The organism is Enterobacter cloacae complex sp. IR5458 (assembly GCF_049238025.1).
GTDB classification, from domain to species: Bacteria; Pseudomonadota; Gammaproteobacteria; order Enterobacterales; family Enterobacteriaceae; genus Enterobacter; species Enterobacter kobei.
In genome coordinates this window covers 1-57671 of sequence record NZ_JBMKIF010000006.1, presented here as the reverse complement: position 1 = coordinate 57671, position 57671 = coordinate 1, and the positions used below count along the sequence as shown (strand labels likewise).

The following is a 57671-nucleotide window of genomic DNA, read 5'->3' as shown; positions in this document are numbered from 1 at the left end:
CGGCACGCGCGCAGGCGGCAGCCAGGGGCAGCAGTGCGAAAGCCAGCGCGTCTTCGTCCAGTCCCGCTGCTTGTTTCAGCATGGTGACCTGCTCTGCCGTCAGCAGGGCGGGGAAATGTGCATCTGCCAGGACGGGAGCAAGGGCTGATTGCAAATTCTCTGCAAGCTGAGCGAAGGCAGCTTGAAAACGTGGGTGCATGGCGTTTGCCTCATAAAGGTTAATGGATCGGTAGTTTACGGAGCCGCTGGGGCTTTATATGTGATCCACTTCTCATTATGTATGCAACTTATGAAATCAAAATGAAATTTGCGCGACGCATCGCAAATTTTAGCCCATCACCGCCAGAATCAACGGGAAAATGAACGGGGCGAGCAGGGAGGTGATAATCCCGCAGATCACCAGCGCCAGGGAGCTAAAAGCCCCTTCCTGATAGTCCAGCTCCGCGCAGCGGGCGGTACCCAGGGCGTGCGAGGCGGTACCCATCGACAATCCCCGCGCCGCTTTAGTATGGATCCGCATCGCGTTCAGGAGGGTGTGACCAAACACCGCGCCGAGAATACCGACGAAAATGACGCACATCGCGCTGATGGCCGGGATCCCGCCGAGGCTGCCGCCTACCGCCATTGCGATAGGTGTGGTCACCGATTTAGGCAGAATAGAGGCCGCAATTTGTGGCGAAGCGCCCATCAATAGCGCCACCGACGTGCCGGTGATCATCGCCACCAGGCTGCCCACAAAACAGATAGTAATGATGGATTTCCAGCGGGCGCGGATCTGGTGCAACTGCTCATATAAAGGAAAGGCGAGGGCCACAACGGCGGGCTGCAACAGGTCGTTTAAAATTTTGCTGCCGGCAAAGTAACGTTCGTAAGGGATGCCGGTGAGCAGCAGGAAAGGAATAATTACCACCATCGCCACCAGCAGGGGGTTGAGCAGCGGCATTTTGAAGCGTGCGGCAAGTTTACGCGCGGCGAAGAAGACCAGCAGGGTTAACGGCAGAGACCACCAGATATTAGCCATCATTTTTTTGTTTTCTCCCCGATGACGTTACGTTCGCCATGTACCAGATGTGAACTCCAGCTCACGACAAGGAAAACCACCAGCGTGCTAACCGCGCAGGAGACCACAATCGGGCCGAACTGGGCTTTGAGCAAATCAAAATACTGCATGACCCCGACGCCGATGGGCACGAAAAGCAGAGCCATATAGCGGATGAGGACGAAACAGCCGGGGTTAACCCACTTTGCGGGCAGAATTTGCAGCGCCAGTAAAACAAAGAGGATCAGCATGCCGATAATGCTGCCAGGAATGGTGATAGGCAGCAGCGACGCGATAAAAATCCCGGCATACAGGCAGGCGTAAATCAGGACGAATGCGCGCAGATATTGCCAGATAATGTTCAATGATTTGCTCATGGTGATAGTCCTTGATGAAACGCATTCATCATACAATTAAACCTGAAAATGTGCCACGGATCACATCATGAATTTTGAGCATACCAGACATTCCGGAATGGAACGCCGGGCTTTCCACATACATACAGAGCAGCTACTATAGCGCGTCTTTTTTCACAGGTACTCAGAATGCGTGTTTTACTGGCCCCGATGGAAGGCGTGCTCGACTCTCTTGTGCGCGAGCTGCTTACCGAGGTGAACGATTACGATCTCTGCGTGACGGAGTTTTTGCGCGTGGTCGATATGTTGCTGCCAGAAAAGTCATTCTACCGTCTCTGTCCTGAACTGCACCGCCAGAGCCGGACCCCTTCCGGTACGCTGGTGCGGATCCAGCTGTTAGGCCAGTATCCTGAATGGCTGGCGGAAAACGCCGCCAGGGCCGTGGCGCTGGGTTCGTATGGCGTCGATCTCAACTGCGGTTGTCCGTCAAAGCTGGTCAACGGCAGCGGCGGCGGGGCAACGCTACTCAAGGATCCTGAGCTGATTTATCGCGGCGCAAAAGCCATGCGCGAGGCGGTACCCTCGCATCTGCCGGTCACCGTGAAAGTTCGTCTGGGCTGGGACAGCGGAGATAAGCAGTTTGAAATTGCCGATGCGGTGCAGCAGGCTGGTGCCACCGAGCTGGTGGTGCATGGCCGCACCAAGGAAGATGGTTATAAAGCTGAGCGGATTAACTGGCAGGCGATTGGCGAGATCCGCAAACGGCTCACTATTCCGGTGATCGCTAACGGCGAAATCTGGGATTACGAAAGCGCGCAGGCATGCCTGAAAGAGACGGGCTGCAATGCGGTGATGATTGGCCGCGGAGCGCTGAACGTGCCCAACCTCAGTCGCGTCGTGAAATATAACGAACCGCGTATGCCATGGGCTGACGTGGTGACGCTGCTGCAAAAATACAGCCGTCTGGAAAAGCAGGGTGATACCGGTTTGTATCACGTCGCGCGGATCAAGCAGTGGCTGAGCTATTTACGTAAAGAATACAGCGAAGCGCTGGGGTTATTTCAGGCGATCCGCACGCTCCAGACGTCGGCTGAAATTGCGCGGGTCATTCAGTCAAAATAACTAGCGGTAATATTTAAATTTAAATAATTCACTCAGTGAATATTTTGCTGATTATGTAAATGTATAACAATTTGCGGATTGCCACGCGTTACTAAAAAACGGAAAGTCATCAAGCGTAAGTTGCGCCTTTATTTTTTGAGTGCATGGCGTAATGAAACGTTTTCTTATTTTATCTCTGAGTGCTCCCCTTGTTTTTATGCTGGCTGCGTGCGCACCGGAACATTCCACGGTAGCGCCAATAAAAACGCAGGCGACAGCTGCATCTGTAAATACCCGACTTAACCATGCAGACTGGCCGAAAAACGAATGGTGGAAAGAGTATAACGACCCGCAGCTGAATGCGCTTATTGCGAAAGCGATAGCGGATGCCCCGGATATGCAAATTGCCCGGCAACGTATTACGCTCGCGGAAGCACAGGCGAAGGCCGCTATTGCTGCCGATGGCCCACAACTGGATTTTTCTGCGGATGTTGAACGGCAGAAAATGTCGGCAGAAGGCCTGATGGGCCCGTTCGCGCTGACCGATCCGGCGGCGGGAACGACCGGCCCATGGTACACCAATGGCACTTTTGGCCTGACGGCGGGGTGGGATCTGGATCTCTGGGGGAAAAATCGCGCCCGGATTGCCGCGCGTATCGGTAAAGTGAATGCGCAAAAAGCGGAGCTGGAGCAGACTCGCCAGCTGCTTGCCAGCAGCGTTGCGCGCCTTTACTGGGTGTGGCAGACCCAGGCCGCTGCCGGGGATGTCCTTTCCCAAATTAAGCAGGAGCAGAAAAATATTATCGATGCCGATCGCGAACTGTATCAGCACGGTATTACCTCCTCGGTGGAGGGCGTCGAAACCGATATTTATGCCAGCAAAACGGATGAACAGTTAGCGGACGTGAAGGGCAAAATGAAGGCCATTGAGGCGCGACTGACTGCGTTGACCGGTACATCGGCCATAGCGCTTACGCGCCATGCGTTGCCTGCGACAGAAGCCTCGCTCCCTTCAACGCTGGGATATGAACTGCTGGCACGCCGCCCGGATCTTCAGGAGGCGCACTGGTATATCGAAGCCTCCCTGAGCGAGGTGGAGGCCGCCAGAGCCGCGTTCTATCCTGACGTGAATCTGATGGCCTTCTTACAGCAGGATGCCCTGCACCTCAGCGATCTGTTCCGCTCTTCCGCTCAGCAGATGGGCGTGACCGCCGGTTTGACCCTGCCGATTTTCGACAGCGGCAGGCTGAACGCCAATCTGGATAGTGCCCAGGCGCAGAATAACCTCTCTGTCGCGAACTACAACAAAGCGGTGGTGGAGGCGGTGAATCAGGTGGCGCGTACGGCCAGCGAAGTCGAAACCCTGACGGCAAAAAACCGTCACCAGCAGCAGGTCGAAAAAGACGCGGCACGTGTCGTGGCGCTGGCGCAGGCTCGTTTTAGGGCAGGTATCCTTGCGGGGTCGCGGGTCAGCGAAGCCAGAATCCCGGCGCTTAAAGAACACCTTGAGACGGTCATGCTGAAAGGACAGTATATCGACGCCACGCTGCAACTAACGTCGGCGCTGGGGGGCGGCTATCATCACGGCTAAAAAGATGCGTTATCTATACTTATCTCTTTGCTGTTTTTCAGGAGGTGAGTATGACCAGAGTAGCGATTGTTACCGCATCGGATTCCGGGATTGGTAAAACCACGGCCCTGATGCTGGCAGAGCGCGGGTTTGATATTGGCATTACCTGGCATTCTGATGAAAAAGGTGCGCTGGAAACCTGCCGTGAAGTGGAAGCGAAGGGGCAGCGAGCAGAGGCTGTCCATCTCGATTTAAGCACGCTCCCGGAAGGTGCTGAAGCCATTGACGTGCTGATTGCGCGTTTCGGTCGGCTGGACGTGCTGGTTAACAATGCCGGGGCGATGACCAAAGTGCCCTTCCTGGAGATGCCGTTTGACGACTGGCGGAACATCTTCACCGTCGACGTGGACGGTGCGTTTCTCTGTTCGCAGATTGCGGCACGGCAGATGGTGAAGCAGGGGGAAGGAGGGCGAATTGTCAACATTACCTCGGTGCATGAGCACACGCCGCTGCCGGAGGCCAGCGCCTACACCGCTGCGAAACATGCGCTCGGCGGCCTGACCAAATCCATGGCGATAGAACTGGTTAAGCACAACATTCTGGTGAACGCCGTCGCGCCGGGTGCCATTGCCACACCCATGAACGATATGGACGACAGCGAAGTGAAAGAAGGCTCAATGCCGGAAATCCCACTGGCGCGCCCCGGGCATACGAGAGAAATCGCCAGCCTGGTGGCGTGGCTGTGCGACAGCGACGCCAGCTATACCACCGGGCAATCGTTTATCGTTGACGGGGGTTTTATGCTGGCGAATCCGCAGTTTAAGCCGGAGGGATAGCTACTTTTTGCCCTCTCCCTGTGGGAGAGGGTGAGGGGCAGGGTATCAGGCCGCATCCGGCTACGCCTCATCCCGCGCCTTTTCCCGATGTTTCAGCCACAGCCTGACGCCAATCACCGCCACAACCACGACAAGCAACCATGCCCAGTGCTTCAGATGCTGGTCGAGATTATGCAGCCACGGACCTATCACCTCGCCTCCCACGTAACCGAGCGTCGTAAAGATCAGCGCCCAGGCAATGGCGCCAAGAATATTCAGCGGCAGAAAAATTTTCGGCGGCAGACGGCTGGCGCCAATCAGTATCGGCCCGATTATCCTGAAGCCGTACATAAAACGGGTGCCAATGACGAACAGGTAAGGGTGGCGCTGGATCAGGCGCTGCGCGCGGTTAATTTTCTTTTTGTGTTTAGCGAAACGCTTGAGAAGCGTCGGACCAAAGCGCAGACCCAGAAAGTAGAGTAGCTGATCGCCAATCATGCCGCCCAGCGCGACCGCAGCGACGACCAGCGGAAATTTCAGTAAGCCCTGATGCGCGGCGACGCCGCCTAACAGCGTGATGGTTTCACCTTCTGCCACGCTACCAATGACCAGCGCAGCATAGCCATATTGTTCAATGAGTGCGTTAATATCCATTACGTAAATGTTATCTCCCTCAGCGTACCTCGTTTAATCATATACCCCATGAATCAACAGCGGGGAAATCAACGGAAATTTCCCACTGTACATAAAATAATCTAAAGCCTGCATTATACTTAAGGTATCGCTGACGGGCCGACAACAAGGGGGCGCTATGAACCATGTCTGGGGACTTTTCTCCCATCCCGATCGTGAAATGCATGTCATCAAAAGTGAGAACGAAACGGTCTCGCATCATTACACCCACCATGTGCTGCTGATGGCCGCGGTGCCGGTAATATGCGCGTTTATTGGCACAACACAAATCGGCTGGAATTTCGGTGACGGCACCGTGGTTCAGCTTTCCTGGTTTACCGGGCTTTATCTTGCCATTCTCTTTTATGGCCTGATGCTGGCGGGCGTGGCGGTCATGGGGCGTGTCATTCACTGGATGGCACGTAACTATCCGCAACGTCCATCGCTGGCGCGCTGTATGGTCTTCGCTGGATACGTCGCGACCCCGCTGTTCTTAAGCGGTATTGTTGCACTGTATCCACTGGTCTGGTTGTGCGCACTGATCGGTACGATTGCTCTCTGTTACACAGGTTATCTGCTGTATCTGGGGGTTCCAACCTTCCTGAATATCAACAAAGAAGAGGGGCTGAGCTTCTCCAGCTCAACACTGGCTATCGGTGTGCTGGTGCTGGAGGCGTTACTGGCACTGACGGTTATTCTTTGGGGTTATGGATACCGTCTCTTCTAAGCTCACTGCATTGCTGGCGTAAATGCCAGCAATGCAGCATCTGTTCACGATTATCCGCTGGCGACAAAGCACTGTGACGGCTATGATGCCGAAGCCAGCCTGCGTTTATCCGTCGACGCAGGCGGTGTACGTCATTACGTGCGTGAATAATTATCAGAAGTCTCACCATGCTGAAATTCCGAGTCTCTTTACTTAGCCTGGCGCTGTTGCTGGGGGCGTCCGCTGCTGTGCCAGCCGTCGCTAAAACGCCCGCGGTGACCACTGCTGCTGCCCAGCCGCAAATTGCATCCGGCAGCGCGATGATTGTCGACCTCAACACCAATAAGGTGATTTACGCCAGCCATCCGGACCTGGTGCGCCCGATCGCTTCAATAACCAAATTAATGACCGCGATGGTGGTGCTTGATGCCCATCTGCCGCTGGACGAAAAACTGAAAGTGGATATCAGCCACACGCCAGAGATGAAAGGGATCTACTCTCGCGTGCGCCTGAACAGCGAAATCAGCCGTAAAAACATGCTGCTGCTGGCGCTGATGTCATCCGAAAACCGTGCGGCCGCGAGCCTGGCACACCACTATCCTGGCGGTTACGACGCGTTTATTCGCGCGATGAACGCCAAAGCCAAAGCGCTGGGGATGAACAATACGCACTATGTTGAACCGACGGGTCTGTCGATTAACAACGTCTCGACGGCCCGCGATCTGACGAAACTGCTGATTGCCAGCAAGCAGTATCCGCTGATTGGCCAGCTCAGCACGACCCGTGAAGAGATGGCGACCTTTGCCAACCCGGCCTATACGCTGCCGTTCCGCAACACTAACCATCTGGTTTACCGGGATAACTGGAACATTCAGCTAACGAAAACCGGATTCACCAACGCGGCAGGACACTGTCTGGTGATGCGTACCGTGTTTAACGGTAAGCCGGTGGCGCTGGTGGTGATGGATGCCTTCGGGAAATATACTCACTTTGCGGATGCGAGCCGCCTGCGGACCTGGATTGAGACCGGGAAAGTGCAGCCTGTACCGGCCGCGGCTTTGACGTATAAAAAGCAGAAAGCGGAGCAGATGGCGACGGCGCAGAACGATTAGGTAAATGCAAAACGGTAACCCAGGTTACCGTTTTTTATGTTTTCTCCCTCTCCCTGTGGGAGAGGGCTGGGGTGAGGGCACCAGACCGCACGGTTTTTATTCCGGCAGCGTCCAGTCCCCGTCGTTGAGCGGGCGCTGCATAATCACCGTATCCCGCCAGTCGCCTTTCTTGTATCCCACGCTGCGCAGCTGACCGACAATCTCGAAGCCATGCTTTTTATGCAGCCGCAACGAACCGGCATTGTTATTGCCATCTCCCACTACGGCAATCATCTGCCGCCACGGGCCTTGTTCGCAGCGTGCGATAAGCGCATCCATTAATGCCGTGCCAAAACCGCGGCCGGTGGTGCTGGCGTCCACGTAAATCGACTCTTCCAGGGTATAGCGGTAGGCGTGTCGCGGTCGGTAAGGACTGGCATAGCAGTAACCCACCACGATGCCGCGATACAGCGCGATGAGCCACGGTAAACCGTTCTCAGCCACGCTTTTCATACGCTGGCGCATTTCGTCGATAGTCGGGGGGACTTCTTCAAATGACGCGCGTCCGTGAAGCACATGCCAGGCATAAATTGCGGTGATGGCATGCACATCATCGGGAAGGGCGTCGCGCACTTCCAGTTCGGTTTCGGATAAAACGTCAACAGCCGACATGATGTGCCTGCTCCTCGTGATCGCATGCCGGAGAAACGTTTCTCCGGCGACAGACCGCTACTCTATTACGATTAACAAGCGCTAAACAATCTCTCAAATTTGGCTGTAGGAATTAATCAGACGCTTGCGTTGAGTGCTGCTCCGCGTCTGGGCTCTCTTTCCAGTATTTCTTCCGCGTTGTTTTACCAATGCCGGGGTTCATGCTGTTTGTAGGGTCATTCTCGCGATAAAACTGCTTAAGTGTGTCAGGAGCTTTATAAAGATGCCCGACGTTGTGTTCCGCAGGATATTGTGCGCCACGCTCGTGAAGAAGGGCGAGCATCTGCTCTTTCAGTTCGTGGGCATCAACTCCTTTTTTGACAATGTAATCCTGATGGAAGACATAGCACATAAAATGGCCGTAATAGAGCTTATTCACCAGCTTGCTGTCGATTTCCGGCGGCAAATGCTCAAACCACTCGGTGTCGTTACGGCGCAGGGCAATATCCAGCGCCAGGATATCTTCCACCTCGTCAGAGTGTACTGCCTGGTAACGGATAGCGGCTCCCGCCGCGGCAAAACGGTGCAGGAAGGCTTTGCTGCCCTCTTCAGGGGTACAGGCGAAGAAATCCCCTTCGGCGGTTTTGAAGAAGTCGGCCAGCCAGGCCTGCGCTTCGGCAATCCCGTCCCCGGCCATTTTCAGCAGCAGATGATGTTCGTACTTATCACGCCAGGTTTTCATTCGCTCCGGCAAATGCGCCGGGAAAACGTTGCCCAGCTTCTGCATAAAGCGGTCGGTGAAGTGAGGTTTGAACAGCGACACTTTCTCCAGCATCGCATCGGTGCGGCCCTTCATGGTGAAGAAGAACGGCATTTTGTCGGTGCCGAGCTTGTCGATCATCAGGAACGTATCTTTGCCGTAACGCTCGGCAATGTCGTAAATGTCCCGATGCATATATTCGCCTGCCACCGGCAGGTGGGTGAATTCGCCCAAAATATGACGACGGATTTCGGTTAACACTTCAGGCTGGTTGGTGCCGATATAAAACACCTGCTGCTTTTTCTCTGCCGGGAAGGTGTCAAGACGCACCGCGAAAACGGCAAGTTTGCCCGCACAGCCGGAGGACTCAAACAGACGGTCAGAGTCGGCGTTATAGCGCGCCGGCGTATCGGCTTCAATATCGCGCACGCGGGTAATGTAGTCATGGTCGTGCGCGTGGCGGCCGTCGTGCTGCACGTCTTCGTCCTTCACGCGATCGTCGTCGAGCTTGCTGAGGATCTGCTCTGGCGTTACGCCGAGATCGATTCCCAGGTGGTTCACCAGCGTCAGCTTGCCGTTTTCGTCAATACGGGCAAACAGCGACATCTCGGTGTAGGCCGGGCCGCGCTGCACCAGCGAGCCGCCGGAGTTATTGCAGATCCCACCGACGACCGAGGCGCCAATGCACGAGGAGCCGATCACCGAATGCGGTTCGCGTCCCAGCGGCTTAAGCGCTTTTTCCAGCGAGTAAAGAGTGGTACCAGGGAAGGCGAGTACCTGCTCGCCTTTATCCAGCAGATGCAGCTTGTCGAGGCGCAGAGTGCTGATAATCACGATGTCACGATCGTAATCGTTGCCGTTCGGCGTAGAACCTTCGGTCAGGCCGGTGTTGGCCGCCTGCATTAATATAATCTTGTCGGCGGCAACGCAGGCGCTCAGCACGCGCCACAGTTCCAGCAGCGTGCCCGGAAAGACCACCGCCAGCGCCTCGCCCTGACCGGAGCGGAAACCCTTACGGTAGCGGGCGGTTTTAGCCGGGTCGGTGAGCAGGTGAGAGGAGCCAACCAGGCGCGACAGTTCGTTAATGAATGTTTTGTTATCGTCAGTTCGAACAGAAGACATCTTCCACTCCTTGTGGTGGGGCAAATTTCTCGCTGTAAAGCATAGCGCGATTAACAGTTTCGCGGTCTACTATTCATGAGAAAAATCAGAGAATAACCCTGCAAGCAAAAGAGGGTTTATGGCACACTGCGCTTTTCGCCCGGACCGGTGGCCTTCTTCCGGCGGTTAATGATGAGAGAGTAACGACATGAGATGGATATGTTCTTTAGGTGTCGCCGTCAGCCTGGCGCTGCAGCCTGCGCTGGCAGATGAGTTGTTTGGCAATCACCCGCTTACGCCTGAAGCCCGGGACGCATTTGTCACGGAACTGCTTAAAAAGATGACGGTTGATGAGAAGATCGGCCAGCTGCGTCTGATAAGCGTCGGCCCGGATAACCCGAAAGAGGCCATCCGGGAGATGATCAAAGAAAGCCAGGTGGGCGCCATCTTTAACACCGTCACCCGCCAGGATATCCGCAAAATGCAGGATCAGGTGATGGCGCTTAGCCGCCTGAAGATCCCTCTCTTCTTCGCCTATGACGTGGTACACGGCCAGCGCACCGTCTTCCCTATCAGTCTCGGCCTGGCCTCCTCCTTTAACCTCGATGCGGTGAAAACCGTCGGTCGCGTGTCGGCTTATGAAGCGGCGGATGACGGCCTGAACATGACCTGGGCTCCGATGGTCGATGTCTCGCGCGATCCGCGCTGGGGCCGCGCATCGGAAGGCTTCGGTGAAGATACGTATTTAACCGCCACGATGGGCAAAACCATGGTGGAAGCGATGCAGGGCAAAAGCCCGGCAGACCGCTATTCGGTGATGACCAGCGTCAAACACTTCGCGGCCTATGGCGCAGTGGAGGGCGGTAAAGAGTACAACACTGTCGACATGAGCCCGCAGCGCCTGTTCAACGACTATATGCCGCCGTACAAGGCAGGGCTGGATGCAGGCAGCGGCGCGGTGATGGTGGCGCTTAACTCGCTGAACGGCACGCCGGCGACCTCCGATTCGTGGCTGCTGAAAGACGTGCTGCGTGACCAGTGGGGCTTTAAAGGCATCACCGTGTCTGACCACGGCGCGATTAAAGAGCTGATCAAACACGGCACTGCATCCGACCCGGAAGACGCCGTGCGCGTGGCGCTGAAGTCTGGCATTAACATGAGCATGAGCGATGAATACTACAGCAAATACCTGCCGGGGCTGGTGAAGAGCGGCAAGGTGACGATGGCGGAGCTGGACGATGCCACGCGCCACGTGCTGAACGTGAAATATGACATGGGGTTGTTTAACGATCCGTACAGCCACCTGGGGCCAAAAGATTCCGACCCGGCGGACACCAATGCTGAAAGCCGCCTGCACCGCAAAGAAGCGCGTGATGTGGCGCGCGAAAGCCTGGTGCTGCTGAAGAACCGCCTCGACACGCTGCCGCTGAAAAAATCCGGCACCATTGCCGTGGTGGGCCCACTGGCTGACAGCAAACGCGACGTGATGGGAAGTTGGTCTGCGGCAGGCGTCGCCGATCAGTCCGTGACCGTGCTGACCGGTATCAAGAGCGCCGTCGGTGAAAACGCCAAAGTGGTGTACGCCAAAGGGGCAAACGTCACTAATGATAAAGACATCGTCACCTTCCTCAACCAGTACGAGGAAGCGGTGAAGGTCGATCCGCGCACGCCGAAAGAGATGATCGACGAAGCGGTAAACGCGGCTAAGCAGTCGGACGTCGTTGTCGCGGTCGTGGGCGAAGCGCAGGGGATGGCGCATGAAGCTTCCAGCCGTACCGATATCACTATTCCGCAGAGTCAGCGCGATCTGATTGCCGCCCTGAAAGCCACCGGCAAGCCGCTGGTGCTGGTGCTGATGAACGGTCGTCCGCTGGCGCTGGTGAAAGAAGACCAGCAGGCAGATGCCATTCTGGAAACCTGGTTCGCCGGTACCGAAGGCGGTAACGCTATCGCCGACGTGCTGTTTGGCGATTACAACCCGTCCGGCAAGCTGCCGATGTCCTTCCCGCGCTCCGTCGGGCAGATCCCGGTTTATTACAGCCACCTGAACACCGGTCGCCCGTACAACGCCGACAAGCCGAACAAGTACACGTCACGTTACTTCGATGAAGCCAACGGCCCGCTGTATCCGTTTGGTTATGGTCTGAGCTACACCACCTTCAAGGTCTCCGGGGTGAAAATGTCGGCCCCGACCCTGAAGCGTGATGGCAAAGTGACCGCCAGCGTCGAGGTGACCAACACCGGCAAGCGCGAAGGGGCAACGGTGATTCAGATGTACGTGCAGGATGTCACTGCGTCGATGAGTCGTCCCGTGAAGCAGCTGCGTGGTTTCGAAAAGGTTGACCTGAAACCGGGTGAAACCAAAACCATCAGCTTCCCGATTGACGTGGATGCGCTGAAGTTCTGGAACCAGCAGATGAAATACGATGCGGAACCCGGCAAATTTAACGTCTTTATCGGGGTGGACTCCGCTCGCGTGAATAAAGGCGAGTTCGAACTGCTGTAACCTTTCCTGCCTTTGCATCCCCCCGTCCTGCGGGGGATGCATCTTACCTTATGCTAAAAAGGCATTTTGACGGTTAATTCTGCCGTTTTAAGCTACGCTTTTCTCTCAAGCCTCTGAAAAAGGCAGCAAAAAAATGAGGATAGCGGAATGACGATTATTAAGGGGATGTTGGGATCGGCGGCATTACTGGCGGCGCTGAGTGTGCCGTTACAGGCGGCGGAGCCGGTAAAAGTGGGTTCCAAGATCGATACCGAAGGCGCGCTGCTCGGGAATATTATTTTGCAGGTGCTGGAAAGCCACGGTCTGAAAACCGTCAATAAAGTCCAGCTCGGCACCACGCCCGTGGTGCGCGGGGCGATTACCTCCGGCGAACTGGATATCTACCCGGAATACACCGGCAACGGGGCATTCTTCTTTAAAGATGAAAACGATCCGGCATGGAAAAACGCCAAAGCCGGGTATGAGAAAGTCAAAAAACTCGACGCGGAACAGAACAAACTGGTCTGGCTGACCCCGGCTCCGGCCAACAATACCTGGACCATCGCTGTGCGCAAAGATGTGGCGGAGAAAGGTAAGCTGAACTCACTGACGGATCTTAGCCGCTACCTGAAAGAGAAGGGTGATTTTAAGCTTGCGGCGTCCGCAGAGTTTATCGAGCGTCCTGACGCGCTGCCCGCGTTCGAAAAAGCCTACGGTTTCAAACTCGACCAGGCGCAGCTGCTCTCTCTGGCGGGCGGGGATACTGCGGTGACCATCAAAGCCGCAGCGCAGCAAACCTCGGGTGTTAATGCGGCCATGGCCTACGGTACCGATGGCCCGGTGGCGGCGCTCGGCCTGCAGACCCTGACCGATCCTAAAGGCGTTCAGCCGATTTACGCCCCGACCCCGGTCGTGCGTGAGGCGGTGCTGAAAGCCCATCCGGAGATTGCCGACTGGCTCAAGCCGGTCTTCGAAAAGCTGGATGAAAAAACGCTGCAGCAGCTGAATGCCAGCATTGCCGTCGAGGGACTGGATGCCAAAAAAGTGGCCGCCGACTTCCTGAAACAACAAGGGCTTGTGAAGTAACGGGAAAGGGCTGTGCCAATAAAATGTCATAACCGCGTACTGCTGCTGTTGGCCTGCACGGCCATCGCGGCGGTCGCGTTACCGTTTGTGAATGTCGCCCCTAACCGCCTGATGTCGGGGGAGGGCAAAGCGCTCTGGCAGGTCTGGTCGTTTACGCCGGGGTGGCTGGCGGCGTCGCTGGGCGCGTGGGTGATCCTGTCGCTCTGGCAGGGACGCCCGGCGCAGTGGCTGACGCTGCTCCTCTCCGAAGGGCTGTTTATTCTCCTGTTCTGGAGCGCCGGACTGGCGGCGACGCATATGGCGTCGGCGGAAAGTCCACTGGCGAGGACCTCTATAGGCAGCGGCCTCTGGCTGTGGCTGGCGCTCTGTTTGCTGGCCTGCAGCGATGCGATTCGTCGACTCATCTCCAGTGCCGTCTGGCGCTGGGTACTGAATGCGCAGATATGGTGTATACCATTGTTCCTGCTGTTCAGTGGGGAGCTGAACAATCTCTCGCTGTTAAAAGAGTACGCCAACCGCCAGGAGGTATTTGATGATGCCCTGGCGCAACACCTGACGATCCTCTTCGGCACGCTCCTTCCGGCGCTTCTGCTCGGGATTTCGCTGGGCATGTGGTGTTACCGCCATCCTTCCCGCCAGGGCAGCATTTTTGCCGTGCTCAACGTCATCCAGACGATTCCTTCCGTTGCGCTGTTTGGCCTGCTGATTGCCCCGCTGGCCGGGCTGGTGAAGTCGTTTCCGGTGCTGGGCGCGGCAGGCATCGCCGGAACGGGATTAACCCCGGCGCTTATCGCGCTGGTGCTCTATGCACTGTTGCCGCTGGTGCGCGGCGTGGTCGCGGGGTTAAGCCAGGTCGCGCCGGATGTGCTGGAAAGCGCCCATGCCATGGGGATGAGCGCGCGGCAGTGTTTCTGGAAGATACAGCTCCCGCTGGCGCTACCCCTGCTGCTGCGCAGCCTGCGGGTAGTTGCCGTTCAGACCGTGGGCATGGCGGTGATCGCCGCGCTGATTGGCGCGGGTGGCTTTGGTGCGCTGGTGTTCCAGGGGCTGCTGAGCAGTGCTCTCGATTTGGTGTTGCTGGGCGTGGTGCCCACGATTGCGCTGGCGGTGGTTGTCGACGCGCTGTTTGCCTTATGGCTCGCGCTGCTCAGGAGAAGCGCCAATGATTGAATTTCATGATGTCAGTAAAACCTTTGCGGGTCGCCCGGCGGCGAGCCATCTCAACCTGAACTTTGCCGAAGGCGCGTTTTCCGTGCTGATTGGTACGTCAGGGTCGGGAAAATCCACCACGCTGAAGATGATCAACCGTCTGGTCGAGCATGACAGTGGGCTGATCCGCTTTGCCGGGGAAGAGATCCGCAGTCTGCCGGTGCTGGAGTTGCGCCGTCGGATGGGCTATGCCATTCAGTCCATCGGACTGTTTCCCCACTGGACGGTGGCGCAAAACATTGCCACTGTGCTGCAGCTGGAGAAATGGTCGCGGGCTAAAACGGCTGACCGGGTGGAGGAACTGATGTCTCTGCTGGGGTTAGAGCCTGCCTTGCGCGCCCGCTATCCGCACCAGCTTTCCGGTGGGCAGCAGCAGCGCGTGGGCGTGGCGCGCGCGCTGGCGGCCAATCCGCAGGTGTTGCTGATGGACGAACCCTTTGGTGCGCTGGATCCAGTGACGCGCGGGGCGCTGCAGACGGAAATGACCCGTATTCACCGCATTCTCGGAAGGACGATTGTCCTCGTGACGCACGATATTGATGAAGCTCTGCGCCTGGCCGACCATCTGGTCCTGATGGATCACGGCGAAGTGGTGCAGCAGGGCGCGCCGCTCGCGCTGCTGACCAGCCCGAAGAACGACTTTGTGCGTGAGTTTTTTGGCCGTAGCGAGCTGGGCGTCAGGTTGCTCTCCCTGCGAACGGTCAGTGACTATATGCGTCGACAGGATACGTCGCTCGCCGGTGAACCGCTACAGGCGCAAATGACCCTGCGGGATGCTCTCTCCGCGTTTGTGGCGCGCCAGTGTGAAGTGCTACCCGTTTCGGATGCCCGGGGGGCACCGTGCGGAAGCTTACATTTTCGCGATCTGCTGGCCGGGGAGGTGACGCGTGAAGGCTCTGCGTGATCCGCTCCTCTGGCTGGTAGCGCTGTTTGTCGCCTTACTGTTTTTGATGCCTCACAGCGCGGTACTGTTCAGCGCACTTTTCCCTGGGCTGCCGCGCCCGGTGTACCAGCAGGAGAGCTTTATTAATCTCGCCGTGGCGCATCTCTGGCTGGTGGCGCTCTCCAGCACTGTCGCGATTGTGCTGGGCACAGGTGCGGGTATCGCGGTGACCCGGCCTGCCGGGCGGGAGTTTCGTCCACTGGTGGAAACCATCGCGGCTATTGGACAGACGTTTCCGCCGGTGGCGGTGCTGGCCATTGCGGTGCCGGTCATGGGATTTGGTCAGCAGCCTGCGCTTATCGCGCTGATTTTATACGGGGTGTTGCCCATTCTGCAGGGCACGCTGGCGGGTATTGCGGCTGTCCCGGCATCGGTGTTAAGCGTGGCAGAAGGGATGGGGATGAGTCGCTGGCAGCGGCTGCGCAAGGTGGAACTGCCGCTTGCAGCACCGGTTATTATTGCCGGGATCCGCACGTCGGTGATTATTAACATCGGGACGGCGACCATTGCGTCTACGGTGGGGGCCAATACGCTGGGAACGCCGATCATTATCGGCTTAAGCGGGTTTAACACGGCTTATATTGTGCAGGGAGCGGTGCTGGTCGCGCTGGCGGCTATCGTCGTCGACCGCCTTTTTGAGCGGCTGGCGATGTACCTCAGCCGACACCGCCACGAACAATAAACGAGTACCCTGCCAGCATTACGCCGCCGATACCGCTTACGGCCATCAGGACAAAAAGGGTAATCACGGCCAGTTTGGTTGCCTTCATCATGTGCTCCTGTTGTTAACGGAACAATTATACGGTGAAGCGCAGCTGTTAATGAACCATAAAATGCCGTTATGGCTCATCCGGGCCAAGGGAATAAACCGGATACCCATTCTCACGCCATTCCGTCAGCAGCTGTTGCTGCGTGGCGGACGGCACTTCGCCACACCAGACCAGCAGAGTCTGGCCGTCGAAAAACTCAGGCTTAAGCTGCGCCAGCGAGTGCGCAAGGACATCCACGCGCCAGCCCTGTTGGGTGGCAATCCACGCTTCCAGCCACAGGCGGGTGGTGTCGTGCACGTTCCATCCGACCACCAGCGCATCTTTTCCGGCCTTGTTCTTCGCCGAGGCGAGGCAGACGGCAATGTAGTTAATCAGCACGCCGTCGAGCATGCTGAGCAGCGCCTGCAGGGTGGACTGCTGGCATTGCAGGCGTCGACGGAGCGGAATGAAAAGATGGGCGATGAGTGTCTGTGCCGGATAATCGCGGCCCTGCTCTTTGATCCATGCGCGCAGGCGCTGCACATTACCCGCCTGCAGGAGCCGCAGCAGGGTTTCCTGCTGTTCGCGCCAGAGGTGCTGCGTGTCCGGGTCGTCGTGGCTCAGCAAGGACTTCACTTTACCGACCTGCACGCCGTTGTCTATCCAGCTTTTAATTTCGCGGATCCGGTCGATATCGGCATCGTTGAACAGGCGATGTCCGCCGTCCGTTCTCTGCGGTTTAAGCAATCCATACCGTCGCTGCCACGCCCGTAGGGTAACGGGATTGATATCACAAAGGAGTGCCACTTCACCTATCGTGTAAAGCGCCATATTTGCCCCCTGGCTTACGCGTTCCCAGCTTAACTGTAGACCCACTTTGCCGAACCAGGAAGGATTGATTGATTTTTGAACAAATAATGCGAAGGATGCGCGATGATCGGAAAAAGGTGTGATAACGGACACGATTTTGCGCTTTTTTGGGATGCTTCAAAGAAAGCAAACCTGCAACAGTGTATGTTACGCGTTTTTAGCGTGTGCGGTTTTGAGTATGTACGAGTTTAATCTGGTGCTGCTGTTGCTTCAGCAGATGTGCGTGTTTCTGGTCATCGCCTGGCTGATGAGCAAAACGCGTCTTTTTATCCCGCTGATGCAGGTCACCGTACGTCTGCCGCATAAGCTGCTCTGCTACGTCACCTTCTCTATTTTTTGCATAATGGGGACTTATTTTGGTCTTCATATCGAAGATTCTATCGCCAATACGCGCGCGATCGGCGCGGTGATGGGCGGGCTGCTTGGCGGCCCCGTCGTCGGTGGCCTTGTGGGGTTAACCGGCGGGCTGCATCGTTATTCCATGGGCGGGATGACGGCGCTCAGCTGTATGATCTCTACGATCGTGGAAGGGCTGCTTGGCGGCCTGGTACACAGCTACATGATCAAGCGTGGTCGCCCGGATAAAGTCTTTAGCCCGCTCACTGCCGGGGCGATCACCTTTGTGGCCGAAATGGCGCAGATGGCGATCATCCTGCTGATTGCCCGTCCCTTTGACGATGCGCTGCACCTGGTCAGCAGTATTGCGGCCCCGATGATGGTGACTAACACCGTCGGCGCGGCGCTGTTTATGCGCATTCTGCTTGATAAACGCGCCATGTTTGAGAAGTACACCTCGGCCTTTTCTGCCACGGCGTTGAAGGTTGCCGCCTCGACCGAAGGGATCCTGCGCCAGGGCTTTAACGAGGAGAACAGCATGAAGGTGGCGCAGGTGCTCTACAAAGAGCTCGATATCGGCGCGGTCGCCATCACCGATCGCGAAAAGCTGCTGGCGTTTACCGGCACCGGAGACGATCACCATCTGCCGGGCAAACCTATCTCCTCAACCTATACGCTGCGGGCCATTGAAACCGGCGAAGTAGTGTATGCCGATGGTAACGAAGTGCCTTATCGCTGCTCGCTGCATCCGCAGTGTAAGCTGGGCTCCACGCTCGTCATTCCGCTGCGCGGTGAAAATCAGCGGGTGATGGGCACCATCAAGCTGTATGAGGCGAAAAACCGCCTGTTCAGCTCCATCAACCGCACGCTGGGGGAGGGGATCGCTCAGCTGCTGTCAGCGCAAATCCTCGCCGGGCAGTATGAACGGCAGAAAGCCCTGTTAACGCAGTCTGAGATTAAGCTCCTGCATGCGCAGGTTAATCCGCATTTCCTGTTTAATGCCCTGAATACGCTTAAAGCGGTGATCCGCCGCGACAGCGATCAGGCCGCGCAGCTGGTGCAGTTTCTGTCGACCTTTTTCCGCAAGAACCTGAAACGTCCGTCAGAGATAGTGACCCTGTCCGATGAGATTGAGCACGTGAACGCCTATCTGCAGATTGAGCAGGCGCGTTTCCAGTCTCGCCTGCAGGTGTCGCTTTCCGTCCCGGATGACCTGGCGTATCAGCATCTTCCGGCCTTTACCCTGCAGCCTATCGTGGAAAATGCCATCAAACATGGAACTTCGCAGCTGCTCGGGATCGGAGAGATCACGATTGCTGCCAGCCGTTTTAACCATCATCTGGTGCTGGATATTGAAGATAATGCCGGGCTTTATCAGCCTTCCACGTCGGGCGGGCTAGGGATGAGCCTGGTGGATAAACGTCTGCGTGCCCACTTTGGCGACGACTGCGGTATTACCGTGGCCTGTGAGCCGGACCGATTTACCCGTATTACCGTTCGACTGCCGCTGGAGGAAAACGCATGTTAAGAGTGCTGATTGTGGATGATGAGCCGCTGGCACGGGAAAACCTGCGCGTTCTGCTGCAGGAGCAGCCAGATATTGAGGTTGTGGGAGAGTGTGCGAACGCCATTGAGGCCATTGGTGCCGTGCATAAGTTGCGCCCTGACGTGCTGTTCCTCGACATTCAAATGCCGCGTATCAGCGGGCTGGAGATGGTGGGTATGCTCGACCCGGCGCATCGTCCCTACATCGTGTTTCTGACGGCCTTCGACGAGTATGCCGTTAAGGCTTTTGAGGAGCACGCGTTTGATTATTTACTCAAGCCGATTGAAGAGAAGCGGCTGGAAAAGACCCTGAACCGGTTACGCCAGGAGCGAACCGTCCAGGATGTCACGCTGCTGCCAGAGAACCAGCAGCCGCTGAAATTTATCCCGTGCACCGGGCACAGCCGAATCTATCTTTTGCAGATGGATGATGTGGCCTTCGTGAGTAGCCGACTGAGCGGCGTGTTTGTCACCAGTGCAGAGGGAAATGAAGGATTTACCGAACTGACTCTGCGCACGCTGGAGAGCCGCACGCCGCTGATCCGCTGTCATCGCCAGTATCTGGTGAACATGGCGCATCTGAAAGAGATCCGCCTGGAAGACAACGGCCAGGCCGAGCTGGTACTGCGCGCCGGGCAGACTGTTCCCGTCAGCCGCCGCTATCTGAAAAGTTTGAAAGAGGCGATTGGCCTGTAAAGCTGGTACACTGCGCGCCATTGCATCATCGACATTCGAAGGCTCTATGCTCAGTAACGATATTCTCCGTAGCCTGCGCTACACCCTGAAAGCAAACAACAACGACATGGTGCGCATTCTTGCACTGTCCGACATGGAATCCACGTCTGCAGGCTTTGACACCTGGATGACCAAAGAGGATGAAGAGGGCTTCGTGCGCTGCCCCGACATCATTCTGTCGGGTTTCCTGAACGGTCTGATTTATGACAAGCGTGGCAAAGATGAGTCCGCCCCGGAGCTGGCGCTGGAGCGTCGCGTGAACAACAATACGGTACTGAAAAAGCTGCGCATCGCGTTCTCGCTGAAAACGGACGATATTGTGGCGATCATGACGGAGCAAAAATACCGCGTATCCGTGCCGGAAGTGACTGCCATGATGCGCGCGCCGGACCACAAAAACTACCGCGAGTGCGGTGATCAGTTTCTGCGTAATTTTCTGCGCGGGCTGACCCACCGGGTGCATCACCCTAAAGTGTGATTTGCCCAGCGGCGCTGCGCTTGCAGGGCCTACGGGTTTTGTAGGCCGGGTAAGGCGAAGCCGCCACCCGGCAAAAAAAAGCCGGATAAGAATCCGGCTTTTTTGTTATTTCACCTGCTGACCCGGCTTCGCGCCTTCGTCAGGGCTTAACAGGAAAATGTCTTTCCCGCCGGGGCCTGCGGCCATCACCATTCCCTCAGAGATGCCGAAGCGCATTTTACGCGGTGCCAGGTTCGCCACCATCACGGTCTGACGGCCAATCAGCACCTGTGGATCCGGGTAGGCTGAACGGATGCCGGAGAAGACGTTGCGCTTCTCGCCGCCCAGATCCAGCGTCAGGCGCAGCAGCTTGTCAGAGCCTTCCACGAATTCCGCGTTTTCAATCAGCGCTACGCGCAGGTCAACTTTGGCGAAATCGTCAAAGGTGATGGTTTCCTGAATCGGATCGTCCGCCAGCGGGCCGGTCACCGGTGCTGTAGCGGCCTTCACCTCTTCTTTAGAGGCTTCGACCAGGGCTTCAACCTGCTTCATCTCAATGCGGTTATACAGCGCTTTAAAGGTGTTCACCTTGTGGCTGAGCAGCGGCTGCTGGATAGCATCCCAGGTCAGTTCGGTGTTCAGGAAGGCTTCAGCACGCGCGGCCAGCTGCGGCAGAACCGGTTTCAGCCAGGTCATCAGCACGCGGAACATGTTCAGACCCATGGTGCAGATCGCCTGCAGGTCGGCGTCGCGGCCTTCCTGTTTGGCAACCACCCATGGCGCCTGCTCGTCTACATAGCGGTTGGCAACATCTGCCAGCGCCATGATTTCACGAATGGCTTTACCGAATTCACGGCTTTCCCACGCTTCGCCAACCGCAGCGGCGGCGTCAGTGAAGGTTTTATACAGCTCAGGATCGGCCAGCTCTGCGGAGAGCACGCCGTCAAAGCGTTTGGCGATAAAGCCTGCGTTACGGGACGCCAGGTTCACCACCTTGTTGACGATGTCCGCGTTCACGCGCTGGACGAAATCTTCCAGGTTCAGGTCAATGTCGTCGATGCGAGAGGAGAGCTTCGCCGTGTAGTAGTAGCGCAGGCTGTCCGCGTCGAAGTGGTTCAGCCAGGTGCTGGCTTTAATGAACGTCCCGCGAGATTTAGACATCTTCGCGCCGTTAACCGTCACGTAGCCGTGCACGAACAGGTTGGTCGGCTTGCGGAAGTTGCTGCCTTCCAGCATTGCCGGCCAGAACAGACTGTGGAAGTAAACGATGTCTTTACCGATGAAGTGATACAGCTCGGCAGTGGAATCTTTCTTCCAGTATTCGTCGAAGCTGACGGTGTCGCCACGCTTGTCGCACAGGTTCTTGAAGGAGCCCATGTAGCCGATGGGTGCGTCCAGCCAGACGTAGAAGTATTTGCCCGGTGCGTTCGGGATTTCGAAGCCGAAGTACGGCGCATCGCGGGAGATATCCCACTGTTGCAGACCGGATTCGAACCACTCCTGCATCTTGTTCGCCACCTGCTCCTGCAGCGCGCCGCTGCGGGTCCACGCCTGCAGCATTTCGCTGAAGGATGGCAGGTCAAAGAAGAAGTGCTCGGAATCACGCATCACAGGCGTAGCGCCGGACACCACGGATTTCGGCTCGATAAGCTCAGTCGGGCTGTAAGTTGCGCCACACACTTCGCAGTTATCGCCGTACTGATCCGGTGATTTGCATTTCGGGCAGGTGCCTTTGACGAAACGGTCCGGCAGGAACATGCCTTTTTCCGGATCGTATAGCTGAGAGATGGTGCGGTTTTTGATAAAACCGTTCTCTTTCAGACGCGTGTAGATTAGCTCCGACAGCTCACGGTTCTCGTCGCTGTGGGTGGAGTGATAGTTGTCATAGCTGATGTCAAAGCCAGCAAAATCGGTCTGATGCTCCTGACTCATTTCGGCAATCATCTGCTCCGGGGAGATACCCAACTGCTGCGCTTTCAGCATGATCGGCGTGCCGTGAGCATCGTCTGCACAGATGAAGTTTACCTCGTGGCCGCGCATTCGCTGGTAACGGACCCAGACATCAGCCTGGATATGCTCCAGCATGTGGCCGAGGTGGATTGAGCCGTTGGCGTACGGCAGGGCGCACGTTACCAGAATTTTTTTCGCGACTTGAGTCATAGTAGGCATTACTTCTTTTAACTGTGAAAAGGGTTTTCGATATTACCAAAAGGGGCATTATTAAGTAAGCACAAACCGCGGCCTTTCAGGTAAACTTGCTGTCTAAGGTCTTATTCACAAGAACAAAGGAGTCGGGATGAGTTCTCAATCCCAGGCCAAATCACCGGAAGCCTTACGAGCAATGGTCGCCGGGACGCTGGCTAACTTTCAGCATCCAACCCTGAAACATAATCTCACGACGCTGAAAGCGTTACACCACGTTGCGTGGCTGGACGATACGCTGCACATTGAGCTGCAGATGCCCTTCGTCTGGAGCACCGCCTTTGATGCGCTGAAAGAGCAGACCAGCTCTGAGCTGCTGCGCATTACCGGAGCGAAAGCGATCGACTGGAAGCTGAGCCACAGCATCGCCACGCTGAAGCGTGTGAAGAATCAGCCTGGCGTGAACGGTGTGAAAAACATCATCGCCGTGAGCTCAGGTAAAGGCGGGGTGGGCAAATCGTCTACCGCAGTAAACCTGGCGCTTGCGCTGGCGGCGGAAGGGGCGAAGGTGGGTATTCTCGATGCCGATATCTATGGTCCGTCCATTCCAAACATGCTGGGTGCGGAAAACCAGCGTCCAACCTCGCCGGACGGTACGCATATGGCGCCGATCGTGGCGCATGGGCTGGCGACCAACTCAATCGGTTACCTGGTGACTGACGATAACGCCATGGTCTGGCGCGGCCCGATGGCCAGCAAAGCGCTGATGCAGATGCTGCAGGAAACCATGTGGCCGGATCTCGATTATCTGGTGCTGGATATGCCGCCGGGTACCGGTGATATCCAGCTGACGCTGGCGCAGAACATTCCGGTAACGGGCGCTGTGGTGGTGACCACACCGCAGGACATCGCGCTGATCGACGCCAAAAAAGGCATCGTCATGTTCGAAAAAGTGGAGGTGCCGGTACTCGGTATCGTTGAGAACATGAGCATGCACATCTGCAGCAACTGTGGGCACCACGAACCAATCTTTGGTACTGGTGGCGCAGAAAAGCTGGCCGAACAGTATCATACCCAACTGCTGGGTCAGATGCCGCTGCATATCACCCTGCGCGAAGATCTGGACAGTGGAAAACCGACGGTTGTTAGCCGTCCGGACAGCGAATTTGCGGATATGTATCGTCAGCTGGCGGGGCGCGTTGCGGCGCAGCTTTACTGGCAGGGCGAAGTCATTCCGAGCGAAATCGCGTTCCGCGCGGTGTAATTCCTCTGCACTTTAATGCCGGGTGGCGCTTCGCTTACCCGGCCTACAAATGGCACCATCACGTAGGTCGGGTAAGGCGAAGCCGCCACCCGACGTTAACTCAGCCGATAATGCATCAGATAGTACTCTCCGTCCGGAGAATCACCCGTTGCCTCAATGTGCCAGCCATGTCGCTGGTAAAACGCAATAGCCCGCCTGTTCTTCACCAGACACTTCAGTGCACCCGTGCTGGTAAACGTTTTCTGTACGTGCTCAAGTAACAGATGTCCGACACCCAGGCTCTGAGACTGCGGATCAACAAACAGGTTGTGCAGAAAATTATCGTTGGTCCAGACGGAAGCAAACCCCAGGCGATGGCCGTCCTGCTCAGCAACCCAGATGGCTTCGTCCCGGGTAGCGGCGTCGAAATCTTCCAGATGCCAGCCAGAGTCATCAAGCCAGGGCCAGGCATCGCGTCGGGCGTGGAGATAGAGCGTGCGCAGGAAAGGCCGATCGCTCTCCTGCCACGGACGGATGACGATCGTATCAGCGATGATAGAAGATATCCCCATTATAGGCTTTGTAGATTTTGCCATCTGCATCGCCAATCAGGACGTAGTTTTCGCCCATGTAGGTCCAGTGGGTCCCTGCATCCGGTGCCGGCAGGTTACGCAACTGATACTGTTTGATGGTGTATTCGGGCGTTTGATACTGCGCCGGTGCGGTATCGCCGATTTTGAACTTAGTGAAATCAGCGATGAACTCTTGTTCCTCATAGGCTTTGATGCCTGATGGCGCAGCGGCGGTTTGCGGGGCAGAAAATGCGGATCCCGCCAAAGACAGTAATACACCCAGAAGCAGCAATTTACGCTTAGCCATTTTTTCTCCAGTGATATCGTTACAGATGTTTTGTCTGCGGGCGCGCGTATGAAGCAAGGCAGACAGTCCATTTTAAGGATCAACGCAAGCCGTGTATGAAAAAAATGTAACAAAAATGGACAGTTTTGTGTAGTCGAACCGTGTGGGTCTTATTTGTGTGGTCGATATTTACCATTACTAGTATTTGTTATTTTTATTAATCTATTCTGAAAATAACTTTTAGCATCAAAATTGCGCGGTTAAGCGAATGCTTTACTGAGGAATACCCTTTAGTATCGCCTTCGGATGAAGTGATATTACTTTTGATTTTATTAGACGATTGTACATCGGCTCAGTTTTTTAAAGCGGATGTATTCGTTTTTTAGAATTTCATGGTAATGCCATTAAAATAATAACTAATTATATTTCATGGTGTTAGTTGCATTCTTTTTGCAGATGTAACGCCTGGCGCAACGATAAACCAACATTTTATATAAATGAAAAACACAACTGCATTCCCACTACTCTTTCTTTTTCTTAGCCAGTTAACAGGGTGTGTATTTTCACCGGGTCAGCACTTAAGTCTGTCTGGAAAAAAAGTTACGCCGAGTGAAGGAATTAATCATCAACTGGATAAACGTGTAGAAATTTTTCCAGTGACCCCTGGGTTGATTGAAAAACTGCGTCCGCCCGTGTCGAAATCTCAGGCGAATCCTAATCTGGATGAGCAGCTCAAAAACTGGGAATACCGTATTGGCACAGGCGACATCCTGACGGTCACCGTCTGGGATCACCCTGAATTAACGACGCCTGCCGGGCAGTATCGTAGCGCGAGCGATGCGGGCAACTGGGTCAACGCCGACGGTACGCTTTTTTACCCCTATGTCGGTAAGCTGCACGTAGCGGGCAAAACAGTTTCACAGATACGTGAAGAGATTACCGCGCGACTGGATAAGGTCATTGAGAGCCCTCAAGTGGATGTCAGCATAGCCTCCTTCCGTTCGCAAAAAGCCTATATCACTGGTGAGGTAGAGAAATCGGGCCAGCAGCCCATTACCAATATTCCACTGACGGTGATGGATGCAGTCAACGCTGCTGGTGGGCTATCTGCGGATGCCGACTGGCGGAATGTGGTACTCACGCATAATGGTCAGGACTCACGTCTTTCCCTCTATGCCCTGATGCAGCACGGCGATTTAACGCAAAACAAGCTGCTTTATCCAGGCGATATCTTGTTTGTTCCCCGAAACGACGCGCTGAAAGTGTTCGTGATGGGGGAGGTGGTTAAACAGAGCACCCTTAAAATGGATCGTAGCGGCATGACGCTGGCCGAAGCGCTGGGAAATGCTGGCGGCTTAAACCAGAACATGGCCGATGCCACCGGCATTTTTGTTATTCGACAGGTAGTGAAAAAAGGCGACGCGGACAAAATTGCCAACATCTATCAACTGAATGCAGAAGATGCGTCAGCCATGGTACTAAGCACGGAGTTTCAGCTGGAGCCGTATGACATTGTCTATGTGACCACCGCACCGCTTTCACGCTGGAATCGCGTCATTACCCAACTGGTGCCGACTATCACAGGTGTTCACGATCTGACCGAAACCGTCCGCTATATCAGATCGTGGCCGCAATAATGTTCAATTCAATCTTAGTGGTTTGCACAGGCAATATTTGCCGTTCGCCAATGGGTGAACGGCTGTTGCGCCAGCAGTTACCCGGCAGGCAGGTGACCTCGGCAGGTATTTTCGGTCTCGAAGGATGCCCGGCGGATGCCGCTGCGCAGGCCGTGGCCTGGCGTCATGGTATTTCGCTGGAGGGGCATGTTGCCCGCAAGGTGACGCGTAGCCTGTTACAAAAATCCGATTTGATTCTGGTGATGGAGCCGAAACACCTTCGTTTTATCGCCACTATGGCCCCGGAGAACCGGGGAAAATCGCTGCTATTTGGACAATGGCTGGAAACCAAGGACATTCCCGACCCGTATCACAAAAGTCGTGAAGCCTTCGAATATGTTTTCAACCAATTGGGAAAAGCCAGTCAGGAATGGGCTCGTCGTTTGAGTCAACAAGGAATGAAGCAGTAATGTCGTCTTCTAAATCAGACAAATTTGGTGCCGCGACACCGCAGAATAATGAAATCGATCTCATTCAGTTGCTTGCTGAGATGTTTGATCACCGGATCATGATTGCGTGTATCACACTCCTGTTCACGGTATGTGCGGGGATTTATGCATTCAGCGCCACGCCAGTTTATCAGGCTGATGCCCTGGTGCAGGTCGAGGCGAAGCAGGATAACTCGCTACTTAAAAGCTTGAGCCAGTTCGGGTCCGATCTCTCCCCTGATGTCGCCCCAGAACTTCTACTCCTTAAATCACGGATGATTCTGGGAGAGACCGTTGATCAACTCGGGCTAACATACCACGTTAAGCGGCGCGTACTCCCTGTTATCGGTCCTGTGTGGGAACAGATTCGGGGACGAAAATCTGATGAAATAACGATTGGCGCACTGACTATTCCGCTTCTGGAAGGTGAGCCACAAACGCTTTTACTCACCGTACAGGACCAGGGGCGATTTCATCTTGAGGGAAAGACGCTGGTTGTAGACGGCGTTGTGGGGAAAGCGCTGGTTAAAGATGGGGTATCTCTGCTGGTGACATCCCTCGATGCGGTTCCGGGTACCCAATTTATCCTCAAAACCGTCACGAAACTTGAAGCGATCAACGCCATTCAAAAGAGGCTTACGGTTGCTGAATCGGCGAAACAGAGCGGTATGATCGCGTTAACCATAGCGGGTGAAGACCCCGGTAAGATCGCCAGAGTGCTTAATACAATCGCTGAAAATTATCTCAGCCAGAATATCGCGCGTCAGGAAGCTCAAGATACCCGGAGCCTGACGTTTTTACAGACTCAATTACCGAAGATCAGTCGGGAGCTGGATGAAGCCGAAGCACGACTGAATGCCTACAGAGAGAAGCGTGATTCTGTCGACTTGTCTCTGGAGGCAAAGTCGGTTCTTGATCAGGTTGTTAATGTGGAAAACCAGCTTAACGAGCTGACATTCCGCGAAGCAGAGGTTTCTCAGCTTTTCAAGAAGGATCACCCCACTTACCGCGCGTTACGGGAAAAGAAACAAACGCTCGAGCAGGAGCGTACGCGCCTCAACAAACGCGTTTCAGCCATGCCCTCCACGCAGCAGGAAATATTACGCCTGAGTCGTGACGTGGAATCCGGGCGTACCATCTACCTGCAGCTTCTGACGCGGCAGCAGGAGCTGAATATCTCCCGCTCCAGCGCGATTGGAAACGTGCGGATCATTGACCCGGCCGTGACGCAGCCCATTCCGATTAAACCGCGTAAAGCGCTTATTATTGTGCTGGGCATGCTGATGGGGTTAATGCTCTCGACCGGAACGGTTTTCGTGCGTTCGGCCTTTAAGCGGGGCATTACGTCATCTGAGCAACTTGAAATGCAGGGAATACCGCTTCTGGCGACGCTCCCGCGTTCAGTCTGGCTCTGGAAAAAGACGCATCTGCGCAGGCGAAACCTGTTTGCTTCCCACTGGAAACACAGAACATCAAACGTACCTTTCCTGCCAGTTGACCGGCCTACCGATATGTTTATCGAAGCGGTGCGCGGGCTCCGTACCAGTCTGCATTTTACAATGATGGATGCAACAAACCGGATCGTAGTGGTGTCAGGCCCTACGCAGGACTGCGGAAAGACCCTGGTCAGTACCTCACTGGCGTCGATTGCGGCTCAGGCGGGACAGCGAGTCTTGTTTATTGATGCGGATATGCGCAAGGGGTATGTCCACAATATTTTCAAACTGAACAATCATCTTGGATTGTCCAGCGTGCTCGGAGGAAACGTAGAATGGCAGGACGCGGTTCAACGCTTTGAGAAAGGCGGTTTTGATGTCCTGACCTGCGGACCCCGGCCTTCACATCCCGTTGATTTGCTCATGAGTGAACGCTTCCAGGCGGTAATGTCACGGATCGACACTCTTTATGACATCGTCATTATCGACACCCCACCCGTACTTGCCGTGACGGATGCATTGCTGATCACCAGAGCCGCGGCCACCACGCTACTGGTTGCCCGTTTTGGAAAAACCAGCGGTAAAGAGGTTGAACACTCACTGAAGCGTCTGCGGCAAACGGGCGTGCAGGTGAATGGCGCTATCCTCAACGATATCGTGAAATCCGCTGCGCTCTATTACAACTCGGGCTATAGCCACTACGACTACGGTTACACTCAGGAATAAGCGTGGCGCGACACTTCTTTACAGCACCGCGCCGAACAGCCCGTTAAGATGACCTCCGTTACAACGAGAGGTCATAATGGATAACCGTAAATTGAGTCGACTGCGCCGTTGGGCGCGGGAAGGGATCATTTTCTTCCTGCTCGCGCTGGCCGTGATGTGGGGCGTGGATCAATACCGCAAGCCCACACTCCCCGCCAGTTTTAGCGCCACACCAATGCAAAGCATTGACGGAAAGCGCCACGATATCGAAGCGCTCAGCCAGGAGCGGCCACTGCTGATCTACGTCTGGGCCACCTGGTGTAGCATCTGCCGTTATACGACACCGGCGGTGGATAAGCTGGCAGAAGAGGGCGGTAACGTCATCAGTATTGCCATGCGTTCTGGTGATGATGCGAAGCTGGCTCGCTGGGTCGAGAAGAAAAGCCTGAGTATGCCGGTGATTAACGATCCAAACGGTGCGGTGTCACAACAGTGGCAGGTGAGCGTAACGCCGACGCTGGTGATTGTATCGAAGGGGAATGTGGTCAGTACCACAACGGGCTGGACGAGCTACTGGGGATTAAAAGTCAGGATGTGGTGGGCAGGTCTGTAAAAATAACCCCTCTCCCGGCGGGAGAGGGGTTTTGGATTACTTAGCCAGAACTTCCTGCGCGGTGCGCTCAACCAAAGACAGCAGGGTTTTGATATCCTCCAGCGTCACGGTTGGGTTCAGCAGCGTCAGCTTCAGGCAGGTAACGCCGTTATGCTCGGTCACACCGACGTTCGCGCGACCAGACTCCAGCAGCGCATCACCAATTTTCTGGTTCAGCAGGGCGATACCCGCATCGTCCATCTGCACCTGGCCACGGAAGCGGAACAGCACGCTTGCCAGCTGTGGCTGCATAACCAGTTCCAGAGCAGGCTGCTCTTTCACGTAGGCGGCAACCTGCTGCGCCAGCGTCACGCCGTGATCGATGATCGCGGCGTATTGCTCCTGACCCAGTGCTTCCAGGCTCATCCACAGCTTCAGCGCGTCGAAACGGCGGGTCGTCTGCAGAGATTTGGACACCAGATTTGGCACGCCCGCCTCTTCGTCGAACTCAGAGTTCAGGTAGGCCGCCTGATAGCGCATCAGCTCATAGTGACGTGCTTCTTTCAGCAGGAACGCGCCGCAGCTGATGGTCTGGAAGAACTGCTTGTGGAAGTCCAGCGTGACGGAATCCACCAGCTCAATACCGTCCAGGTAATGACGATACTGCTCAGACATCAGCAGCGCGCCGCCCCAGGCCGCATCAACGTGTACCCAGATGTTCTGCTTCGCCGCCAGTTCAGCAATCGCACGCAGCGGGTCGATAGCACCGGCATCGGTGGTACCGGCTGTCGCGACGATCGCCAGAATCTGCTCGCCGTTCGCGTTGCACTGCGCAATTTTCGCCGCCAGATCGGACAGATCCATACGGGAGAATTCATCCGTTTTCACCTGCACCACGGACTGGTAGCCCAGACCCATCAGCGCCATGTTTTTCTGCACGGAGAAGTGCGCGTTTTCGGAGCACAGTACGCGGATCTTACGCAGATCGCCCACCAGACCGTCCTGCTGAACGGAGTGACCCTGACGCGCGAAGAACGCATCACGGGCCAGCATCAGACCCATCAGGTTGCTCTGAGTGCCGCCGCTGGTGAAAACACCTGCGTCGCCAGCCTGATAACCCACGCGGGTACGCAGCCATTCGATCAGTTTGATCTCAATGATGGTTGCGGACGGGCTTTGATCCCAGGAGTCCATACTCTGGTTAGTGGCGTTAATCAGCACTTCTGCCGCCTGGCTTACGACCAGACTTGGACAGTGCAGGTGCGCCACACACTGTGGGTGATGAACGGACAAGCTGTCTTTCAGGAAGAACTCAACGGCGCGTTCAATCGCCGCTTCGTTGCCCAGCCCTTTCGGGTTGAAATCCAGCTTAATACGGTCGCGCAGTTCCGCGACCGTTTTGCCCTGGTACATCTCAGGCTGTTTCAGCCACTGCATCACAGCCTGAGTGCTTTGTTCAATCGCCTGCTGATAAGCGTCAATACTCTGCGCAGAGGAGAACAAAATTGGGTTTGAATCTGACATCGTAATCAACTACTCCGGTTACGCCGGGCGAACGCCCGCAGCAAGCAGTGCCTGCTCGAATTTATCCAGGAAGATTTTCAGCTCTTCATCGCTGATCAGCAGAGAAGGCAGCAGACGCAGAACGATACCGTTGCGACCACCACGTTCCAGAATCAGACCGGCTTCGAAGCATTTCTTCTGAATCAGTGCAGACAGCTCGCCGTCGCCCGGGAAGCAACCCATGTGGTCAGCCGCTTCGTGTGGCTTAACGATCTCAATACCGATCATCATGCCCAGACCGCGAACGTGGCCGATGACCGGATAACGTTTCGCCATCTCTTTCAGCTGGCCTTTCAGCCATTCGCCCTGTGCAGCCACTTTGCCTGCGATGTTCTGGTCTTTCAGGATTTTCAGCGTCGTCAGACCGGTTGCCATCGCCAGCTGGTTGCCGCGGAAAGTGCCGGTGTGGTGACCCGGTGCCCATGCGTCGAACTGCTTTTTGATACCGAGCACGGCCAGCGGCAGACCGCCGCCAACGGCTTTAGACATCACGATAATGTCTGGCTCAATGCCCGCGTGTTCGAAGGCGAAGAATTTACCGGTACGGGCAAAGCCTGCCTGAACTTCGTCGAGGATCAGCAGAATGCCATGTTCCTGCGTCACTTTACGGATGCGCTGCAGCCACTCAGCCGGAGCCGGGTTCACGCCGCCTTCACCCTGAACGGCTTCGAGGATCACCGCAGCAGGTTTACGCACGCCGCTTTCAACGTCGTTAATCAGGTTGTCGAAGTAGTAGGTCAGCGCTTTAACACCCGCTTCACCACCGATACCCAGTGGGCAGCGGTATTCGTGCGGATAAGGCATGAACTGCACTTCTGGCATCATACCGTCAACCGCTTCTTTCGGAGACAGGTTACCCGTCACGGACAGTGCGCCGTGGGTCATCCCGTGGTAACCACCTGAGAAGCTGATGATACCGCTACGGCCGGTCACTTTTTTCGCCAGCTTCAGCGCCGCTTCAACGGCGTCAGCACCGGATGGACCGGTGAACTGCAGGCAGTACTCTTTGCCCTGACCCGGCAGCAGAGAGAGCAGGTATTCAGAAAACGCGTCTTTCAGAGGCGTCGTCAGATCCAGTGTATGTAACGGCAAGCCGCTGGTAATGACATTTTGGATGCTTTTCAGCACATCAGGATGGTTATGTCCAAGCGCAAGGGTCCCTGCACCTGCTAAACAGTCAAGGTATTCTTTATTATCTGCATCGGTGATCCACACGCCTTCTGCTTTAGTGATCGCTAAAGGCAGTTTGCGCGGATAACTCCTGACGTTAGATTCAAACTCGGCCTGACGGGCCAGATAGGTTTCGTTGCTTTTGTGGGCATCTACAGTGTCAATACGGACTTTATCCGTCATCATATCACTCCTACAACCGCCGCTTCGTTATGAGCCACGATTGAATAAAAAGTTAAAAAACAGATGGGGCCTGAAAAAAACGCCGCCAATATAGAGCCTTTTGCCACGGGGCTCAATGGTTAATTTGTTTACTGTTTTGTGACATGGGTTACAGGGGCGGGTTTATCCCCGTTTAAGGAGAGGAAATTACACTTTATGGTAAATAAAAACAGCCTGTTACGTACTTTACGCCCTGATTGTAAAATCATAAAAAAGAGTGTGGCAAATTGTGCGATTCGCTTGATGAAAAGGAGGTAAGCCGCCTCCTTTGCACGCTTATTTCTGCGACCTGTGCAAAAAGCTGCGGTCAGGATGCATGCGCAACGGAATCACGCTTTAAATATGGACTTTCAACACGTGTGGTTTCCAGGTGTTGCTCACCGTTAATAATATGCAGGGCGCTCAGGCGACCAATTTCATAATGCGGCAACTGAACTGTAGAGAGCGGAGGGAGGAAGAGTTCCCCAATGCCGACCATATTGTCGTAGCCGATAACCGCGACATCCTCGGGAATGCGAAGCCCTTGCGCCAGTAGCGTCTGATAGACCATCAACGCGATGCGGTCGTTGCCGCAGATCACGGCGTCGAACCGTGGGACACCATTCTGGATGCGCGCCAGCAACACTGAGGGAATGTCACGATAGTGCTCATCGCCGGGCGCCATATAGTTGTGCTCCAGGCTATCCGGGTCGATTCCCGCTTCAAGGCATGCGCGTTCCAGCCCCTGACGGCGTCGGGTTGTGGCCAGGTGGCCCGCAGGCAAATGCAGGCAGAGTGGTTGTTGATAGCCCTCCGCAAGCAACGCGCGCACGGCGGTGTACTGCCCCAGTTCGTCATCTGGAATATAGCTGGCTACCCGTTCACCGTCACTTTCGCAGTTGGCCAACACACAGGGTAGGGTAAGCAACTTAGCCGGGAGAGGAACCTGACGTAGCCCCATGGTGGTGTAAATAATCCCGTCAGGCCGATGAGACAGGAGAAGGTCGACAATGGCGTCCGGGTTATCATCGCTAAACATATTCATCACGAAGCTGTTCCAGCCGTGCATCCTGGCGGTCTCTTCAATGGACAGCGTAATCTCCACCGAGAAAGGTGTCGTCACCGTATCAAGGGCCAGCACGCCGATGGTTTTAGGTGAGGCATGTGCACCACGTATCTTCTTGGCGGACAGATCGGGCACATAGTTGGTCTGCTCGATGGCCCGATGTACGCGCGCCAGCGTTTCCGGTTTTAGGCGCTCCGGGCTGTTAAGCGCACGTGATACAGTCATCAGAGACACGTTCGCCAGCTTTGCGACGTCCTTCAGGGAAGCCATTTTCTTACTCCGTCAATGATCTGTAAGAGAGAATATACAACTAAGTAAATGATGTAAAAGGAAATCCTGTTCTGGGGTAGTGTCGTGCAGCGATCACAGATGAATATTTGATCGCGATCGCACTCCTTCAATGTTAACGTTAACTTTCGTGATTAACATCATAAACCTTAGTCAAACAGCATGAGAATAAAATTATGTTAACGTTACCATTGCGTCATTACTCCAACATGAGAATGTCATGATGAAAACGCATCACTCTCACAGCTACCCTTTATTGAGCGCATTACTGTTTTTCTTTTTTGTGACCTGGTCGTCTTCCGGCTCGTTGCTTTCTATCTGGCTCCACCAGGAAGTGGGCTTAAAGGCAGGGGATACCGGCATTATCTATGCCGTGCTTTCAGTCTCTGCGCTGTTTGCTCAAATCTGCTATGGATTCATTCAGGACAAGCTCGGTCTGCGAAAAAACCTGCTCTGGTTTTTGACCAGTCTGCTCATTCTTTCGGGTCCGGCGTTTTTGCTGTTTGGTTATCTGCTGCAGATTAACGTTTTACTCGGCAGTATTTTCGGCGGGGTTTTTATCGGTTTGACGTTTAACGGCGGGATAGGGGTACTGGAATCCTATACCGAGCGCGTGGCACGCCAAAGCCAGTTTGAATTCGGCAAAGCGAGGATGTGGGGATCGCTTGGCTGGGCAGTGGCGACCTTTTTTGCGGGACTCTTGTTTAACATCGATCCGAAGCTGAATTTCGCTGTCGCGAGCTGCGCAGGACTGGTGTTTTTTATTTTGCTGGCGCGTCTCAGGGTCTCTTCCGCACCGCACGCCATGCAGGAAGCGGTCTCCGGCGGCAAGGTCACGCTGGAAGACGCGCTGCGCCTGCTGACGCTGCCACGCTTCTGGGCGCTGGTGTTTTTCGTAATCGGGACCTGTATTTACGGCGTTTACGACCAGCAGTTTCCGGTCTATTTCTCCTCCCAGTTCCCGACGTTGCAGGAAGGGAACGCCATGTACGGCTACCTCAACTCCTTCCAGGTTTTCCTTGAAGCGGCGGGGATGTTCTGCGCCCCCTGGCTGGTGAATCGCCTCGGCGCGAAGAATGGCCTGATTTTCGCGGGAATGGTGATGGCGATGCGTATGGTGGCATCGGGTCTGGTTGAGGGGCCGGTATTGATCTCCATAACCAAACTATTGCACGCAGTAGAACTGCCTGTTTTGCTGGTCTCAATCTTTAAATACAACAGTTTACATTTTGATAAGCGGCTCTCTTCCACCCTTTATCTGGTGGGCTTCGCCTGTACAAGCTCGGTAATTGCCTCAGTCCTGTCGCCGCTGGCAGGTTACAGCTATGAGAAATACGGTTTTGCCCAGTCTTATCTGATTATGGGGCTGTTAGTGTTCAGCACCACGTTTATCTCCATCTTCCTTTTGCGCTCGGGTAAGTCCTCTTCTGACCCGCTCATGCCGCAACCTTCCACTATCTGATCGAAAGAGTAGAGCAATGACGTATTCCATTACGAAAGCAGAGCAGGAACTTCAGTCCAGACGCGAGGGGCTTAACCTGCGCTGGTATCCGCGTTACCACCTCGCTGCACGCGCTGGCTGGATGAACGACCCTAATGGCCTGGTCTGGTTTGATGGCTGGTACCACGCCTTTTATCAACATCATCCGTATTCGACCCAGTGGGGCCCGATGCACTGGGGCCATGCGCGCAGCAAGGATTTAGTTCACTGGGAACATCTCCCGGTTGCACTGGCGCCAGAAGGAGCAGAAGACAAGGATGGCTGTTTTTCCGGATCGGCAGTGGTGGATGGCGATACGCTTGCGCTGATTTACACCGGACATAAATTCCACGGCGATCCTGATGATGAGGCAAATCTCTACCAGGTGCAGTGTCTGGCGACCAGCCGTGATGGTATTCATTTTAGCCGGGAAGGCATGGTTGTTGACACGCCGCCTGGCCTGCATCACTTCCGTGACCCGAAAGTGTGGCGTGAGGGGGAGAGCTGGTACATGGTCGTCGGTGCGCGGGACGGCGAAACGGGTCAGGTGCGCGTATATCGCTCTGAAGATCTGCACGCGTGGCAGGATATGGGCGTGCTTGCGGTGGCAGAAAAAGAGATGGGGTATATGTGGGAATGCCCTGACTTTTTCACTCTCAATGGCAAGCGCGTACTGATGTTTTCACCTCAGGGAGTGGTGGCTGAAGGATACAAAAATCGTAATCTATTTCAGAGTGGCTATCTGTTGGGCGAGTGGCAGCCTGGTCAGCCTTTTGTGCGAGAAGGTGAGTTTGTGGAGATGGATCGCGGACATGATTTCTATGCGCCACAAAGTTTCCTGACCCCTGATGGCCGCCGCATCGTTATCGGCTGGCTGGACATGTGGGAATCCCCACTGCCGGAGCAGGAAGATGGATGGGCTGGCATGCTCTCTTTACCGCGCGAACTGACGCTGAGTGCGGATAACCGCCTGCAAATGCGACCGGCCAGAGAGGTCGAAGGCCTCCGAGGAGAATGGTTCCCCTGGCCAGTAAGCACCCTTAAAAACCAGCAGATTACTCTGGTGGAACACTGCGACGCGATGGAGGTCATGCTGAAGTGGGATTGCGCCAACAGCGGTGCAGAGCAATACGGCATTCGTTTTGGAGATGGCTTACGCGTCTATGTTGATGCGCAGATGCAGCGCCTGGTGCTGGAGCGTTATTATCCGCAGTATGGCCTGTGCGGTACCCGAAGCGTCGCGCTGAACCTGAACGACACGCTAAGCCTGCGCCTGTTCGTTGACAGCTCGTCAGTGGAAGTGTTTGTCAATGAAGGGGAGGCGTGCCTGAGCAGCCGCATTTACCCTGATGCAGAGTGTCGCGAACTGGCGTTGTTCGCGTGGACCGGGGCCGCTTCGCTTATCGATGCCGGAGCATGGCAATTAGGGTAAACGAATGACGTCAGGAATAACGTCCTGAATTTCCTGACGTCATAATCCGTATGGTCTGCAAATAAAAAGGCGACAGGCGACGCCTTTGTTTTACGTTGCTTCTTTACTCACCGCCGATCTGCTCTGACAGAGTAATAAACGAAGATGAACAGGTGATTCCTTTCCCGGTCTCTGCTGTGATGAGTACCGCGATAAATCGAAACCCCTTGCGCCTGGCACGCCGCCGCGGTTACACTAAACAACAGCAATAAGCGTTAATTAACTCATTGTTTCAAAAGTATTTTGACTCGGGGTGCCCTTCTTTGTGAAGGCTGAGAAATACCCGTATTACCTGATCTGGATAATGCCAGCGTAGGGAAGTCAGATGCCTCCCCGGTCATCGCTTCTTCACGCAAGGCAGGAGCGAACCCATGCAGCCTGACCTGCTCGATTTACACGTTTTACATCATTTCCGTACCCGTTCTCCGCTTACCCATTGCATGACCAACGATGTCGTACAGACCTTCACGGCTAACGTGTTGCTGGCGCTTGGCGCATCCCCTGCGATGGTGATTGAGGCCGAAGAAGCTGAACAGTTTGCCGGGATTGCCGATGCCCTGCTGATTAACGTCGGCACGTTGACCTCGCCGCGCGCCCAGTCGATGCGTCGGGCGATTGAAAGCGCGGTGGCGGCAGGAAAGCCCTGGACGCTGGACCCGGTGGCCGTGGGCGCGCTGACGTTCCGCACCCGCTTTTGCCACCAAATTCTTGCCCTTAAACCGGCCGCCATTCGCGGCAATGCCTCCGAAATCCTTGCCCTTGCCGGAATGAGCGCCGGTGGGCGCGGTGTTGATACCACCGATACCGCGGTCAGCGCGGTGCCAGCTGCACAGGCGCTGGCCCGTCAGACTAATACCATTGTGGCGGTGACGGGGGAAATAGATTACATCACTGACGGACAGCGCACCCGAACGGTTGCGGGCGGCGACCCGCTGATGACCCGCGTGGTGGGTACGGGCTGTGCGCTCTCCGCCGTCGTCGCGGCCTGCTGTTCGCTGCCGGGCGACAGGCTGGATAACGTTGCCGCCGCCTGCGGATGGATGAAGCGTGCCGGAACGGTTGGCGTTGCGCACGCTCGCGGGCCAGGCAGTTTTGCCAGCGCGTTCCTTGATGCGCTCTATACGCTGGAGGACCAGGCATGAAACGGATTAACGCCCTGACCATTGCCGGTACCGACCCCAGCGGCGGCGCGGGTATCCAGGCTGACCTGAAAACCTTCTCGGCCCTCGGCGCGTACGGCTGTTCAGTGATTACCGCGCTGGTGGCGCAAAATACGCGCGGCGTGCAGTCGGTTTACCGAATCGAACCGGATTTTGTTGCCGCGCAGCTTGATTCGGTGTTCAGCGACGTGCGTATTGATACCACCAAAATCGGCATGCTGGCCGAAACGGACATTGTTGAAGCGGTGGCAGAACGACTGAAGCGTTATCAGGTGCAAAACGTGGTGCTGGACACCGTGATGCTGGCAAAAAGTGGCGATCCGCTGCTTTCCGCTTCCGCGGTTGAGACGTTGCGCCGGAAATTGCTGCCGCAGGTGGCGCTCATTACCCCTAATCTGCCGGAGGCCGCCGCGCTGTTAGGCACATCGCATGCGCAAACTGAACGTGAAATGAAAGCGCAGGGAAACGCGCTGCTGGCGATGGGATGTGGCGCAGTGCTGATGAAAGGTGGGCACCTGGATGATGCTGAAAGCCCTGACTGGCTCTTTACCCGCGAGGGGGAAGTGCGTTTTACCGCCCCGCGCGTACAGACCAAAAATACCCACGGCACTGGCTGTACGCTCTCTGCCGCGCTGGCGGCGCTGCGTCCACGGCATGACAATTGGGCAGATACGGTACGCGAAGCGAAGACCTGGCTCTCGGCGGCGCTGGCAAAAGCCGATACTCTGGAAGTCGGTCACGGTATTGGGCCGGTTCATCATTTTCATGCATGGTGGTAAGCCAGTATACTGGCAGGAAACACCACGTCTGAGAAAACAGAGATGGAACAAGCGCATACCCGATTAATCGCTCAACTGAATGAACGGATCGCCGCGGCCGATAACACACCGCTGTACCTGAAATTTGCCGAAACGGTAAAAAACGCGGTGCGCAGCGGGGTGCTGGAGCACGGGAATATTCTGCCCGGCGAACGCGATCTCAGCCAGTTAACCGGCGTGTCGCGCATCACCGTGCGCAAAGCGATGCAGGCGCTGGAAGCCGAGGGCGTTGTAACGCGTGCCCGGGGTTACGGAACGCAAATCCACAACATCTTCGAATATTCGCTGAAAGAGGCGCGCGGTTTTTCTCAGCAGGTGGTGCTGCGCGGTAAAACGCCCAACACGCTGTGGGTCAATAAACGGGTGGTAAAATGCCCGGAAGAGGTGGCCAGCCAGCTGTCGCTCGAGCCTGAAAGCGAGGTGTTCATGCTGAAACGCATTCGCTATGTTGACGACGACGCGGTGTCGATTGAAGAGTCCTGGGTGCCGGTCGGGTTAATTCCCGATCCGGATGCGATTGGTATTTCGCTGTACGACTACTTCCGCAGTCAGAATATTTTCCCGCAGCGTACCCGTTCACGGGTGAGCGCCCGTATGCCGGACAGCGAGTTTCAGGCGCACATCAAGATGGACGAAAAAATACCGGTGCTGGTGATCAAGCAGGTTGCGCTTGACCAGCAACACCGGCCGATTGAGTACAGCATCAGCTACTGTCGTAGCGATCTATACGTCTTTGTGTGCGAGGAGTAGTTCCTCGCGAGTGGGAGCGCAATCACCGCCGCGGTGGCTGACCACCCAGGACGCCACGGCATTCCCCAACAGAATGGCATCTGCCAGTGACCACCCTGCCGCCAGCCCGGCGAGCGTGCCGCCCGCATGGCTGTCGCCTGCGCCAATGGTATCCACGACCGTGGCCGGAAACGCCGGAACAACGCCTGAAGCGTCACCGTCATACCAGGCCGCCCCGTCTTTATCATGACGGACAATCAGCGCGGCGCCGAAACGCCGCTGCCATGCCACGCCGAGGTTTTCAGGCTTTACCCCCAGTCTTTCTGCCGCAATTTCTGCCTCCTGACGATTAAGCGACACGATCGGCCTGCAGGCCATAATCCGCGCCATAAGGGGGGCGGGAATATCCCCGATGCGCGGGCCGAAATCGATCAAGGCCGTCACCTCCTGTAACCCTTCCAGCCAGCTCGTCAGCAGCTCACCGCACGGTGAGGCCAGCTGATATCCGGACAAATAAACCAGGCTGTGTGATGGTACAGACAGCGTATCAAGCCAGCCCGGCTGCCACTGGTTCTCCACCCCGCTAAACGACATAAAGGTGCGCTCGCCGTCAGGCTCAACCAGCGCCAGGCACCAGCCGTTGTCGCCGGTTTCGGCCTCCACGGCGCTGTGCAGATCCTGTTTTGCCATCGCGTTGCGGATAATATCCGCCCACACGCCGTGGCCGACGGGAAGGGCGTTTTGTGCCACAATGCCGAGTCGTTTCAGGGCGATGGCAATGTTCAGCGCGCAGCCGCCGATATTCACACCCTGCTGTTTAAGCTCGATATCGCACCCGCGCCAGGGCAGGGCGTAGGCGTCGGCGATGACGTCAATCACCGCCGCGCCCAGCACCGTCACCGGACGTGTGGCATACAAGGTTTCGAGACGTCGGGCAAACGAGTTCATACGCCCTCCCTTTGCTCCCGGTAGTGCAGCAGTTTTTCGCAATAGTGGCCGAAATCGAGCTGGTTGACGGCGTCGAGCTCGGCCTTGAGCGCCGGATCAATCGCCTGCACGCCATGCAACGCCCCGCAGATGGCCGTTGCCATCGCGCCAATGGTGTCGGTGTCGCCGCCCAGGTTGGCGCACAGGACCGCGCAGCGGTTCGGGTCGGTTCCCGCCAGTTCCACCATCGCAATGGCCGCCGGAACGGATTCGATGGTGCTGGTTCCCGCGCCCGTGAGCTGATAAATCTGCTCGCTGGCGGAGTCGATGCCGTTAGCTTCCCGCACTGTCTTAAGCGCCAGCTCAATACGCGCTGCCAGCGATGCACTGAAGGTGGTCGTTTTCGCCTCCTGCGCATAGCGGGCGATACCCGGCAGGGCATCGACGATGTTCTGCCAGCGTTCCCCGTCGATGGCGCGGGAAACCGCCCAGGCAATCACCACCGCACCGGCTATGGCAAGATCCGATTTATGGGTCGGGCTGGAGGCCAGTGCCACCTGCTCCACAAAATGTTCCAGACGCGTGGCCGGGAGCAGGCAGCCCAACGGGGAGGCTCGCATCGCCGCCCCGTTGGTCACGCCGTTGTTTTCCAGTTCACTGACCGGTTTCCCGTCACGGATCGCGTTTAGCGCGATTTTCGATGTCGGGCCGAGTACGTTCTTATTAAACGCGTCGAAATCGAGCGCCCAGTTCAGGATATGTTTGCCGATAACATCCGCATCAATCTGTCCGTCACATTCGATAATCGCATCCGCCAGACACAGCGCCATCGAGGTATCATCGGTGAACTCGGCCTGCCTGAAATAACAGGCTGCATTATTCTCTGCCGGGCCGGGTAAAAAGCGGTCGATCCAGCCGAAGTGCGCCTTAACGCGCTTTCTCGGCCACAGCTCTGACGGCATGCCCATCGCATCGCCTAATGCCTGCCCGTAAAGGGCACCGAGAATACGGTTTTGCTTCATTTAACTTCCCCTTGTGTCAGCGCGGCATCGCCATCAACCACCTCAATTGCAGTGATCTCTTTGTCCGATTCGCGGAAAAATAGCATAAACAGCACGGCGATCACGGCAATCATGATCCCACCAAATGTCCACATTCCGGCCCAGTTGAAGGTCAGCCCATTCACCGGCTCTTTGTAGGCGAACATTTTTTCCATCATCACGCCGCCCAGGCGGTAACCCAGCAGGCTACCAAAACCCTGACAGCACAGCGTAATCAGGCCTTGCGCGGCGGTGCGCATATGCGCCGGCGCTTTTTTATCCACGTAGATATACGCGGTGACGTAGTAGAAGTCGTAGCTCACGCCATGCAGCAGAATACCGAGGAACAGCAGGGCATAGGTGAAGTACTGTTCCGCGCCGCCGTAAACGAAGAATCCATAGCGAATGGCGGCCGTAATCAGGCCCAGCAGTAAGACCTTCTTAATACCAAAGCGTTTGGTGAAGAACGGCAGGGCCAGCATAAAGAAGATTTCGGAGAACTGACCGAGCGTCATCCAGCCGGTGGCGTTTTTCATTCCCACTTCGGTGAGATAGCCGTTGGCGAAGATGTAATAGAAGGCCAGCGGCATGGCGAATAAAAATGAGCAGAAGAAGAACACCAGAAAGTTTTTATCACGCAGCAGGATAAGGGCATCCAGCCCCAGCATGACTTTGAAATCCAGCTTGCCGGTACTCTTCGGCGGCGTGTCTGGCAGGAACAGGGCAAAGACACCGAGCAGGGCGGAGCTGGCTGCCGTCATCAGCAGCGGAATATTGGTATCCGAGATGTCGCTATAGCCCAGCATTTGCGGCAGGAACCCGCACGCCAGCCCGGAGGCGATCCAGCCGATCGTTCCCATCACGCGGATGCGCGGGAAATCGGCCTCGACATCGCCCACGTTGGCGAAGGCGATACTGTTGGTCAGTGCGATGGTGGGCATATAGGTCAGGGAGTAAGCCAGCAGCAGCGGGAAGAAGGTGCTGAACTGGGTTTGCTGCGCGGCGAAGTACATCAGAATGGCACCGGCAAACATCAGTACCGCCAGCACTTTCTGGGCGGCGAAGAAGCGGTCCGTCAGCGAGCCGACCAGAATAGGCGAGAGAATAGCGGCAATGGCGGTACAGGCATAAGACCAGCCGATTTCCCCAGCGGTAAACCCGCTTTTACTCAGCCACAGCCACAATGGCACAAACCAGGCGCCCCAGATAAACCATTCAACGAACATCATGAATGACAGTTGGACTTTCGTTTTCATTTTTTAATCCTGCATGTCAGTGAGGGTACGCCTTTAACATACCACTCAATAATACCTTTTAAATACCTTTGTGGCGATTGTTTGATCAATGTAACAGTTTTGTTGTACACGAATCGAGCCAGCAGATTGTGCTGAAAAAAAAATGCAAAGGGTGGAAAATCGGTTAAGTCGGTACCAGGCTTAGTCTGCCCATAAAAAATGGGACGGGATAAACACACACCGACACGATGTCGGATTTACGGGAGTATCACATGACTGATATTGCGCAGTTGCTTGGCAAAGACGCCGACAGCCTTTTACAGCATCGTTGTATGACCATTCCAGCCGACCAGCTTTACCTGCCTGGCCATGACTATGTTGACCGGGTGATGGTGGATAACAATCGTCCGCCAGCGGTTCTGCGAAATATGCAAACGCTCTATAACACCGGACGACTGGGTGGCACCGGCTATCTCTCTATTCTGCCGGTAGACCAGGGCGTTGAACACTCGGCGGGTGCCTCCTTTGCCGCTAATCCGCTCTATTTCGATCCGAAGAACATCGTTGAACTGGCGATAGAAGCGGGCTGTAACTGCGTGGCGTCCACCTACGGCGTGCTGGCCTCCGTCTCGCGTCGCTATGCCCACCGCATTCCGTTCCTCGTGAAGTTGAACCACAACGAAACCCTCAGCTACCCAACCGAATATGACCAGACCCTCTACGCCAGCGTCGAGCAGGCGTTCAATATGGGGGCGGTGGCCGTTGGCGCGACGATTTACTTTGGCTCTGAACAGTCCCGCCGTCAGATTGAAGAGATCTCTGCGGCGTTTGAGCGTGCGCACGAGCTGGGTATGGTCACCGTGCTGTGGGCGTACCTGCGTAACTCAGCGTTCAAAAAAGACGGGGTAGATTACCACGTCTCCGCTGACCTGACCGGGCAGGCGAACCATCTGGCCGCGACCATCGGCGCGGATATTGTGAAGCAGAAAATGGCCGAGAATAACGGTGGCTATAAAGCGGTCAACTTCGGCTATACCGACGATCGCGTCTACAGCAAGCTGACCAGCGAAAACCCAATCGACCTCGTGCGCTACCAGCTGGCGAACTGCTATATGGGCCGCGCGGGGCTGATCAACTCCGGCGGGGCTGCAGGGGGCGACACTGACCTGTCAGATGCGGTGCGTACAGCGGTTATTAACAAACGCGCGGGCGGCATGGGGCTGATCCTGGGCCGTAAGGCGTTTAAGAAATCGATGGCCGACGGCGTGAAGCTGATCAATGCGGTTCAGGACGTCTATCTGGACAGCAAAGTAACCATTGCCTGACCTGAGGACGAAACGTAGGCCGGGTAAGGCGTAGCCGCCACCCGGCAATACAATCAGCGCAAAAGCACACAGTCCGGCGGCAATCTGCACTGCAGCGCGCCGGGCAATACCTCAATGCGGAACTGCGTCCCGCTCAGCGGTTCGCCGTCGAGATTAAAGGTCATCCCGTGCGGGGCATTCACCTCAAACCATGCCGATTTCCCGGCAATAATATTCGGGCTCTCTTCGGGCTGCGTCAGCGTGGTAAACAGCGCGGGCAGCAGGCCGTCACCTGTGAAAATACGTAGCTGGAGCTGACCGTCATTGATCAGCGCCTCCGGGCAGAGCTGCTGTCCGCCGCCTGCCTGACGGCCATTGCCAATCCCAATCACCAGCGCATCTCCCTGCCAGTGAAAATCCTCGCCATGAATTTCGCAGCGGTCTGGCTTAAGGGTATCCATGCGCATCAGACCGTGGATCAGATAAGACACGCCGCCCAGCGCCGCCTTCAGCTTTTCCGGCGTTTCGCTGGTGATGCGCGTGCCAAATCCGCCCGTCGCCATATTAATAAAGCAGGTTTTGTCATTCACCTGGGCAATATCTACCGCGGTGGCTTTGCCAAGGATGGCCAGCTGGAGTGCTTTCTCTAAATCTTCCGGGATCCCGGCGCTGGTGGCGAAATCATTGGCAGTGCCAAGCGGTAAGATGCCCATCACCGGGCGGTCAGCCGGGGGAAGGTCGATAAGCGCAGAGGCGATCTCATTGATGGTGCCGTCGCCGCCGCCGGAAATAATAGTGCTGACGCCTAACGTTAAGCCTTCATGGATATAGCGTGCCGCGTCGCCCTTTTCCCAGGTTACCCGCACGTGGATACGTGCGCCATCGTCACGCAACCCCTGAATTGCCTGACGTAACAGATCGTTGCCTGCACTTTTGCCATTGAGAATCAATAAACTGTCTGGATAGGTTGCCATCCGCGCTGCTCCCTTTTTTAGCGTTAGTAAGAGTGTATAGCAGAGCGGAAAAAAGCGGGTAAGAACAGGATGAAAGGCAAAAAATAAGCCCGCGTAAGGGAGATTACGCAGGCTAAGGAGGTGGTTCCTGGTACAGCTAGCATTTATGGGTTATGTTTTTCAGCGGGGGGATAATACCCGTATTGAACGAAGCGGTATGTGATCCGATTCTAAGAATTATCCCACCGTGAAAAAATTCCCCTGATTAACTATTTACCGTGTGGGTTTCGGGTGCTTTCACCGTTGAAATTACGCATCAGCAGCGCGAATTTCAGCTCCACCTCTTCCGGAACCGGCAGCCAGACGGTATGACCGTCACCCGGGGCAACCTCAATCGCTTCGCCTTTACCGTTTTCCAGATGCTCCAGCGTGAAGTTCATATTGCCCTGCGGGGTCATCAGCTCCAGGCTGTCGCCTTTGGTGAACTTATTTTTCACCGCCACGGCCGCCAGTGCGCCCTTACGCTCGCCGGTGAAGTCACCGACAAACTGCTGACGCTCGGAAACGGAGTAGCCGTGCTCATAGTTCTGGTAGTCATCGTGAGTGTGACGACGCAGGAAGCCTTCGGTATAGCCGCGGTGCGCCAGACCCTCCAGGGTTTCCAGCAGGCTGGTATCGAACGGTTTACCGGCTGCCGCATCGTCGATGGCCTTGCGGTAGACCTGCGCGGTACGCGCGCAGTAGTAGTAGGATTTGGTGCGGCCTTCGATCTTGAGGGAGTGCACACCCATCTGGGTCAGGCGTTCAACGTGGGCGATAGCGCGCAGATCTTTCGAGTTCATGATGTAGGTGCCGTGTTCGTCTTCAAAGGCGGTCATGTACTCGCCCGGACGTTTGGCTTCTTCAATCATAAACACGCTGTCGGTTGGTGCGCCGATGCCCAGCGTCGGCTCAACGTTGGTCACCGGGATCGGCTCATGTTTGTGGACAATGTTGCCGATGTCGTCCTCTTTGCCTTCCTGGACGTTGTATTCCCAGCGGCAGGCGTTGGTGCAGGTACCCTGGTTCGGGTCGCGCTTGTTGATATAGCCGGAAAGCAGGCAGCGGCCGGAGTAGGCCATGCACAGCGCGCCGTGAACGAAGATTTCGATCTCCATATCCGGCACCTGAGTGCGGATCTCTTCGATCTCTTCAAGGGACAATTCGCGAGACAGGATAACGCGGGTCAGCCCCATCTGCTTCCAGAACTTCACCGTCGCCCAGTTGACGGCGTTAGCCTGTACCGAGAGGTGAATATCCATCTCCGGGAAGTTCTCCCGAACCAGCATGATTAAACCCGGGTCCGACATGATCAGCGCGTCCGGCCCCATATCCACCACCGGCTTCAGGTCACGGATGAACGTCTTCAGCTTAGCGTTGTGCGGCGCGATGTTGACCACCACGTAGAATTTTTTGCCAAGGGCATGCGCTTCGTTGATGCCGAGCTGCAGGTTCTCGTGGTTGAATTCGTTGTTACGCACGCGCAGCGAGTAGCGAGGCTGGCCCGCGTAAACGGCGTCGGCACCATAGGCGAAAGCGTAACGCATATTTTGCAGCGTTCCCGCCGGGGAAAGGAGTTCCGGTTTAAACATGTTTGTTCTCGTTCTGATGACAGGTCAGATCCGCATGCACCAGGTGCAGCGGTAAGGGGAGATCCCCCACTTTAAGGGCGGGCATTGTAGCGCTGAGGGGCAGGGAGGTAAAGTGATTGTGCCGGGTGGTGGCTTCACCTTACCCGGCTTACGTTGACCTGCGGCGGACTAGGCTATCCTGCACGCATCCGCTTCCCAGCGATACCCCACGCCGTACACCGCGCGGATAAACGACTGCTCGGCGTCCAGCGCCTCCAGCTTGCGGCGCAGGTTTTTGATGTGGCTGTCGATGGTGCGGTCAGTCACCACGCGGTAATAATCGTACAGATGGTTCAGCAGCTGTTCTCGGGAAAATACCTTCCCGGGCTCATGAGAGAGGGTTTTCAGCAGGCGGAATTCGGCAGGCGTCAGGTCCAGCAGCTTACTGCACCAGCTTGCCTGGAAACGGCTTTCGTCGACAATCAGCGGGCTTTGTGCATCCAGCACCTGCAGTTCGCGCTGCGGTTTGCAGCGGCGCAGAATGGTTTTCACCCGGGCGACCACTTCACGCGGGCTGTAGGGTTTACAGATGTAATCGTCCGCGCCGATTTCGAGGCCCAGCAGGCGGTCAATCTCTTCAATTTTGGCGGTGACCATGACGATCGGCACGTCGGAGAAGCGACGAATTTCCCGGCACAGGGTCAGGCCATCGGTACCCGGTAGCATTAGGTCCAGCAGGATCAGGTCCGGCGGCGTCTGGCGCACGTACGCCAATACCTGGTCGCCGTGGCTTATCAGTGACGGGGCATAGCTGGCCGCGCGTAAATAGTCGATCAGCAGTTGCCCCAGCTTGGGTTCGTCTTCGACAATCAAAATACGTGGCGTGTTTTCGTCAATTGGTAACTCGGTCATGCTTCTCTCGATAAATCCCGTTCCAGAGGTAACTCTACTGTAATGCTAACCCCGCCAAAAGGCGAATGGGCGGCGCGGATCGTCCCATTATGCGCCTCGACGATGTTAACGCAAATCGCCAGCCCCAGGCCGGATCCGCCGCTGGCGCGGTTGCGGGAGCCTTCGGTCCGGTAAAAACGTTCGAACAGCTTGTCCAGCTGCGCATCCTGCACCCCTGGGGCGGAATCGGCGAAGGTGAGGGCAAAGCGCCCGTTTTCCTGTCTGCCGGAGATATGCAGCCCGCCGCCGCTGTCGGTATAGCGAAGGCTGTTTTCCAGCAGATTATTGAAGAGCTGCATCAGACGGTCTTTGTCGCCAAACACCACCGCGCTGTCCGGCAGGGAGAGATCGATCTTCAGGTTGCGGCTGGCAAACCGTTCCCGGAAGGCGCCGCTGGCAACTTCAAGCACGTTAATCACATCAACCGGCGCCTTCTGGTAGGCCAGTGCACCTTCGTCGGACATAGAGAGCTGATGGAGGTCATCCACCAGTTTGGTGAGTGTGCCCACTTCCGCCTGCAGAGAGGCCACCGATTCAGGCGTAAACTGACGTACGCCGTCCTGAATGGCTTCCAGCTCGCCGCGCAGGACCGCCAGCGGCGTACGCAGTTCGTGAGAAATATCGGCCATAAAGTCGCGTCGCATCTGCTGGTTTTTCTCCAGCGTGCTGGCGAGCTGGTTAAAGTCCTGCGCCAGCCGGCCGAGTTCGTCCTGGCTACGGGTATCGACGCGGGTGGTGAAATCCCCGGCGGCCAGCTTGTGCGTCCCTTCCACCAGCCGCTTTACCGGGGCGAGCAGACCGCGCGCCAGCGGGAAGGTGGCGAGCGCGGCGAGCAGGGTGGAGAGGGCGACAATCAGCCAACTGGTCCGGCGCTGCTGGCGGTCAAAGTTGATGTCGGTATTGCGGGTCAGGCGCTCCACCGGGGAGGCGATAACCCAGCCGACGGTGGCGTTATTGACCTTAATCGCCCGCCGGGTACCGTCCGGCGGAATCGGTGCGCGCGGGCCAACCAGCGTGCGCATCTCCTGGTCAATGACCCAAAACTGGGTGCGCCAGCCGTGCGGCGGCATGCCCGGGCCGGGACGATCGTCTCCGGTATCGTGCTCCAGCGAGCGCAGGATCTGGAAAATAAAGCGGTCATTGTTGCGCAGAAAACGCCAGTTGCCGTGCTGGGCGTACTGCTCGCCCAGCGCATCGCTTAAGCCCTGCAGACGCTGCTCGTTGCCGTGCTTAATGTAATCAATAAAACCCCGCTCAAAGCTGACCCGCACGGCCCAGTGCATGGTGATCAGCAGGACGATACAGGTGGCGAAGATCGCCACAAAGAGCTTGCCGGTGATCCCCGGTCGCCAGAATTTCATGAGCCACTCCTTTTGCCGCGCCTAATCACGGCGTTCTTGCTGGTATCATCCGGCACTCTGGCGAAGATGAATGCGGGCAGGGCGATGATGACCGCCATGCTGAGATACGTATATAAAAAGATCTGATGCGCCACCGGCGTATCGACGCTGAGATGGTGCTGGCCGTACATGCCGAGCAGCAGTCCGGCGATCGTCACCCCCACGCTCATGGAGAGCTGCATGATCATCGACAGCAGGCTGTTGCCGCTGCTCGCCAGTTCGTCCGGCAGATCTTTCAGCGTCAGGGTATTCATCGACGAGAAACGCATGGAGTTTATGATTCCCTGGCAGAACAGGACCAGCGGCAGAACGTAGAACCAGCCCATTAACGCCACGGCCATGAACAGCAGGCTCACCAGCGCCAGCCCCAGCGTGGCGGCCACCAGCACGTGACGATAGCCAAAGCGGTTTACCACCTGCACTACGATGCGCTTCATGCCCATGCTGCCGAGCACCATCGGGATCATCATCAGGCCCGCGTGAAACGGTGAAAATCCCATCCCGATTTGCAGAAAAACGGGGGTCATGAACGGCAACATGCCGCTGCCAATACGTCCGGCAAAACTTCCCAGCAGTCCCAGACGGTAGGTCGGGTTTTTAAACAAATTCAGGCTGAACAAGGCCCGATCGTTTCCTCTGGCATGCCACAGGTACCACAGAATCGCGGTGATGCCGAGGGCGACCAGAACACCGAGCATGAGGGAAGAGATCCCCAGCCCCTTTTGTCCGTCGAGCGCCAGAGTGAGCGTGGCCATGCCCGCTGCCAGCAGAATGAAACCGAAGAAATCGAAGCGACGCGTCTGCATTGTGTAGTTCGGCATCAGCGCCAGGGTGGCAATCGCGCCGATGATGCCCACCGGCAGGTTGATTAAGAAAATCCAGTGCCACGAGGCGTACTCCACCAGCATCCCGCCCAGCGCCGGGCCCAGCAGCGGCCCCACCTGGCCGGGCAGGGTGACAAAGGTCATCGCCGCCATGTACTGCTCGCGCGGGACAATCTTCATCACCGTTAACCGCCCGACGGGCACCATCATCGCCCCGCCAACGCCCTGCAGCACGCGCGCCATGACCAGCTGGTCGAGGGTACTGGCCTGAGCGCAAAACAGCGAGCCGGTGGTGAACAGCACGATGGCGGTAAAGAAGATATTTCGCACGCCCACTTTGTCCGCCAGCCAGCCGCTGGCAGGCAGCATGACGGCAACCGTCAGCACGTAGGCGACAATCACCATATGCATATGCAGCGGGCTCTCCCCCAGGCTTTTCGCCATGGAGGGGAGGGCGGTGTTGACGATGGTCGTGTCCAGCGACTGCATAAAGAAGCCGAAGGCGACTATCCATAACTGCCAGCGAACGTTAGCGGGGAGGTCGGTCATTTACTCGGTCACCGTGGATCTGTTTTTACGCGAAAAACGCAGCCGCAGGCGGTCGAAGAACAGATAGACCACCGGCGTGGTGTACAGCGTCAACAGCTGGCTCATCACCAGGCCGCCGACAATGGTGATCCCCAGCGGCTGGCGCAGTTCAGACCCGTCGCCGCCCGAGACAACCAGCGGCAACGCACCAAACAGTGCCGCCAGGGTGGTCATCATGATCGGACGAAAACGCAGCAGGCACGCCTGGAAGATCGCCTCTTCCGGGGAGAGATTGCCATTACGCTGGGCGTCCAGCGCGAAGTCGACCATCATAATCGCGTTTTTCTTCACGATACCGATCAATAGCATGATCCCGATGAGCGCGATAAGGCTGAATGGCGCACCAAACAGCTCAAGCGCCAGCAGTGCCCCCACGCCCGCGGAGGGTAGCGTTGAGAGAATAGTCAGCGGGTGAACGTAGCTCTCATACAGGATACCCAGCACAATGTAGACCGTGGCGATGGCGGCCAGAATCAAAATCACCTGCGAGTTCATCGTCTCCTGGAACACCTGCGCGGTGCCGGCAAAACTGCCGCGCACGGTGGACGGCACGCCGAGCTGCGTCATCGCACGGTTGATCGCATCGCTGGCTTCGGAAAGCGACGAACCGGCGGGGAGGTTGAAGGAGATGGTCGACGCCGCTGACAGCCCCTGGTGGTTTACCGACAGCGGCGCGTTGGCTGGCTGCCAGCTGGCAAAGTAGGAGAGCGGTATCGCCTTGCCATCGTTGTTAATCACAAACATTTTGTCCAGGGCGCTGATGTCCTGGGTATAGCGCGGATCCACCTCCATCACCACCTTGTACTGGTTCATCGGCTGGTAGATGGTCGAGATCTCGCGCTGGCCGAAGGCGTTGTTTAGCAGGCTGTTGGCGGCCTCAACGTTGATGCCCAGCCGCGACATGGTTTCGCGGTCGTAGGTCAGGGCCATCTCGGCGCCGTTGTCCTGCTGATCGGAGTTCACGTCCGCCAGCTCCGGCAGGGCGGCCAGCGCCTTGCGGATCTTCGGTTCCCACTCGCGCAGGGCCGCCAAATCATCCGAGAGCAGCGTGTACTGATAGCTGGCGTTAGCCTGACGCCCGCCGACGCGGATATCCTGAACGGCCATCAAAAACAGGTTGGCCCCCGGCTCTTTGGCGAGCTTGACCCGCAGGCGGTCGATCACCTGCTGGGCGGTTTCATTGCGCTCGCTGCGCGGTTTGAGGGTGATAAACATCATCCCGCTGTTGACGCGCGATCCGCCGGTAAAGCCGGTGACGTTATCCACGGCGTTGTCTTCACGAATGATCTTCATAAAGTCCTGCAGCTTGCCGCGCATCGCCTGGAACGAAATGCTCTGGTCCGCCTGAATGCCGCCCATCAGCACGCCGGTATCTTGCTCCGGGAAGAAGGTTTTCGGGATGGTGATATACATCCAGACGTTGAGCACAATAGTGCCGATGAGCACCAGGCCGACAAGCCGGGTATGGTTGAGCACCCACTTCAGCGATTTGCCATAGCCTTCCTGCATCGCCATCAGGAAACGGCCAAAGCCTTTGCGACGCGGCTGGGAGTGCGGCTTGCTGCGCTTGAGCATCCACCCGCACATCATCGGCGTGAGCGTCAGCGAAATCAGCAGCGAGATGCCGATGGCGACCGAAAGCGTGACGGCAAACTCCCGCAACAGCCGACCCGGCAGGCCGCCCATCAGCAGTAGCGGCAGGAACACCGCCACCAGGGACAGGCTCATGGAGAGCACCGTAAAGCCCACCTCGCGCGTCCCCTGCAGCGCGGCCTGAAGCGGCTTCACGCCCGCTTCCAGATGGCGGGAAATGTTCTCCAGCACCACGATAGCGTCATCCACCACAAAACCCGTCGCAATGGTCAGGGCCATCAGCGACAGGTTATTGAGGCTAAACCCGCACAGGTACATGGCGGCAAAGGTGCCAATAAGCGACACCGGCACGGCCACCGCCGGGATCAGCGTCGCCCGACCGGAGCGCAGGAACAGGAATACCACCAGGATCACCAGCGCGACGGAGATCACCAGCGTCTGCTCCACCTCCTCAAGCGAGGCGCGAATGGTCGGGGAACGATCCTGAGCAATTTGCAGATCGATCGCGGCCGGGATAGTCTCCTGCAGCTCCGGGAGGCGGGCGCGAATGCTGTTCACCGTCTCAATAATGTTCGCTTCCGGCAGCTTGCGAATCATCAGCAGGATAGCCGGTTTGGCGTTGGTCATCCCGGCGTTGCGCACGTCCTGCACGGAGTCCGTCACGCTGGCGACATCGCTTAAGCGTACCGCCGCGCCGTTGTTGTAGTGAATAATCAACGGCTGATATTCAGCTGCAGTTTTCAGCTCGTCGTTGGTGTGGATCTGCCAGCGGTGGCTGCTGTCCTCAACCGCCCCTTGCGGTTTGCGCACGTTGGCGTTGCTGATGGCGGATCGCACATCGTCCAGCGACACGCCCTGGTTGAACAGCGCCTGCGGGTTTAATCCCACGCGCACGGCGGGCAGGGAGCTGCCGCCGACGCTCACGTCACCGACGCCGTTAATCTGTGAGATCGTCTGCGCCAGTTGGGTGGACGCAAAGTCGTAAAGCTGCCCCTGAGAATAGGTATCGGAGGTCAGCGTCAGGATCATGATCGGCGCATCGGACGGGTTGGCCTTGCGGTAGGTCGGGCGGCTCGGCATCCCGCTCGGCAGCAGGCTTTGCGCGGCGTTGATGGCGGCCTGCACGTCGCGCGCTGCGCCGTTAATATCCCGGTCGAAGCTGAACTCCAGAATGATGCGCGTACTGCCGAGCGAACTGCTGGAGGTCATCTCGTTAACCCCGGCAATCCGCCCGAGCGAGCGCTCCAGCGGCGTGGCGACGGATGACGCCATGGTTTCCGGTGAGGCGCCCGGCAGCGAGGCGCTGACCATGATCACCGGGAAATCCACCTGCGGCAGGGGGGCCACCGGCAGTAGCCGGAAACCGAGCACGCCGCAGAGGGTGATGGCGAGCGAGATTAATATCGTCGCCACCGGGCGATAAATGAAGAGGGCGAAAAACTTCACTTACGCCTCCTCTTCACGTTTCGGGAAGCGGCTTTTCGTCCACAGCGCCAGACGGTCAAACAGCAGATAAATCACCGGTGTGGTGAACAGGGTCAATACCTGGCTCACCAGCAGACCGCCGACCATGCCTATTCCCAGCGGGCGGCGCAGCTCCGCGCCGACACCGGTGCTGAGCATCAGCGGCAGTGCGCCAAGCAGGGCCGCCAGCGTGGTCATCAGGATCGGACGAAAACGCAGCAGACAAGCCTGGAAGATAGCCTCACGCGGCGACATGCCCTGCTCACGTTCGGCGGCCAGCGCAAAGTCGATCATCATGATGGCGTTTTTCTTCACGATCCCAATTAACAGGATGATGCCGATAATGGCAATCACGTCCAGCTCGCTTCCCGCCAGCATTAATGCCAGCAGCGCCCCCACGCCTGCCGTCGGCAGGGTAGAGAGGATGGTGATCGGGTGGATAAAGCTTTCATACAGCACGCCGAGCACGATGTACATTGCCACGACGGCGGCGACAATCAGCCAGATGGTGTTGCCCAGTGCGGCCTGGAACGCCAGCGTGCTGCCCTGGAACTGGGTCTGAATATCGGACGGGAAGCTGAGCGCTTTTTCAGCCGCCTGGATCGCCTCCACCGCTTCGCCGAGCGAATAATTGTCCGACACGTTGAAGGAAATCGTGGTGGACGGGAACTGATCCAGGTGGTTAATCGACAGCGGGGTATAGCGCTCTTCCACCGTGGCGATAGCGCTTAACGGCACAATCCCACCGTCTTTGCTGGTCAGGCGCACCGAATCCAGCCCGGCCAGACCGGGTGTATTTTCCGTGTTGTGCTCCAGTACCACGCGGTATTGATTCGCCTGGGTGTAGATGGTGGAGATCAGTCGCTGCCCAAACGCGTTATACAGGGCGTTATCCACGTCCGCCATGGTAATGCCGAGACGGCTTGCCGTGTCGCGGTTGACGTTCACATAGGCGGCCAGCCCTTTGTCCTGCCAGTCGCTGCTTACATCGTTAAGTTGCGGCAGCGTTTTTAGCTTATCGACCAGCTGCGGCACCCAGGTGCTGAGGGCATCCAGCGTGGTGGCCTGCAGCGTAAACTGGTACTGCGTGCGGCTGACCTGGGTATCAATGGTCAAATCCTGTATCGGTTGCAGATAAAGCTCCACGCCCGGGACGCGAGCGACGGCGCTTTGCAGCCGTTCAATAACGGCATTGACCCGATCGTCACGCTCATCCAGCGGTTTGAGGTTGATCTGCAGACGGGCGCTGTTCAGCGACGGGTTGGTGCCGTCGACGCCAACGTAGGACGTCAGGCTCTCTACCGCCGGGTCTTTCATGATGATTTCCGACACCTGCTGCTGACGCTGCGCCATATTGGCGAAGGAGACCGACTGCGGCGCCTGCAGGGTTCCCTGAATAATGCCGTTGTCCTGAATCGGGAAGAAGCCTTTCGGGATAAAAATCCACAGCATTACGCTGAGCGCCAGCGTGCCAAGCGCCACGCCGAGCGTGGCCCATGGATGGTTCAGCACTTTGGCCAGCACGCGACCATACGCCGCAATGATCCGTTCGAACATCCGCTCGGAGGCGCGCGAGAAGCGGTTTTGCTTGCGCAGGGACGCGTGGCTCAGCATGCGGGCGCACATCATCGGCGTCAGGGTCAATGACACCACGGCGGAGATCAAAATGGCCACCGCCAGCGTGACGGCAAACTCGCGGAACAGTCGCCCGACGATATCGCCCATAAACAGCAGCGGGATCAGCACGGCAATCAGCGAGAAGGTCAGCGAGATAATGGTAAAGCCGATCTCACCCGCCCCTTTCAGCGCCGCCGCCAGCGGTTTTTCGCCTTTCTCGATATAGCGCGAGATGTTCTCAATAACCACGATGGCGTCGTCCACCACGAAGCCGGTGGCGATGGTGAGCGCCATTAGCGTCAGGTTGTTGATTGAAAAATCGAGGAACACCATCACCGCAAACGTGCCAACCAGCGAGAGCGGCACGGCGACGGCGGGAATAATGGTTGCCGGGACGTTGCGCAGGAACAGGTAGATAATCATTACGACCAGGGCAATCGCCAGCATCAGTTCGAACTGAGTGTCGGTGACCGACGCGCGAATGTTCGTGGTGCGGTCGGAAAGCACCTTCACGCTGACCGACTTCGGCAGGCTTTCGATCAGCTGCGGCAGCATGGTGCGAATGCTGTCGGCGGTTTCGATGATGTTGGCGCCCGGCTGGCGCTGGACGTTCATTACGATCGCCTGCTGCTTGTTCGCCCATGCGCCAAGCCAGCTATTCTCCGCCCCTTGCTCCACCGTCGCCACATCGCCCAGACGCACCGGGGCGCCGTTCTGGTAAGCAATAATCAGCTGACGGTATTCATCCGCGGACTGCATCTGATCGTTGGCAGAGAGCGTGACGGCGCGGGTTGGGCCGTCCAGCGAGCCTTTTGCCGAATTAACGTTGGCGCTGCTGATGGCGGTGCGGATGGTTTCACTGGTCAGCCCCAGTGCGGCAATCGCCTGCGCATTAAGCTTAACGCGCACCGCCGGGCGCTGCCCGCCCGCCAGCGTGACGAGACCGACGCCGGAGACCTGAGAAATCTTTTGCGCCACGCGGGTCTCGACCATGTCTTCCACCTGCGTCATTGGCATGGCGGAGGAGGTGACGGCAAGCGTCATGATCGGCGGATCCGCCGGGTTTACTTTGCTGTAGACCGGCGGGTTAGGCAGGTCCGACGGCAGCAGGTTGGTGGCCGCATTGATGGCGGCCTGAACTTCCTGCTCGGCGACATCCAGCGACAGCGTCAGCTGGAACTGTAGCGTCACGACAGAGGCCCCGCCGGAGCTTTGGGAGGACATCTGCTTCAGGCCCGACATCTGCCCAAACTGGCGCTCCAGCGGGGCGGTGATGGCGGACGTCACCACGTCCGGGCTGGCGCCGGGATAAAGCGTCACCACCTGAATGGTGGGGTAATCCACTTCCGGCAGCGCCGAGACGGGCAGGAAGCGGTAGCCGATAATCCCGGCCAGCAGGATCGCCACCATCAGCAGCGTGGTGGCGACAGGACGGAGGATAAACAGGCGTGACGGCCCACCTGTAGCGACGGGAGGCATAACCTGCATCAGGAGGCCGCTCCCTGTTTCGCAGGTTCAACCACTTCCACTTTCGCCCCTTCGGTCAGACGGTCGATACCGTCGGTGACCACGCGGTCGCCAGCGGAAAGCCCGGCGCTGATTACCACCGTCTGACTGTCCTGAATCCCGGTTTTCACCAGATGCTTACTGACTTTGTTTTCACTGTTCAGTACCCAGACAAAGTTGCCTTCGTTACCCATCTGCAGCGCGGCGGTGGGGATCACCACCGCGTTCTCTTCGGTCGCGACCAGCATTCGCGCGTTGACGAACTGGTTCGGGAAGAGAGCATCGTCCTGGTTGTTAAAGCGCGCCTTCAGCTTAATGGTGCCGGTCGTGGTGTCGATCTGGTTATCCAGGCTGAGCAGGCTACCTTCGCTGAGCTTCTGTTTATTGGTGCGGTCCCAGGCTTCCACCACCAGGCCTTTCCCGGCTTTTTGCGCCTGAATGACCGTCGCAATGTCGCTTTCCGGCAGGGTAAAGACTAAATCAATCGGGTGAGTCTGGGTGATCACCACGATGCCCGTGGTATCTCCGCTGGAGATTTGGTTGCCGATATCGACCTGCTTCAGACCAACCCGCCCGTCAATCGGTGCGGTGATGCGGCTCCAGTCGAGCTGCAACTGGGCGCTGGCCACGGCGGCTTCGTCGGCTTTGATGGTGCCCTGCGTTTCGCTGACCAGCGACTGCTGTGTGTCCAGCTCCTGGCGGGAGACCAGATTAGTTTTTACCAGCTGCTGATAGCGCGCTAAATCACGCCGGGCGTTGGCAAGGGTGGCTTTGTCTTTCGCGAGCTGTCCCTGCGCCTGGGCGAGGGCCACTTTAAACTGGCTTGGGTCGATCTCCGCCAGTAAGTCACCGGCCTTAACCTGCTGACCTTCCTGGAAGTAGATCGCAATGAGCTGACCATCGACGCGGCTACGCACCGTGGCGGTGTTAGCGGCGGTAATGGTTCCGAGCCCCGTCAGATAACGCGGAACGGCTTTACTCACCGCCGTGGCTGCCTGAACCGGCGCCAGCGCACCGCCTCGCATACCGTGACGGCCGCCACCTGCCGGGCGCTGTGATGCGCTGTTGGCACCGGCGGGGGCGCCAGAGTTTGCGGATTGGCTGTGCCAGTACCAGGCGGCGGCAAGTGCCACCACAATGATGCCAGCGGCGATTGCCCAGCGGGATTTATTACGGCCTTTCATCGTTATACGTTCTCATCCTGAATACTTCGGGGAATGATACTAGTTTAGTCAGGCAACACAGCGGAAAAATGGAGGAAATATGGAAGACTGTCTGGAATTGTCTGAGTGTGGTGCTTTTTTTCGCCGGGTGGCGTTTCGGTATGAACCGGAAACATGGGTAACACTTTAGACC

At 56.7% G+C, this 57671-nt stretch carries 49 protein-coding genes and 1 riboswitch (1 of these 50 running past the window's edge); of the genes, 24 read left to right on the top strand and 25 right to left on the bottom strand.

What is annotated here, in order from left to right; translation table 11 throughout:
* The 3 genes from cdd to ACOTYN_RS06670 form a co-directional block, all read right to left on the bottom strand.
* Positions 1-199, bottom strand: the 5' portion of a protein-coding gene (cdd, locus tag ACOTYN_RS06680) for a cytidine deaminase (protein ID WP_063862112.1). The gene continues 686 nt to the left of window position 1, outside the view; only the first 199 of its 885 coding nucleotides appear in the window; the start codon lies at positions 197-199; its stop codon lies beyond the left edge, outside the window.
* A 129-nt stretch (positions 200-328) separates the two neighbouring features.
* A complete protein-coding gene (locus ACOTYN_RS06675) occupies positions 329-1024 on the bottom strand; it encodes a CidB/LrgB family autolysis modulator (RefSeq protein ID WP_014884559.1) in 696 nt (231 codons plus the stop codon).
* The gene (locus ACOTYN_RS06670) at positions 1021-1416 is read right to left on the bottom strand and encodes a CidA/LrgA family protein (RefSeq protein ID WP_014884558.1); all 396 of its coding nucleotides are present in this window, start codon (positions 1414-1416) and stop codon (positions 1021-1023) included. The genes ACOTYN_RS06675 and ACOTYN_RS06670 overlap by 4 nt, the downstream gene beginning before the upstream one ends.
* Positions 1417-1584: 168 nt before the next feature.
* Here ACOTYN_RS06670 and dusC point away from each other — a divergent pair, with 168 nt between their 5' ends.
* The 3 genes from dusC (at position 1585) to ACOTYN_RS06655 (ending at position 4902) form a co-directional block, all read left to right on the top strand.
* Entirely contained in the window at positions 1585-2517 is a 933-nt protein-coding gene (gene dusC, locus ACOTYN_RS06665) for a tRNA dihydrouridine(16) synthase DusC (RefSeq protein WP_023330920.1), read from the top strand.
* Positions 2518-2668: 151 nt separating this feature from the next.
* A complete protein-coding gene (gene mdtQ / locus ACOTYN_RS06660; RefSeq protein WP_071922041.1) occupies positions 2669-4087 on the top strand; it encodes a multidrug resistance outer membrane protein MdtQ in 1419 nt (472 codons plus the stop codon).
* A 50-nt stretch (positions 4088-4137) separates the two neighbouring features.
* Positions 4138-4902, top strand: coding sequence for an SDR family oxidoreductase (locus tag ACOTYN_RS06655; RefSeq protein ID WP_023330918.1), 765 nt, complete (start codon positions 4138-4140; stop codon positions 4900-4902).
* A gap of 60 nt (positions 4903-4962) precedes the next feature.
* Here ACOTYN_RS06655 and ACOTYN_RS06650 read toward each other — a convergent pair whose 3' ends face one another.
* Entirely contained in the window at positions 4963-5535 is a 573-nt protein-coding gene (locus ACOTYN_RS06650) for a DedA family protein (RefSeq protein ID WP_023338535.1), read from the bottom strand.
* A gap of 157 nt (positions 5536-5692) precedes the next feature.
* On the opposite strand from ACOTYN_RS06650, the gene ACOTYN_RS06645 reads away from it, so the two are divergent.
* The gene (locus ACOTYN_RS06645; protein ID WP_014884553.1) at positions 5693-6280 is read left to right on the top strand and encodes a Yip1 family protein; all 588 of its coding nucleotides are present in this window, start codon (positions 5693-5695) and stop codon (positions 6278-6280) included.
* A 167-nt stretch (positions 6281-6447) separates the two neighbouring features.
* The gene (gene pbpG / locus ACOTYN_RS06640; protein ID WP_014884552.1) at positions 6448-7371 is read left to right on the top strand and encodes a D-alanyl-D-alanine endopeptidase; all 924 of its coding nucleotides are present in this window, start codon (positions 6448-6450) and stop codon (positions 7369-7371) included.
* Positions 7372-7467: 96 nt separating this feature from the next.
* Here pbpG and ACOTYN_RS06635 read toward each other — a convergent pair whose 3' ends face one another.
* Together ACOTYN_RS06635 and dld are read right to left on the bottom strand one after the other, a co-directional pair.
* On the bottom strand, positions 7468-8022 hold the full coding sequence (locus tag ACOTYN_RS06635; protein ID WP_014884551.1) for a GNAT family N-acetyltransferase: 555 nt from the start codon (positions 8020-8022) through the stop codon (positions 7468-7470).
* A 112-nt stretch (positions 8023-8134) separates the two neighbouring features.
* Positions 8135-9883 carry a D-lactate dehydrogenase gene (gene dld / locus ACOTYN_RS06630; RefSeq protein ID WP_332957024.1) on the bottom strand — a complete coding sequence of 583 codons (1749 nt, stop codon included), beginning with the start codon at positions 9881-9883 and terminating at the stop codon, positions 8135-8137.
* Between the two features lie 187 nt (positions 9884-10070).
* On the opposite strand from dld, the gene bglX reads away from it, so the two are divergent.
* From bglX to ACOTYN_RS06605, 5 genes are all read left to right on the top strand, one after another.
* Positions 10071-12368, top strand: coding sequence for a beta-glucosidase BglX (gene bglX, locus ACOTYN_RS06625; protein ID WP_045280987.1), 2298 nt, complete (start codon positions 10071-10073; stop codon positions 12366-12368).
* 147 nt (positions 12369-12515) lie between these two features.
* Complete coding sequence (gene osmF / locus ACOTYN_RS06620) at positions 12516-13433, top strand: glycine betaine ABC transporter substrate-binding protein OsmF (RefSeq protein ID WP_071922043.1); 918 nt, start codon at positions 12516-12518, stop codon at positions 13431-13433.
* A 12-nt stretch (positions 13434-13445) separates the two neighbouring features.
* Positions 13446-14603 carry an ABC transporter permease gene (locus tag ACOTYN_RS06615; RefSeq protein ID WP_032636032.1) on the top strand — a complete coding sequence of 386 codons (1158 nt, stop codon included), beginning with the start codon at positions 13446-13448 and terminating at the stop codon, positions 14601-14603.
* Positions 14596-15546 carry an ABC transporter ATP-binding protein gene (locus ACOTYN_RS06610; protein ID WP_071922045.1) on the top strand — a complete coding sequence of 317 codons (951 nt, stop codon included), beginning with the start codon at positions 14596-14598 and terminating at the stop codon, positions 15544-15546. The genes ACOTYN_RS06615 and ACOTYN_RS06610 overlap by 8 nt, the downstream gene beginning before the upstream one ends.
* A complete protein-coding gene (locus ACOTYN_RS06605) occupies positions 15530-16267 on the top strand; it encodes an ABC transporter permease (RefSeq protein WP_023330914.1) in 738 nt (245 codons plus the stop codon). The genes ACOTYN_RS06610 and ACOTYN_RS06605 overlap by 17 nt, the downstream gene beginning before the upstream one ends.
* Here the strand turns inward: ACOTYN_RS06605 and ACOTYN_RS06600 are convergent.
* Together ACOTYN_RS06600 and mlrA are read right to left on the bottom strand one after the other, a co-directional pair.
* Positions 16242-16355, bottom strand: coding sequence for a protein YohO (locus ACOTYN_RS06600; RefSeq protein WP_010433613.1), 114 nt, complete (start codon positions 16353-16355; stop codon positions 16242-16244). The two genes, ACOTYN_RS06605 and ACOTYN_RS06600, sit on opposite strands and share 26 nt — an antisense overlap.
* Positions 16356-16424: 69 nt before the next feature.
* Positions 16425-17165, bottom strand: coding sequence for an HTH-type transcriptional regulator MlrA (gene mlrA / locus ACOTYN_RS06595; RefSeq protein ID WP_014884545.1), 741 nt, complete (start codon positions 17163-17165; stop codon positions 16425-16427).
* A gap of 217 nt (positions 17166-17382) precedes the next feature.
* On the opposite strand from mlrA, the gene ACOTYN_RS06590 reads away from it, so the two are divergent.
* Genes ACOTYN_RS06590 through ACOTYN_RS06580 form a run of 3 tightly spaced genes read left to right on the top strand, consistent with a single transcriptional unit; the run spans position 17383 to position 20298 of the window.
* Entirely contained in the window at positions 17383-19068 is a 1686-nt protein-coding gene (locus ACOTYN_RS06590) for a sensor histidine kinase (RefSeq protein WP_014884544.1), read from the top strand.
* Complete coding sequence (btsR, locus tag ACOTYN_RS06585; RefSeq protein WP_014884543.1) at positions 19062-19781, top strand: two-component system response regulator BtsR; 720 nt, start codon at positions 19062-19064, stop codon at positions 19779-19781. Before ACOTYN_RS06590 ends, btsR begins: the two co-directional genes overlap by 7 nt.
* Positions 19782-19827: 46 nt before the next feature.
* Positions 19828-20298, top strand: coding sequence for a DUF1456 family protein (locus tag ACOTYN_RS06580; protein WP_050862516.1), 471 nt, complete (start codon positions 19828-19830; stop codon positions 20296-20298).
* Between the two features lie 105 nt (positions 20299-20403).
* On the opposite strand, the gene metG is transcribed toward ACOTYN_RS06580, so the two are convergent.
* Positions 20404-22437 carry a methionine--tRNA ligase gene (metG, locus tag ACOTYN_RS06575; protein ID WP_023337540.1) on the bottom strand — a complete coding sequence of 678 codons (2034 nt, stop codon included), beginning with the start codon at positions 22435-22437 and terminating at the stop codon, positions 20404-20406.
* Positions 22438-22573: 136 nt separating this feature from the next.
* Between metG and apbC the strand changes: the two genes are divergently transcribed.
* Positions 22574-23683 (top strand): iron-sulfur cluster carrier protein ApbC, encoded by a 1110-nt coding sequence (gene apbC / locus ACOTYN_RS06570; RefSeq protein WP_023330911.1) that lies wholly within the window; start codon positions 22574-22576, stop codon positions 23681-23683.
* Between the two features lie 95 nt (positions 23684-23778).
* Here apbC and ACOTYN_RS06565 read toward each other — a convergent pair whose 3' ends face one another.
* A complete protein-coding gene (locus ACOTYN_RS06565) occupies positions 23779-24234 on the bottom strand; it encodes a GNAT family N-acetyltransferase (RefSeq protein WP_226856235.1) in 456 nt (151 codons plus the stop codon).
* Positions 24209-24541 (bottom strand): RcnB family protein, encoded by a 333-nt coding sequence (locus tag ACOTYN_RS06560; protein ID WP_008500887.1) that lies wholly within the window; start codon positions 24539-24541, stop codon positions 24209-24211. The genes ACOTYN_RS06565 and ACOTYN_RS06560 overlap by 26 nt, the downstream gene beginning before the upstream one ends.
* A gap of 476 nt (positions 24542-25017) precedes the next feature.
* Between ACOTYN_RS06560 and ACOTYN_RS06555 the strand changes: the two genes are divergently transcribed.
* From ACOTYN_RS06555 to ACOTYN_RS06540, 4 genes are all read left to right on the top strand, one after another.
* Positions 25018-26157: a polysaccharide export protein gene (locus ACOTYN_RS06555; protein ID WP_071922046.1), complete on the top strand. Its 1140-nt coding sequence runs from the start codon at positions 25018-25020 to the stop codon at positions 26155-26157.
* On the top strand, positions 26157-26606 hold the full coding sequence (locus tag ACOTYN_RS06550) for a phosphotyrosine protein phosphatase (protein ID WP_023330908.1): 450 nt from the start codon (positions 26157-26159) through the stop codon (positions 26604-26606). Before ACOTYN_RS06555 ends, ACOTYN_RS06550 begins: the two co-directional genes overlap by 1 nt.
* Positions 26606-28786, top strand: a complete 2181-nt coding sequence (locus tag ACOTYN_RS06545; protein ID WP_047344805.1) for a polysaccharide biosynthesis tyrosine autokinase — start codon at positions 26606-26608, stop codon at positions 28784-28786. Before ACOTYN_RS06550 ends, ACOTYN_RS06545 begins: the two co-directional genes overlap by 1 nt.
* 76 nt (positions 28787-28862) lie before the next feature.
* Complete coding sequence (locus ACOTYN_RS06540; RefSeq protein WP_014884535.1) at positions 28863-29378, top strand: protein disulfide oxidoreductase; 516 nt, start codon at positions 28863-28865, stop codon at positions 29376-29378.
* Positions 29379-29414: 36 nt separating this feature from the next.
* On the opposite strand, the gene ACOTYN_RS06535 is transcribed toward ACOTYN_RS06540, so the two are convergent.
* From ACOTYN_RS06535 to ACOTYN_RS06525, 3 genes are all read right to left on the bottom strand, one after another.
* The gene (locus tag ACOTYN_RS06535) at positions 29415-30881 is read right to left on the bottom strand and encodes a pyridoxal phosphate-dependent decarboxylase family protein (RefSeq protein ID WP_014884534.1); all 1467 of its coding nucleotides are present in this window, start codon (positions 30879-30881) and stop codon (positions 29415-29417) included.
* A gap of 18 nt (positions 30882-30899) precedes the next feature.
* A complete protein-coding gene (locus tag ACOTYN_RS06530) occupies positions 30900-32276 on the bottom strand; it encodes a diaminobutyrate--2-oxoglutarate transaminase (RefSeq protein ID WP_014884533.1) in 1377 nt (458 codons plus the stop codon).
* 343 nt (positions 32277-32619) lie between these two features.
* Positions 32620-33627, bottom strand: coding sequence for a LacI family DNA-binding transcriptional regulator (locus ACOTYN_RS06525; protein WP_014884532.1), 1008 nt, complete (start codon positions 33625-33627; stop codon positions 32620-32622).
* 238 nt (positions 33628-33865) lie between these two features.
* On the opposite strand from ACOTYN_RS06525, the gene ACOTYN_RS06520 reads away from it, so the two are divergent.
* The 5 genes from ACOTYN_RS06520 to ACOTYN_RS06500 all read left to right on the top strand — a co-directional run bounded on the left by ACOTYN_RS06520 (position 33866) and on the right by ACOTYN_RS06500 (position 39324).
* A complete protein-coding gene (locus tag ACOTYN_RS06520) occupies positions 33866-35107 on the top strand; it encodes an MFS transporter (protein WP_014884531.1) in 1242 nt (413 codons plus the stop codon).
* Between the two features lie 16 nt (positions 35108-35123).
* Positions 35124-36557, top strand: coding sequence for a glycoside hydrolase family 32 protein (locus tag ACOTYN_RS06515; RefSeq protein ID WP_023337537.1), 1434 nt, complete (start codon positions 35124-35126; stop codon positions 36555-36557).
* A 278-nt stretch (positions 36558-36835) separates the two neighbouring features.
* Positions 36836-36932: riboswitch (TPP riboswitch) on the top strand.
* A 35-nt stretch (positions 36933-36967) separates the two neighbouring features.
* Positions 36968-37738 (top strand): hydroxyethylthiazole kinase, encoded by a 771-nt coding sequence (gene thiM / locus ACOTYN_RS06510; RefSeq protein WP_014884529.1) that lies wholly within the window; start codon positions 36968-36970, stop codon positions 37736-37738.
* Positions 37735-38535 carry a bifunctional hydroxymethylpyrimidine kinase/phosphomethylpyrimidine kinase gene (gene thiD, locus ACOTYN_RS06505; protein ID WP_045268768.1) on the top strand — a complete coding sequence of 267 codons (801 nt, stop codon included), beginning with the start codon at positions 37735-37737 and terminating at the stop codon, positions 38533-38535. The genes thiM and thiD overlap by 4 nt, the downstream gene beginning before the upstream one ends.
* Positions 38536-38577: 42 nt before the next feature.
* The gene (locus tag ACOTYN_RS06500; protein ID WP_023330895.1) at positions 38578-39324 is read left to right on the top strand and encodes a GntR family transcriptional regulator; all 747 of its coding nucleotides are present in this window, start codon (positions 38578-38580) and stop codon (positions 39322-39324) included.
* Here ACOTYN_RS06500 and ACOTYN_RS06495 read toward each other — a convergent pair.
* The 3 genes from ACOTYN_RS06495 to ACOTYN_RS06485 are packed head-to-tail and all read right to left on the bottom strand — an operon-like array spanning position 39298 to position 42526.
* Positions 39298-40251, bottom strand: coding sequence for a PfkB family carbohydrate kinase (locus tag ACOTYN_RS06495; protein ID WP_071922047.1), 954 nt, complete (start codon positions 40249-40251; stop codon positions 39298-39300). The genes ACOTYN_RS06500 and ACOTYN_RS06495 overlap by 27 nt on opposite strands.
* On the bottom strand, positions 40248-41252 hold the full coding sequence (locus ACOTYN_RS06490) for an ADP-ribosylglycohydrolase family protein (RefSeq protein ID WP_045280995.1): 1005 nt from the start codon (positions 41250-41252) through the stop codon (positions 40248-40250). Before ACOTYN_RS06490 ends, ACOTYN_RS06495 begins: the two co-directional genes overlap by 4 nt.
* Positions 41249-42526 (bottom strand): nucleoside permease, encoded by a 1278-nt coding sequence (locus tag ACOTYN_RS06485; RefSeq protein WP_014884524.1) that lies wholly within the window; start codon positions 42524-42526, stop codon positions 41249-41251. The genes ACOTYN_RS06490 and ACOTYN_RS06485 overlap by 4 nt, the downstream gene beginning before the upstream one ends.
* A gap of 251 nt (positions 42527-42777) precedes the next feature.
* Between ACOTYN_RS06485 and fbaB the strand changes: the two genes are divergently transcribed.
* Complete coding sequence (gene fbaB, locus ACOTYN_RS06480) at positions 42778-43830, top strand: class I fructose-bisphosphate aldolase (protein WP_014170857.1); 1053 nt, start codon at positions 42778-42780, stop codon at positions 43828-43830.
* Positions 43831-43883: 53 nt separating this feature from the next.
* Here fbaB and yegS read toward each other — a convergent pair whose 3' ends face one another.
* The 8 genes from yegS to ACOTYN_RS06440 form a co-directional block, all read right to left on the bottom strand.
* On the bottom strand, positions 43884-44783 hold the full coding sequence (gene yegS / locus ACOTYN_RS06475) for a lipid kinase YegS (RefSeq protein ID WP_023330892.1): 900 nt from the start codon (positions 44781-44783) through the stop codon (positions 43884-43886).
* A 248-nt stretch (positions 44784-45031) separates the two neighbouring features.
* Positions 45032-46393, bottom strand: a complete 1362-nt coding sequence (yegQ, locus tag ACOTYN_RS06470) for a tRNA 5-hydroxyuridine modification protein YegQ (protein ID WP_008500866.1) — start codon at positions 46391-46393, stop codon at positions 45032-45034.
* A gap of 168 nt (positions 46394-46561) precedes the next feature.
* Positions 46562-47284, bottom strand: coding sequence for a two-component system response regulator BaeR (baeR, locus tag ACOTYN_RS06465; protein WP_332957007.1), 723 nt, complete (start codon positions 47282-47284; stop codon positions 46562-46564).
* A complete protein-coding gene (gene baeS / locus ACOTYN_RS06460) occupies positions 47281-48684 on the bottom strand; it encodes a two-component system sensor histidine kinase BaeS (RefSeq protein ID WP_023330891.1) in 1404 nt (467 codons plus the stop codon). Before baeS ends, baeR begins: the two co-directional genes overlap by 4 nt.
* Positions 48681-50096 (bottom strand): MFS transporter, encoded by a 1416-nt coding sequence (locus ACOTYN_RS06455; protein ID WP_332957005.1) that lies wholly within the window; start codon positions 50094-50096, stop codon positions 48681-48683. The genes baeS and ACOTYN_RS06455 overlap by 4 nt, the downstream gene beginning before the upstream one ends.
* Positions 50097-53174, bottom strand: a complete 3078-nt coding sequence (gene mdtC, locus ACOTYN_RS06450; RefSeq protein WP_032636049.1) for a multidrug efflux RND transporter permease subunit MdtC — start codon at positions 53172-53174, stop codon at positions 50097-50099.
* A complete protein-coding gene (locus ACOTYN_RS06445) occupies positions 53175-56297 on the bottom strand; it encodes an MdtB/MuxB family multidrug efflux RND transporter permease subunit (protein ID WP_045268760.1) in 3123 nt (1040 codons plus the stop codon). It abuts the gene before it with no gap.
* A complete protein-coding gene (locus ACOTYN_RS06440; protein WP_332957001.1) occupies positions 56297-57499 on the bottom strand; it encodes an MdtA/MuxA family multidrug efflux RND transporter periplasmic adaptor subunit in 1203 nt (400 codons plus the stop codon). The genes ACOTYN_RS06445 and ACOTYN_RS06440 overlap by 1 nt, the downstream gene beginning before the upstream one ends.
* Positions 57500-57671: the final 172 nt, after the last annotated feature.

Bases quoted from the DNA above. Each gene is read 5' to 3' on its own strand.
- ACOTYN_RS06535 (WP_014884534.1), bottom strand. From the start codon at position 30,881: ATGTCAGATTCAAACCCAATTTTGTTCTCCTCTGCGCAGAGTATTGAC.
- pbpG (WP_014884552.1), top strand. From the start codon at position 6,448: ATGCTGAAATTCCGAGTCTCTTTACTTAGCCTGGCGCTGTTGCTGGGG.
- dusC (WP_023330920.1), top strand. From the start codon at position 1,585: ATGCGTGTTTTACTGGCCCCGATGGAAGGCGTGCTCGACTCTCTTGTG.
- mdtQ (WP_071922041.1), top strand. From the start codon at position 2,669: ATGAAACGTTTTCTTATTTTATCTCTGAGTGCTCCCCTTGTTTTTATG.
- ACOTYN_RS06515 (WP_023337537.1), top strand. From the start codon at position 35,124: ATGACGTATTCCATTACGAAAGCAGAGCAGGAACTTCAGTCCAGACGC.
- ACOTYN_RS06600 (WP_010433613.1), bottom strand. From the start codon at position 16,355: ATGAAGGCAACCAAACTGGCCGTGATTACCCTTTTTGTCCTGATGGCC.
- ACOTYN_RS06550 (WP_023330908.1), top strand. From the start codon at position 26,157: ATGTTCAATTCAATCTTAGTGGTTTGCACAGGCAATATTTGCCGTTCG.
- dld (WP_332957024.1), bottom strand. From the start codon at position 9,883: ATGTCTTCTGTTCGAACTGACGATAACAAAACATTCATTAACGAACTG.
- ACOTYN_RS06500 (WP_023330895.1), top strand. From the start codon at position 38,578: ATGGAACAAGCGCATACCCGATTAATCGCTCAACTGAATGAACGGATC.
- metG (WP_023337540.1), bottom strand. From the start codon at position 22,437: ATGACTCAAGTCGCGAAAAAAATTCTGGTAACGTGCGCCCTGCCGTAC.
- ACOTYN_RS06440 (WP_332957001.1), bottom strand. From the start codon at position 57,499: ATGAAAGGCCGTAATAAATCCCGCTGGGCAATCGCCGCTGGCATCATT.
- ACOTYN_RS06540 (WP_014884535.1), top strand. From the start codon at position 28,863: ATGGATAACCGTAAATTGAGTCGACTGCGCCGTTGGGCGCGGGAAGGG.
- thiM (WP_014884529.1), top strand. From the start codon at position 36,968: ATGCAGCCTGACCTGCTCGATTTACACGTTTTACATCATTTCCGTACC.
- osmF (WP_071922043.1), top strand. From the start codon at position 12,516: ATGACGATTATTAAGGGGATGTTGGGATCGGCGGCATTACTGGCGGCG.
- btsR (WP_014884543.1), top strand. From the start codon at position 19,062: ATGTTAAGAGTGCTGATTGTGGATGATGAGCCGCTGGCACGGGAAAAC.
- apbC (WP_023330911.1), top strand. From the start codon at position 22,574: ATGAGTTCTCAATCCCAGGCCAAATCACCGGAAGCCTTACGAGCAATG.
- ACOTYN_RS06495 (WP_071922047.1), bottom strand. From the start codon at position 40,251: ATGAACTCGTTTGCCCGACGTCTCGAAACCTTGTATGCCACACGTCCG.
- ACOTYN_RS06545 (WP_047344805.1), top strand. From the start codon at position 26,606: ATGTCGTCTTCTAAATCAGACAAATTTGGTGCCGCGACACCGCAGAAT.
- ACOTYN_RS06555 (WP_071922046.1), top strand. From the start codon at position 25,018: ATGAAAAACACAACTGCATTCCCACTACTCTTTCTTTTTCTTAGCCAG.
- mlrA (WP_014884545.1), bottom strand. From the start codon at position 17,165: ATGGCGCTTTACACGATAGGTGAAGTGGCACTCCTTTGTGATATCAAT.
- ACOTYN_RS06675 (WP_014884559.1), bottom strand. From the start codon at position 1,024: ATGATGGCTAATATCTGGTGGTCTCTGCCGTTAACCCTGCTGGTCTTC.
- ACOTYN_RS06520 (WP_014884531.1), top strand. From the start codon at position 33,866: ATGATGAAAACGCATCACTCTCACAGCTACCCTTTATTGAGCGCATTA.
- ACOTYN_RS06635 (WP_014884551.1), bottom strand. From the start codon at position 8,022: ATGTCGGCTGTTGACGTTTTATCCGAAACCGAACTGGAAGTGCGCGAC.
- thiD (WP_045268768.1), top strand. From the start codon at position 37,735: ATGAAACGGATTAACGCCCTGACCATTGCCGGTACCGACCCCAGCGGC.
- ACOTYN_RS06445 (WP_045268760.1), bottom strand. From the start codon at position 56,297: ATGCAGGTTATGCCTCCCGTCGCTACAGGTGGGCCGTCACGCCTGTTT.
- ACOTYN_RS06655 (WP_023330918.1), top strand. From the start codon at position 4,138: ATGACCAGAGTAGCGATTGTTACCGCATCGGATTCCGGGATTGGTAAA.
- fbaB (WP_014170857.1), top strand. From the start codon at position 42,778: ATGACTGATATTGCGCAGTTGCTTGGCAAAGACGCCGACAGCCTTTTA.
- ACOTYN_RS06610 (WP_071922045.1), top strand. From the start codon at position 14,596: ATGATTGAATTTCATGATGTCAGTAAAACCTTTGCGGGTCGCCCGGCG.
- ACOTYN_RS06590 (WP_014884544.1), top strand. From the start codon at position 17,383: ATGTACGAGTTTAATCTGGTGCTGCTGTTGCTTCAGCAGATGTGCGTG.
- baeS (WP_023330891.1), bottom strand. From the start codon at position 48,684: ATGAAATTCTGGCGACCGGGGATCACCGGCAAGCTCTTTGTGGCGATC.
- ACOTYN_RS06650 (WP_023338535.1), bottom strand. From the start codon at position 5,535: ATGGATATTAACGCACTCATTGAACAATATGGCTATGCTGCGCTGGTC.
- ACOTYN_RS06490 (WP_045280995.1), bottom strand. From the start codon at position 41,252: ATGAAGCAAAACCGTATTCTCGGTGCCCTTTACGGGCAGGCATTAGGC.
- ACOTYN_RS06530 (WP_014884533.1), bottom strand. From the start codon at position 32,276: ATGATGACGGATAAAGTCCGTATTGACACTGTAGATGCCCACAAAAGC.
- ACOTYN_RS06670 (WP_014884558.1), bottom strand. From the start codon at position 1,416: ATGAGCAAATCATTGAACATTATCTGGCAATATCTGCGCGCATTCGTC.
- ACOTYN_RS06455 (WP_332957005.1), bottom strand. From the start codon at position 50,096: ATGACCGACCTCCCCGCTAACGTTCGCTGGCAGTTATGGATAGTCGCC.
- ACOTYN_RS06580 (WP_050862516.1), top strand. From the start codon at position 19,828: ATGCTCAGTAACGATATTCTCCGTAGCCTGCGCTACACCCTGAAAGCA.
- yegQ (WP_008500866.1), bottom strand. From the start codon at position 46,393: ATGTTTAAACCGGAACTCCTTTCCCCGGCGGGAACGCTGCAAAATATG.
- ACOTYN_RS06645 (WP_014884553.1), top strand. From the start codon at position 5,693: ATGAACCATGTCTGGGGACTTTTCTCCCATCCCGATCGTGAAATGCAT.
- baeR (WP_332957007.1), bottom strand. From the start codon at position 47,284: ATGACCGAGTTACCAATTGACGAAAACACGCCACGTATTTTGATTGTC.
- ACOTYN_RS06560 (WP_008500887.1), bottom strand. From the start codon at position 24,541: ATGGCTAAGCGTAAATTGCTGCTTCTGGGTGTATTACTGTCTTTGGCG.
- yegS (WP_023330892.1), bottom strand. From the start codon at position 44,783: ATGGCAACCTATCCAGACAGTTTATTGATTCTCAATGGCAAAAGTGCA.
- ACOTYN_RS06525 (WP_014884532.1), bottom strand. From the start codon at position 33,627: ATGGCTTCCCTGAAGGACGTCGCAAAGCTGGCGAACGTGTCTCTGATG.
- ACOTYN_RS06485 (WP_014884524.1), bottom strand. From the start codon at position 42,526: ATGAAAACGAAAGTCCAACTGTCATTCATGATGTTCGTTGAATGGTTT.
- ACOTYN_RS06565 (WP_226856235.1), bottom strand. From the start codon at position 24,234: ATGGGGATATCTTCTATCATCGCTGATACGATCGTCATCCGTCCGTGG.
- bglX (WP_045280987.1), top strand. From the start codon at position 10,071: ATGAGATGGATATGTTCTTTAGGTGTCGCCGTCAGCCTGGCGCTGCAG.